The sequence below is a fragment of the Pseudomonas sp. NBRC 111119 genome, assembly GCF_001320125.1.
Taxonomy (GTDB): domain Bacteria; phylum Pseudomonadota; class Gammaproteobacteria; order Pseudomonadales; family Pseudomonadaceae; genus Aquipseudomonas; species Aquipseudomonas parafulva.
The window spans coordinates 1-55,907 of the sequence record NZ_BCAV01000054.1 but is presented as its reverse complement, the minus strand read 5'-3'; the positions used below and the strand labels follow the sequence as shown (position 1 = coordinate 55,907).

Here is a 55,907-nt window from a genome sequence, read left to right as displayed (position 1 = left end):
CCTGGCCGACCCACGCAGCGCCACCCAGGCCTGCTGGTGTTACAGCGCCCACATCGACCCCGCCGTCATCCAGGCGCTGCCCGCCGAGCTGCGCGGCAAAGCCTGCCTGTGCCCACGCTGCGCAGCCGTCGAGGCGCAGCTGCCACCCGCCCCGGTCAACTGACAGCCATGCGCCTTGACCGTTTTCTTGCCAACCTGCCCAACTACAACCGCCAGCAAGCACGCATGCTGCTGGCCCAGCAGCGCGTGCGCGTGGATGGGCAGGTGGTCAGCGACCCCTTGGCACAGGTGCGCGAATTCAGCCATGTGGCGCTGGATGACGCGGTGCTCCAGGCCGGCTACCCCGCGCGCTACCTGATGCTGCACAAGCCGGCCGGTTGCGTCAGTGCCACCCACGACCCGCAGCACCCCACTGTGCTCGACCTGCTGCCCGCCGAGGCGCGGCACGGCCTGCACATTGCCGGGCGGCTGGACTTCAACACCACCGGCCTGATGCTCCTCACCAACGATGGGCAATGGTCGCGCCGGCTTACCCAGCCGGCCACCAAGTTGCCCAAGCACTACCTGGTCGACACCGAAGACGAGATCGGCCAGCACTACGTCGCCAAGTTTCTCGAGGGTTTTCATTTCGCCTTCGAAGGCCTCGTCACCCAACCCGCCCAGCTGCACATTCTGGGGCCGCGCCAGGCGCGGCTGGCCATCGTCGAGGGGCGTTATCACCAGGTCAAGCGCATGTTCGGCTTCTACAACAACAAGGTGGTGAAGCTGCACCGTGAGCGCATGGGTGCCATTGCGCTGGACCCGGCGCTGGCACCTGGCGCTTTTCGCGCACTGACGGCCGAGGAAATCGCTGCGGTCTGATTTGGCTGATCAACGGCAAGCAACCGCCCGACGCAGGGCGCTCCTTTCCCCCGAACGGCACTTGCGCGAACCCGGCGGCGCTGCTTGAATCCACTGCGTCGGTCTGCATGTGACTGGATAGTCATAGCTGCACGGCCGACACCTGTCTGCTGGCCACCCAGGGTCTCGATGCCTTGGGGCACAACAGATTGCCCGCCATAACAACACCGTCGACACACGTGCCAATGGATCGACACGGGGCCCGGTTTCTCTTCAGGCAGATGCCTACCTGTCATAAAAAACGTGCACTTTAGGTGACGCGAATACCCTTTTTGCGCCAGGAGTCGATGACATGAGGCCAGAAATCGCTGTACTTGATATTCAAGGTCAGTATCGGGTTTACACGGAGTTCTATCGCGCGGACGCGGCCGAGAAGACAATCATCCTGATCAACGGCTCGCTTGCCACCACAGCCTCGTTTGCCCAGACCGTACGCAACCTGCACCCGCAGTTGAACGTGGTGCTATTCGACCAGCCCTACGCCGGCAAATCCAAGCAGCACAACCGCCAGGAAAGGCTGATCAGCAAGGAAACCGAAGCCCATATTCTTCTGGAACTGATCGACCACTTCCAGGCCGACCATGTGATGTCGTTTTCATGGGGTGGCGCCAGCACCCTGCTGGCGCTGGCGCATCAGCCGCGTCGGGTGAAAAAGGCCATCGTCAGTTCGTTCTCACCGGTGATCAACGAACCGATGCGCGACTACCTCAGCCGCGGCAGCCAGTACCTCGCCGCCTGCGACCGCTACCAGGTGGGCAACCTGGTCAACAACACCATTGGCAAGCACCTGCCGTCGCTGTTCAAACGCTTCAACTACCGGCACGTCAGCAGCCTGGACAGCCATGAATACGCGCAGATGCACTTCCATATCAACGAAGTGCTGCAGCACGACCTGGAGCGGGCCCTGAGCCGCGCGCGCAACATCGACATCCCGGTGCTGTTCGTCAACGGTGAGCGGGATGAGTACACCACCGTGGCGGATGCACGGCAGTTTGACAGGCATGTCGGCACGTGCCAGTTCAGCGCGATCCGCGACGCCGGCCACTTTCTGGACATGGAGCACAAGGCCGCCTGCGAGGATACCCGCGCCGTGCTGCTGGGCTTCCTGAAGCCAGACGTGCGAGAAAAGCGCCCGCGTTATCAGGCAGCAGCCCAAGGGCAGCATGCATTGGCCATGTGACGGGCAACACACCCTGTAGCCACAACCGCGGAGGCTGCAGGGTGGCGTTAGATTTTTTATAACGTGGGCTTCTAATTTACCCTGGGTTCTGGTAAAAAGTGCAGCTCAGATGCGGGTATAGTTTAGTGGCAAAACGAAAGCTTCCCAAGCTTTAGTTGAGGGTTCGATTCCCTCTACCCGCTCCACTTCGACTTTCCAGGGTCTTCCGCCGAACGCCAGGGAACGTCGTAAGTCATTGTCAGGATTGAGGATTTTCACCCAATATCGATCCACTGACATCCAGCGAAATCCACTCACAGCCGGTTCCAACTGGTACGTTGAGTGGTACATTGGCAATGCGGAGGTTCCCAAAACCGTATTGTTGCTGGAGGAGCCGGGGTTCCGTCGGGAACATGGCATCCAACTCGTTTCGCAGGAGTTGGGCTCATGCTTTCAGACCTCCAGGTTCGACAGGCCAAGGTGACCGGCAAGGCGTATTCGCTTGTCGATTTCGACGGTCTCTACTTCCATATCTCAGCCACCGGCTTCAAGGCCTGGCACTTCCGCTTCACTTGGGGCGGCAAGCGCGAGCGCATGTCCTTCGGCGGCTATCCCGCGCTTTCCCTGAAAGATGCCCGTCATCTGCGCGACGAGGCCCGGGCCATGCTGGCCAAGGACATCAACCCGCATTCGGAACGCAAGCGCAAACGCCACGTGATTGTCCTGGCGGGCGAGCACACCTTCCAGGCCATCTACGACAAATGGCTGGCCCACCGCAGCCTCTCTCTGGAAAATGAGGGCCGCCAGAGCACGCCCAAACAGATCGGGCGCGTCTTCGCCAAGGATGTGTTTCCCGTATTGCGCCACCTGACCGTCTACGACGTCACTCGCGCCCACCTGCTGGACATCATCGGCAGAGTGGAAAAACGTGGCTCGCTGTCGGTCGCCGAGAAGCTGCGCACCTGGTTCAGCCAGCTATTCACCTACGCCTCGGTGGTGGTGCCCAACATGGGCGACAACCCGGCCAAGGATTTGGATGTGGTGGCGATGCCGCTGCCGCCGGTGGAGAACAACCCCTTTTTGCGCATGCCCGAACTGCCGGCCATGCTGCAGACGTTGCGCAAGTACAGCGGCCGCCTGAATACGCAACTGGGTCTACGTCTGCTGCTGCTCACGGGCGTGCGCACCGGTGAATTGCGCTACGCCACGCCCGATCAGTTCGATCTGGAGCGCGGTCTGTGGATCATCCCGGTTGTCAGGCTCAAGCAACGCAAGCAGCTCACCAAGAAGAAGCGCCAGCGTTTCGCCGACATCCCGCCGTACATCGTGCCACTGTCGTTGCAGGCACAAGAAGTCGTTCGTCATCTGCTGGGAAATCTGAAGCCAGCGCAGGTCTATCTCATCCCCGGTGATTGGTGCCTGAAAAAACCTCTCAGCGAGAACACGCTCAATGGCGCGCTCAAGCGCATGGGCTATGAAGATCAGCTCACTGGGCACGGCGTTCGCGCCACCGTATCGACCGCGCTCAATGAATTGGGCTATCCGCCCAAGTGGGTAGACGCCCAACTCTCGCATGCCGATCCGGATCGGATCAGCGCGACCTACAACCACGCCGAGTACGTCGAGCAGCGCCGCGTCATGATGCAAGACTGGGCCGACCGCCTGGACTTGTTCGAGCAGAATCAGCTCGAAGTTGCCAGCACGCACCTGACCATCACGCTGCAGGGTCTGCCCACGATTGCCGGACAGGCGGCAGCGCAGCCGCCCGCCCTGAATCCAAACGCCCCTCAGTTGATCGTTGCGCCTGCACCGGATGCGCCAGCGGTTCCAGCTTCCGTCTATCGACTTTCGGCGGTGCATCTGCCCGAGTACGCGCGACCCACGCTGTCAGAGGTGCAGCGCGAGCGCTTGCAATTGCTGGAGATGTTCGAGGCATCCCACAACCTGTCGGTGGCCGACTACGCCAAGCTGGTTGGCAAGTCCCGCCGCTGGATCACTTACGAGATTCAGGCTGGCAATCTCCTGTCGATCCATCTGGGTCACCGTGGACAGCGCGTCCCGGACTGGCAACTCGACCCCATCAAACGCAAGCTGATTCAGGCTGTCCTGAAGCTGGTGCCGCGCGGCATCGACACCTGGCACATCTATCACGCACTGCTGCGGCCATACGATGCCCTGGGCAAGTGTCCAGTCATCGAGGCAGTCGATCCGACCAACCTGCATCTTGCAGCTCGACTGGTCGCCGCACATGCCATAGAAACCGATGAGCTTGCAGAGCAATCGGAAGTATCTCCGGTGCTGGCCAGGCAGACTGTAGAGCGCCTGGTAAAAACGGCAATGTTGGTTGATACGCCCGAAGATCTGGTCGCCCGTTGAGCTGAGGCCGGACGGCAGCCCGTCCGGTCAAGGTCCAAGCAGGGAACCAATAGGTCGATCGTTGCATGACCACCCGCCAACTCGCGATTTCCAAGTATTGGCAGGCAGTGTTTAGCGTCGAATCTGCGCTTGGCAGTCACCATAGGCGACTTCTCTGTGATGCTATCTCGCTATATCAGTATCCTGATCGGATATGACGCCAGCGGATTTCCGCAGCCAATCCCAAGCCCCGATCAATAGATTCCGACCGCTCGCAGCTTTTTCAAACCGCTGCCGTATCAGACCATACCGATACGGTTTTGCGTGAACCGCCACTTCTCACGATCCTGATAGCGCAAGCGTCACTGTCGAGCCGCGACGGACGCTCGCTTTTCTTGTGCTCAATGGATTTTTGTACATCGAGCACACAACGCCTACTCGTTGCGCGAACTGATCAGAAGTAATCAAAAGCGGGCGTCATCACTCGCGTCTTGCGCGGACAACAGGCCGACCATGGGGACGGCTGCAAAAGCAGTCGGCCCTGTAGTTCTTCTCCTGGAAGGAGACGGAGCATGCACGAGAACAAAAATGATGCACCAACATCAAAGGTGTTCTACCGCCCGCTCGAAGCGTCCATCCGCTGGGCCGGACTGCTGCGATACGAGCAGGTGATTCTGGCTTCGGTCTCGTCGCCGATGAATCTGCCGCAGTCGCTGGACTGCCCACGTTTGGGCGAACTGCGGCTGTACACCGACCGCATCTATGACGGCATCCTCAACGGGGAACTGCCCTTCGGGCAGCACGGCATCACGACGCGCGACACCACGTTGATCGAATCGCCTGATCTGACGGTGCGCCATGTCGATCTGAAGTGCTGGATGCGCCAGCACTACCCCGAGCAGCGGCCCGGCTTTCTCTTCTCCCGCAGCGAGCGCATCACCCATCCCTTCATCTCTCTGGAAACAGGGCAAGCCATGCTGGTCGAACGCCAGGCTTTGAAATCCGTCCTGGAACAGACCAAACGTCAGCTTCGCGAGTTGCAGGACAAGCATGACGCGCTGCTCAAGCAGCCCACGGTGATTCCGGCATGCGCGCAGTGTCCGATCAGTGATCGAGCCGAGGCCACCTACCTGAACATCGTTGGCGGCCTGTTGGAGCTGATGCTCGGCCAGTCGCCATCGGGCACGCCGTACTCCAGCTTCAAGACGCAGGAGGCCGTGGTCAGCGCGCTGGTCGCCCATCACAGCGGCGCCATGGGCATCGCGGAGCGGACATTGAACGGTAAGTTTGCCACCGCCAGGCGCCGGCTGCGTAGCGCCTCCCGCTGAGATTTGCCAGCTTGTATGTGCAGTCGCGGAGATTGCATTTGCAATGTCTTTTCGCAGCCGTGTCTATTGAATAGAGGTCACGCCAACAAACGCCGCTGAGCGTTCAGGAGTGACTGCCATGTCGCAAACATCTGTACTGCAGCCAAACGAGCGCCGCATCCTGCGCTTGGAAGAAGTCGAAGCGAAATCAGGTTTCAAGCGCGCCCACATCTACAACCTGATGAAGAAACGCCAGTTCCCGCAGGCCCTGCGTCTGGGCGTGCGCGCCGTGGGCTGGGACTCCATCGAAATCGATCAGTGGATCGACGAGCGCGTCAACAACCGGGCCTGACCCGTTCTCCCGCGGACTTTTCATCTTGACACGGAGAACGCCATGCAGGTCGTATCCATCATTTCAACCAAAGGTGGGGTCGGCAAGACTACCACCGCTGCGAACCTCGGCGGTCTCGCTGCGGACGCCGGACTGCGCGTGCTGCTGCTCGACCTCGATGTGCAGCCCACCTTGTCCTCATACTATGAGCTGGCTCACCGCGCGCCGGGCGGTATCTATGAATTGCTGGCCTTCAACGAGCGCGACCTCGACCAGCTTGTGTCCCGCACGATCATCGCGGGCCTGGACTTGGTGCTCTCCAACGACCACCGAGGCGAACTGAACACTTTGCTGCTGCACGCGCCGGACGGGCGCTTGCGGCTGCGGCATCTGCTTCCGGCGCTCAATCCCCTCTACGACCTGGTGCTGATCGACACCCAGGGCGCGCGCTCGGTGCTGCTGGAGATGGCGGTGCTGGCCTCCGACCTCGCACTGTCACCCGTGACCCCGGAAATTCTCGCCGCCCGCGAGCTGCGGCGCGGCACCATGCAGTTGCTGGAGGACATTGCACCGTACCGGCAGCTGGGCATCGCGCCGCCGCCGCTGCATCTGCTCATCAACCGCGTCCATCCGGTGTCCGCCAACGCCCGCCTGATCCAGCAGGCGCTGCGCGATCTGTTCCAGGACCATGCTGACATCCGTGTGTTGGCTACCGACGTGCCGGCCATTGAGGCTTATCCGCGTGCTGCTACGCGCGGCCTGCCGGTGCATCGGGTCGAGTACCGCCAGCCAGTGGGCAGAGTCGCTCCCGCCGCGCTCGCCACCATGCGCGATCTTGCCGGCGAATTGCTCCCGCAGTGGCAGGATCGATTTGCCGCAGTGTCCGGCCGTCCGCCACAGCCTCTTGATACCAGGAGGCCCCATGGCCAACGCACATGAACTGGCCCGAGGTCACAGCCGGCTGCGCGCCCTGATCGAGTTCGCCGTGGGCGAAGGCTGGCACGTCAAGCGCACGGCGGGCGGTCACCTCAAGTTCACCAAGTCAGGCTGCGCCGCGATCTACACCAGTTCGACGGCCAGCGATCACCGGGCAGCCCTCAACGCCCGTGCGCAGATCCGTCGCGCCGAGCGCGAGACCCGATCCCAAGCGCAGGGGGGCGGCCATGACTGAGATCACTTCCCAGCAGATGGCCGGCAAACTGCTTGCGTCCGGGTTCGAGCGCAGCGGCCCGTCAGCAACGACCTTGAGCGACCCGATCGCCGACACGCCCATGGTCGTGACGCTCGACCAATTGCGCCCCTACGACCACGACCCGCGCAAGAAGCGCAATCCGGTGTACGAGGAAATCAAGGCATCCATCCGCGAGCGTGGTCTGGACGCGGCTCCGGCCATCACCCGGCGGCCCGGCGACGATCACTACATCATCCGTAATGGCGGCAACACGCGACTGGCAATCCTGCGCGAACTCTGGTCGGAGACCAAGGACGAACGATTTTTTCGGGTCTCATGCCTGTTCCGCCCGTGGCCCGAGCGTGGCGAGATCGTCGCGCTCACCGGGCATCTTGCGGAAAACGAACTGCGCGGTGGCCTCACCTTCATCGAGCGGGCTTTGGGCGTCGAGAAAGCGCGCGAATTCTACGAACTGGAAAGCGGCTCCACCCTGAGCCAGTCCGAGCTGGCCCGCCGCCTGGCCGCCGACGGATACCCCGTGCAGCAGTCGCACATCAGCCGGATGGCCGACGCAGTACGCTACCTGCTGCCCGCAATCCCGACCGTGCTCTACGCCGGCCTGGGGCGTCACCAGGTCGAGCGGTTGTCGGTCATGCGCAAGGCCTGCGAGCGCACCTGGGCGCATTACGCCAAAGGCCGCTCACTGGTTCAGGACTTCGACGAGTTCTTTCAGGAAGTGCTGTCGCAATTCGATGTCCAGGCCGACGAGTTCTCTGCGCAGCGCATACAGGACGAGCTGATCGGCCAGATGACCGAATTGCTGGGTGTTGATTACGACGTGCTCGCTCTGGACATGACCGAATCCGAGAGCCGCCAGCGCGCCTTGGTCAGCGAGCCGACGCCGCCCTCGACGCCGCCTGCCCTGCCAGAGCCAGAGGCCATTGCGCGCCCACCTGCCGATACTGCGCCACCTGCTGCGAGGCCGACGGCAACTCCCTCGACGGGCGAGAGCGACGCGGAAGCCAGTCATTCGGACGCGGTCAGCCCGGCGACAGATGGCGACCGGCTTCAGGAGCACATCGTCTCGCCGGCGCCGACAACGGAACGGCTTGAGTCCATCCAGCGCATGGTCGCCGACCAGTTGGGCGATGCACTGCCGCACGACTTCTCGGCGAATGTCTTGCAGTCCATCCCGGTGCAGGCTGGTGGGCTCTATCCGATCTCGGATGTCTGGTACATCGCCCCCGGCCTGGACACACCCGAGCACCTGCGCATCCACGTCGCGCAGTTTGCCCGCGAGATTGCGGGCGAGGCACACCTGGGCGAGTGCATCGATGACCGTCCAGAAGGCATCGGCTTCGCCTGCCGTGCCCATACCTCAAGCCTGGCGCCAAAGGGCCGTGCCGTCCATGCGCTGTTGGCTTGCCTGGCCGGTCAGCAGCCCGCCGACGTCGGTCTGGACAACGGGCAACTCGTCATCGACCTGCCGGCGCTGCTGCACGGCCAGGGCGACGTAACCCGACGATTGAGCGACACCGCGCTGGTCAAGCTGTTCCGCCTGCTGCGACTGGCCCGCCGCCTGCTCGATCTCGAAGCCGGCGCTGCGGACTCTGGAACCTAAGCGAGGGAGGCCAGCATGTCCACAGCACACCCGCTCAACCAGGCTGTCATCGCCCAGGCCCTCTATGACCTGCGCAATGGGCAACTGCGCCGCTGCAAACTGATGGGGTTTGGCGAGGCAGAGCTGGACGCCCTCAAGCATCCTGCGCTGATCAGCGTGCTGGCCAACGCCAACGTCTCCTGGTGCTCAGTGACGGTCAACCGCGAAGTGCTGCGGCGGCTGCTCCAGCAGGCGCAGGACGTGGAGAAGGAAATCGCCACGGTCGATCGCATGCTCAGGCTGGGCGCGAGCACGGAGATGGTCAGCAAGTTCTATGGCTTGACGCATCAGGAAGTAGCGCTTCGCCGTGAAATCCTCGGTCTGCCCAAGCGCAAGGGCCGGCACCCCGTGCTGGACGAGGAGCAGGACACGGAGCTGTGGCGGCAATGGAAGGCCGTGACCAACAGCAGAACCGTCGATCTCGAAGATGACACTTCCATCCTCGATGCCGCCATGGACTTGGCCGAAGGAATGTCGCTGCCTCTGTCGGTGGTCTGGGCCTCGATCAAGAGCTGGGTCGATCAGGGATTGGCGTGAGTCATGGCCGTGGACGACACCGCACCACGAGCCCTACGCCAAGGCCCCATCGCACTGGCAGAACTGTTCGATGCTGCGCTGAAAGACCTTGCGCCCAAGCCCGCCCCCAGCGCACCTGCGTCTACACCTGCACAGTCGCCCACGCCCACCTCCGGCGATGCTTTCCTGTTCAGTGGCAACCGGCACGAGACGGTGCCACGCAAGTTGTTCCTCGACCGCCGCCTGACGCCGCTGGAACGAAACGCCTGGCAAGTGTTCCGACTGATGCTCAACGACGATGGCGTGACCGCATTTCCCACCTACGAGCAGTTGCGCCCCTGGCTAGCGTCCATGCCCTGCGCAGGCCAGGCCTCGCATGAAACCGTGGCACGGGCGCTGACACTGATGCGCCTGACCCGCTGGCTGAGCCTGGTTCGGCGACGGCGCGACCCCAAGACCGGCCGCATCCTCGGCAATCTGTACGTGCTGCACGACGAACCCCTGACACCGTTCGAGGCCATGCAGCTCGACCCGGACTACCTGCAACTCGTCAGCCAGGCGCTCGGCCATTCTGCCAAGGCCGTGCAGATCGTGGGCCTGCACACGCTCAAGGAAATCGGCGAAGACCCATTACTGGCCGGACGCACCCTCCCGTCACGGTTGCAGGTGATGGCCGAACGTCTCGCCAACCAGAACCCCACGGCCTGCGAAAGTTATCCACAGGAAGACGCCATTCACGATTCCGAAGAAGGGGCTCCGAGCCTTCTTCGGAATCGTGAACGACCCGCTACGGATTCCGAAGCAGGGCTGAAACCCGCGCCAGACGTCTCTCTTCGGAATCCGAAGCAGGCCCGTACAGTACGTAGTAGTTGTATTAATGAAATACGTACTACTGCGCAGGCGCGCGCGCTGGGCGATCTGCAATGGCCCAAGCGCTTTGCACAACTGAAGGCGGAACAGCAGGCGGGTGCCAAGGTGGCATTGCAGCAAGTTGATCCCTCGCTGAGGCAGGACGTGCTGGACGAATGGGCCGCGCGTTGTAGCAACCCCGGCATCCGCAATCCCGCAGGGTATCTGTTCGGCATCATCCAGCGGGCCATCCACGGTGAGTTCAATGCCTGGGCAAAGAAAGACCCGCCACCGGCACCCACTCAACCAAACGAACGGCCACCACCCGCACCGCCGACCCAAACGCAGGGTAAGCCGGTGCCACCAGAAGTCGCCAGGCAGCACATCGAGCGGCTGCGAAATCTGCTCGCCAGCAAGTGAGCAGGCCGGCAAGGCGGTGAAGTGGACGCCCATGGATGCCAGTAGAGCTATCCCCTGGGGATAGTTCCACCGTTGGGGCGGATGCCGTGCAGTCGCAGGCCTCGCCTCGAACATCTGCCGCAGCATCGGCCTTGTCCGTCCTGATCCTGACGTGCAGCGTTCGCTGGCGCTCCTTGGAGCTATCCCCTGGGGATAGCTCGCGCCGCAGGCGGCCACCACGCGCTGAACCGGGGTCTGGCAGGTTTCGGTTTGTTGACTGACGGCCTTCCGCTTCCTGCCGAAGCTGACCGCTCCTTTCCCCACAACGAGCGGACACCATGGCAACCAATGAATCTCTGCAACTGAATCTCGGCTCCCTGCGCAGCGCGATGTCGCTGACGCTTCACACCCACCACGCTTCGCGCATCTGGCATGGCCGTGCCGCCGCCGAGGGGCGACCGGGCATCGTCGGCCTGAACGGCTACATCGCCCAAATGAACAAGATGCGGCGCGGTTCGGAGCAGGACGACCCGTACTCGGATTGGTGGATGCTGCGCATCGAGGTCAAGCTCGACCAGACCAAGACCACGCTGCAAGCGCTGCGCGAGCAGGTGGATCAGGCGCTGGCAAGCGTACCGCCGGCACTCAGCCTGGGCGAGAACCTCAACGTGCAACCCGTCAAGTTGCCGCTGTTCGTCAATGCGCAGCTCGGCTTTGCCGCCGTCTATCTGCTGGCCGACTACGACGACATCGCCCGCAAACTGATCCTCGCCCATCACACGGCGCTCATCGACCGCAGCACCTTGGAGCGCTGGCTCAACGAGGGCGCCCATGCACTGCGCAGCCTGTTCTCGCTGGCCCAGCAATACCGCTATTCGGGCTGTACGCGCGACGACTTCGTGTCAAAGAACGCCGCAGCACGGGCGGCGCTGGAGAAATTCGGCGAACTGCCGCAGGACGTGCTGGAAGGCACGCACCGCTCGAAGTTCGCGCCGCCCATCGTGCGCCGTGGCCTGCAACAGCGTGTCGAGAGTCCTGCTGCAGCGCCTGCCCCCAACGACGAGGCCGCCACCGGCGCGGTGCCCGAGGTCGGCGTCGGCGAGATCAAGGGCGAGCAGGCATGAGCGATCCGAACCGCGAACCCCGCTACTTCCAGGGCCTGCAACAGGCTGCCTTCGTGAAGCTGGAACACGCGGCCTCTCTAAAAGGCCTTTTAAAGCCTTTTAAGGGTAAGGGGGATCTTGAGGCCTGGGCCAGCCAGTGCTTCGCCATGCGCGACGAGTTGATTGGCTTGGCTCAGCGGCAGGTGCTGCAACAGGCAGTCGGGCATCCCTTCCACCTGCTGCCCGTGGAGTTGGCCCAACAAACCACTGGCGCAGGAACGGCGTTTTTGCGCTGGCGCAAGCACGACCGCTCAGCCATGGGCGTAGCCCTGTGGCAGGAATTGATGGCGAGCACCGGCACGCCGGTCAACTTACTGGCCGAGCTGCACGCGATCGAGCTTCAGCGCATCACGCTGAACATGCAGATCAGCCTGTTGCACACCCTGGGCAGGCAGGCCCAGGAATGCGCCAGCAAGGCGGCTGTGGCGGAAGACGCCTACCTGCGCCGGCTCAAGTCCATCCCACCTGGAATGCGTGATCGGTGATGGCACCGGACACCCCAGCACACACCCGACGCCGACGCGGCACGGGTATTTCAACCACCATGGAGATTGCAACATGAGCACGCACTTTTGGGGCGAAGGCAACATTGGCTCCCCGCCCGAATACCGGGAGTTCCCCAACGGCAACGACGAGCCGCGGCGCTTGCTGCGGCTGAACGTGTATTTCGACAACCCCGTTCCCACCAAAGGCGGCGACTTCGAGGATCGCGGCGGCTTCTGGGCGCCCGTGGAAATCTGGCACCGCGACGCCGCGCACTGGAAAAGCCTCTACCAGAAAGGCATGCGCATCCTGGTCGTCGGCCGCATGGAGCGCGAGCCCTGGACGGACAACGAAGATCAGCCGCGCGAAACCTGGCAGATCAACGCGCGCAGCGTCGGCATCCTGCCGTTTCGCATCGAGTCCGTGACCCTCAGCCCGAAGCCGCAGGATGCGGAGGCAAAGCCCCAGGCCGCCCAGGAACCGGCTGCGCCAAAAGAGCCGCGGCGTAGGAAGTGACCCGGCATGGGTCGGCCACTGTTCGCCGCTCCATGCACCCGCGAGCTATCCCCAGGGGATAGCTCCATCTACGTCCACCGGATTCCACGTGCTCCCGAAAATCGCGGCTCCCGGCCCGCACACCCCGGCTGCATACCATCTCCGCCCCAGCCATTCCATCCCGTGAAAGTGGTCGCCACCGCTTGCGACTTGTTTGCTGTTGCCCCTGGTGGGGACCGGCATCCTCGATTCCAGCAACTCAATGAACCACGGAAATCGGATGGACGGATATGCGGCTGTTCTTGTGCGAGAAGCCCTCCCAGGGCAAGGATATTGGTCGGATTCTCGGCGCGACACAGCGCGGTGAAGGCTGCCTCAACGGCTCCGGCGTCACGATTACCTGGTGCATCGGCCATCTCGTAGAAGCGGCAGCACCCGAGGTCTATGACGCGGCGCTCAAGCGCTGGTCGCTGGAGCAGTTGCCCATCATTCCCCAGCAGTGGCGGGTCGAGGTCAAACCCAAGACCGCCACGCAATTCAAGGTCGTCAAGGCGCTTCTGGCGAAGGCGACCCATCTCGTCATCGCCACCGATGCCGACCGCGAGGGCGAGCTGATCGCCCGCGAGATCATCGACCTGTGCGGCTACCGTGGCCCCATCGAGCGCTTGTGGCTGTCGGCGCTCAACGATGCGTCGATCCGCACTGCGCTCGGCAAGCTGCGACCATCATCCGATACGCTGCCGATGTACTACTCGGCGCTGGCGCGTTCGCGGGCAGACTGGCTCGTCGGCATGAACCTCAGCCGTCTGTTCACGCTGCTCGGGCGGCAGGCGGGCTACGACGGCGTGCTGTCGGTCGGACGTGTCCAGACCCCGACCCTGAAGCTGGTCGTTGATCGCGACCGCGAAATCGCGGCTTTCAAGTCGGCGCCGTTCTGGGCCATCGACGTGTCTTTGTCCACAGAGGGTCAGGCTTTCTCCGCGCAGTGGGTTGCGCCCGACGGCTGCACCGACGACGCCGGTCGTTGCCTGCAACAGCCGGTCGCCCAGCAGGCGGCGCAGCAGATTCGCGCTGCGGGCAGCGCCCAGGTGGTGTCGGTCGAGACCGAGCGCGTGCGCGAAGGCCCGCCCCTGCTGTTCGACCTGGGGACGCTTCAGGAGGTCTGTTCCAGGCAGCTCGGGCTGGACGTACAGGAGACATTGCAGATAGCCCAGGCCCTGTACGAGACGCACAAGGCCACAACCTACCCGCGCTCGGACTCCGGCTACCTGCCCGAAAGCATGTTCGCCGAGGTGCCCACCGTCCTGGACAGCCTGCTCAAGACCGACCCGTCGCTGCGCCCGATCATGGGTCAGCTCGACCGCACCCAGCGTTCGCGTGCATGGAACGACGGCAAGGTCACAGCGCACCACGGCATCATCCCGACGCTCGAACCGGCGAATCTTTCCGTCATGAGCGAGAAGGAACGGGCCGTGTACCGGCTAATCCGGGCGCATTACCTGGCCCAGTTCCTCCCTCACCACGAGTTCGACCGCACCGTGGCCGAGCTTTCCTGCGGCCAGCAGAAGCTGGTGGCTACGGGCAAGCAGGTCGTCGTCAAGGGCTGGCGCCTGGTGCTGGACGAGCCCGAACGTGAAGGCAGCGCTGATGAGGACGCCGACGCCTCTGCACGCAGCCAGGTGCTACCCGCGTTGCGCGAAGCGATGGCATGTCAGATCGCTGGGGCCGACATCAAGGCACTCAAAACGATGCCACCCAAGCCCTATACGCAGGGCGAACTGGTCAAGGCGATGAAGGGTGTTGCGCGTTTCGTGACCGACCCGCGCCTGAAGCAGAAGCTGAAGGACACGACGGGCATCGGCACCGAGGCGACGCGGGCCAACATCATCAGCGGGTTGATCACTCGCGGCTACATCGTGAAAAAGGGACGCTCCATCCGTGCATCGGATGCGGCGTTCACGCTGATCGATGCCGTGCCTGCGGCGATTGCTGACCCCGGCACCACCGCCGTGTGGGAACAGGCACTCGACATGATCGAGGCTGGTCAGCTCACGCTGGACGTGTTCATTGGCAAGCAGGCCGCCTGGATTTCGCAGTTGATCGCGCAGTACGGCAGCATGTCCCTGTCCATCAAGCTTGCCCATGGACCAGCATGCCCGCAGTGCGGCGCATCGACGCGCCAACGCACCGGCAAGAGCGGTCCATTCTGGTCGTGCAGTCGCTACCCCGACTGCAAAGGCACGCTGCCGGTCGAATCTGGTCCGCCCAAGCGTGGCGCTTCGCGCTCGCGTAGCAGCGGCCGCAAAGGCGCCTAACCGACTCCGTTTCCCGTGGGCCGCACCCTGTTTCAAAGGCGTGGCCCGTGTCCCGCACGCCCCTGCGGGTCGCCCAGCGCGCAACGCCTTCTTGTCCGTGTGCGCGTCCCGTCGAGCCGTCCCCGGCTGCGGGACCTGAAGGTAGTTTTTCCGCGAACCGCCTCCCGCGTGTTCTGCTGGTCTGTGTTTCTCCCGCCCACTGCGAAGTGGTCCCCCGATGGCTTGCCTGGCAGCGCGAGCCACCCGGAGACCCTTTGTGGTCAGCGGTATTCAGTGCCGGTGCCCACCGGCGCAAAAACGGGCTCCCTTTGTGCGCGGATGTGCGCCAGACGATGCCGGCCCCAGCCACGACATGGGCCGGGTGTGATTGCTGATGAGCAGACGGTTCGAGCGACGACCGGGCCTGCAACAGCCCACGGGTGGTTATTTCCTCCCGAGCCGAAGGTCAGCGAGCCTTCGGCTCCTTTGTCTCGTCGATCAACGTTCCGACCCAAGGGCCGGCCACAGCAACAGGAAACCGACGCATGCAACAACCGGAGAAAGTACGAGCCGCGTTCGAGCGCGACCTTGGCAACAAGGTGCTGTTCATCAAGGACGGCAAGCTGCTGTTTATCGATGGCATCAACCTCAAGGCCATCGCCGACCGTAAGGCGTATTTCGCTTCGCTGCGTGCGCGGCAAACGCAACCCATTGTGGTCCTGGCCGAACTGGGACAGGACGAGGCATTCGCCCTGTGGAAGCAGTATGTCCTGGGCGACAAGACCGAGTGAGCCAACGCACCCACGCCCCCCCTGACAGCCCGCACTCGATGCGGGTTTTCTGTCTCCGCGCCATCAATCCGGGCTGGGCCGATTGCCGTTTTCCAACTGACGCAGCGAGGCTCCCGGACGAAGCTGCCCGCATGTTCGCTGATTCGTCAGCACATGCCAGCAGCCATGGGTTCCAGGCTGCCGTGGGTTCTTCCCGCGTAACCCGCCAGTCCGTATCGCATCAAGTCTGCGGACGCGCGTCCCCGTGACGCCGATGCTTTTTATCCACCACGTGCGGGAGCTGCCATCCCGTGAGGGACAAGGCCTCGCTTTTCCAAGGAGCCTACCCATGTCCCACAAAGCCTCTTTCGGCCAGTTGGCCTTGACCTATTGCGGCAAGTTCCTGCCGCTCGAAGTCCTGCAAAGCGCCGCCGGCCACTACATCGGCACGCGCGATACCGAAGGTCCCGTTTCGCGGGAATCGCACGAGTACTTCCGCAGCCATGCGGCGGCTCAACGTGCCCTCGAAAGAGGCGGCTGGTCCCAGCTCGCCATTCCCTGATCCAACTGGAGGAATCACGCCATGAATCAACTGCTGCCGCAGGAAGTCGTCGATCAGATCATGCGGGAAGAGCAGCATTTCGCTGCCGCGCCCCAAGCCTTCTTCGAGGCATGGAAGCGTGGTGCCGAGATCGCTGGCCCCGAATGGTTCGGCGACGGCACCCGTGAAGGTCTGAACCAGGCCAAGAGCAAGTGGGATCTGCGTCCCAACATGCTGCTGCTCAATGATGCCCTCGGCGTCCTGAGCAGCGGCGAACGCATGTTCCTGTCCGCCATGGTCAGCTTCTACAACGCGCGCGAGGGCGGTGCCATGCTCAAGCGCTGCCACTTCGACGGGCTGTCGGACTTCGACGGCCTCGATCTGCAACGCCGCAAGGTCATCGCCGACTTGATGGTGAACTACAGCGGCTGGTGAGCCCGTTTCGGGCACACCCCCGTCTTTTCGTTCCCCACGAGGGACATGCGTCCACACGGCCATGTCCCTCGATTTCCTTTCCGTAGCCCAGCGTAAAGCGGCTGAATCAAAGCCAACGATCAGCGCCGACTGACGCATTTTCCCTTTTCAACCCACTGGGTCCAATTCCCGGTGGCGGGAATTGGCTCCATTATTCAATCTGGAGCGTTCCCATGTCTCAGAATCCCAATCCCTTTGTTCGCGGCTACTGGAACTTGAAAATCGTCCGCACGCTGTCCATCAGCTACGAGGACGGAAGCCCGCATGTCTGGCGAAATATCCACCCGAGCCAGCAACATCTTTCCGACCAGGAACTGATTTCATCTTCCTGCATCGTCACCAGCGATTTCGCGGTGGTCACGAACGGCTCTGAACCTATAAGCGCCGAGGTGCTGGCCGAATGCGATGCCGATGAGGGCGTTAACGGCGAAGGCGTGATCGGTGCCGTGGTCTATGCCATTCATGGCGAGGACTTCGACGATCGCCTGATCCACGTCGGTGACAGCTATTCGGTCGAGGCCGCGCGGGAAATCGTGCAGCGCCTGAGTTTCGAGACCGGCTACTACAGCCGCTGCTGGGAAATCAGCAGCGCGCACATCAGCCAGGAAACCGGCCAGTACCTCGCCAATCTGGCGGACCTCGCCACGCCGGAGGCCTTTTTGTTCATCGCCTTTCGGGTTCCGTACAGCCCGGCGATCGGCGTCAAGCTGATCTCAACGCCCTGGACGGACCAGAACCTGGAGCACGCCGATGGCATCACCGCCGAGCAGCTTCGGCAGGAGCACCGCAGCAAGGGCATGCCAGACGACCTGGCGAACATCCTGGAACTGGCTGGCCAGGCCGATGTGCGCATCCTCATCCTCGACGCCGACGCGCCCGTGTTGCCGGGCTTGCCGCTGGCCGAGTCCTAGCAAACACACCACGAGCCCACCTTCCTCTTTGCCCTCCATGCCAGCCCGTCTCCTTTCTAGGAGCCGGGCTGGTCCAATTTCATAGGAGCACTTTATGTTCCCCGACCTCATCTCGCCCGCACGCGACTTCGAGCATCAGCTTGGAGCCTGCGTCAACGCCATGGGCCAGGACGACGCCATCGGCCAGATCCTGGTATTCGAGCGCTTGAGTGGCACGCTGCACATGCGCCATATCGCCAGCGCCGATCTGGCCGACACCGACATTGACGACTACGAAATGGTCGTTTTCGACGGTGGCAACACCGGCGGCGACACGTGGAAGCACGTGTTCTTTCCACGTCAGCGCGAACACTACTTCGTGTACCAAGCCTGACCACCCAGCCCCTTTCGAGGGGCCTTTTCTTGTCCCGGCGCAGGAAAGCGGGTGCGGCGCGGTGCGGTTTGCTGAGCGCAGGCCGCTCACTCAAGGGCCATCCTTACCCCATGTTCGTCGGCGTTGCCGACACATGCCCAGGCAGCCAAGACCTTCAAGGCTGCAAGCGCGGGAAACCGTGCTGGTTGTTTCTTCCTACGGACGCATCGCGCCCATTCACCCACAAGGGACCTCTCCCTTGCGGGCGGGAATCCCTTGTTCTTCCTCAAGGAGATTCACATGGATCGCTCTCTCATCAAGACCCTGATGCCTTCGCTGGTCGCAGGCCATGTGCCGCGCAACGTGCGATCGTTCAAGTACCGCGTGTTCGATGATCAACCACAGTCCTCGACACTGGGCTTCGTCATTGATCCCCAGCCCTTCGACGGCAAGGTGGTAGCAGCCAGCAAAGACGCCATCGTCGTCAAGCTCAAGCCCAGCGAGTTCGCGGTACTCGATCCCAACCTGGTGACCACCGTTCCCAGCGAGGGCACCAAGGTGCATGTCCAACCCTATGCCCGTCGCCGTTTCGACGGCCTGCGTGCGGACACGCCAGAAGAGCGCACCGAGATGATGTCCGACGGCACTCCCTACACCGTCAAGACACACATCCTCGGCTCCGCGCCGGCCAAGCTGCCCATTCCCGAGCCGCAGTGCATGGAACTGGGTCAGCTCATCGAGCAGTTGGAGGAAATGCCGGCGCCCGACAGGTTCCGGCGCATCACCCACATGCTGGTCGATGCGGGCGCCCACGACTTCACCTGGGTCGATCCGAAGCCGTCCAGGATCATCGAAACGCCCCCGGCGATCAGTTTCACGGTTTCGACCGCGAAGTTCGCCGGCCAGGTGACGATCCTCTACCAGCGCGGCAGCGATACCTATGCGGTGGAGCTGCGCCGCGACGGCGAGTTGGTCGATCGGCACGACGAGGTGTACTTCGACATGCTCGGCGAAGTGCTGGAGCGGCTCATCGACGACGGACGCTGGCGTCTGATCGATGTGAGCGTGATCGGCGCGGAGACGTCCCGACGGCGCCGCGCTGTACCTGCGTGACACCACGAAAAAAACCAGGCGACATGCCCCCACAGGCTCTCCCTCCATTCGGAAGGAGGGCCTTTTTTCTGCCTGGGAGATTCATCAAAGGGAATCGCCCGGATGCCGATTGATGGCTGCCTCGCGCGCGAGGCGAGGCCATGCTGAGCCCATGCCTGCTGACGTTGTCAGCGACATGCCAGGCAACCATCGGTCTTCGAGGTTGCGGCGCAGCTCCCACTGCGTGACCGAGCCAGCTCGCACCGCATCCATCCGCGAGCGGCCACCAGTCTCTGGTGGTGGATGCTTTCGCCTTATCAACCCATCGCGGGGTTACGCACCTTTCCCCGCAGCGTGGGACTGGCGTGTCTCCGCTTCATCCCTATGGAGATTCACCATGAGCACCACGTCCAACGAGAAATCGTATTTCGACCTCCACACCTCGGGCATCGGTTACATCCAGCGTGTCCGTGAAGTGCCTGTTCGGGGCGGCCGCCGTGCGCAGCCTTTTCTGGCATGCACCATCGCCGCGCTGGTCGGTTCCGCAAAGGACCCCAGCTATCGCTATTTCGATGTCAAGGTCTCGGGTGCCGAGGCCAAGAAGCTGGTCGAGCGCTGCATCGGCGTTGACGATCCCAAGCAGCGCCCGCTGGTGCGCTTTCGCCTCGGCGACCTGTGGGGCGATGCGTACATCCGCGACAAGGGCGAGCAGAAAGGCCAAGCCGCCGCGTCCCTCAAGGCGCGACTGCTCAAGGCCGAGCCACTTGACCGAGCCGAACTGGCTTCGATCAGGCATCACGAGCTGATCACCCGCGGCATCGGCTACCTCAGCCGTCCGAAGGACGTCACGCCCAAAGATGGCGACCCGTTCCTCTCTTGCACCGTCGCCGCGCTGGCCGGGCCTGTCGATGAACCGGAGTATCGGTACTTCGACACCATCGTTACCACCCCTGAAGCCGAGCATCTGGTTCGCCGGTGCGTGCAGGCCATCGAAGGGGACTGCAAGGTGCTGATCGCCTTCCGTCTCAACGACATGAAGATCGATCCGTACATCCGCACCAAGGGTGAACGCGCTGGGGAACCGGCCGCAAGCCTGGAATCGACGCTGATCCACATCGGCCTGATCAAGATCGACGGCACCAAGGTCTATCCGACGAGCCCCGCGCAAGCCGAGACGCCGCCAGCCCAGGACGCATCCGCGTCCGAAGCCGAGGACGCCGGCCCCGCTGCCGATCAGCCTGCCGAGCCCGCCGAGCGCGAGCCCGAAGGTGAAGTCGAGAAGCAGGAGCCGGCATTGGCTGATTCGTTCTGATCGGCAAGGCCCTCGCGGGCCTTGTCGTTTTCCCAATCGCTAAGGAGAACCATCATGGCAGCCACATCGGCATCCGATAAATCGGTTTCGCCCATTGTCGTCCCCGGCCAACTCACGCTGCGCACCATTCGCGGCAAGAACGGCCCCTTCACCGTCGGTCGCCTCGCCACGCACCTCGGTACGTTCGAGGTCAAGGACCCGGAGCTGGAGCAATACCCCGAAGGCAAGTACGACGGGGAGTTCATCATCAGGTACATCTTCCCGAAGTCCTACCCGGTCGGTGGTGGCATGCGTTTCGAAATCCGCGCCAGTCTGGACGGAATGACGCTCTACGACATCGACAAACTGAGCCGTGACGAGGCACGCAGCTTCGCCACTCAGGACCTCGATCCACTTGATGAAGAGCTGGGCGAACAGCCTGCGGTAACGCCGGCCAAACCAGCCAAACCAGCCAAAACGTCCAGGCCCGCCAAGCCCGCACCTGTGCAGGCATCCGCAGACCCGCTGGTCGATACCACCCCCTTTGGTGTGGATGCGCCGACGCCCGCTACGGCGACTGCCTCCGGCAGTACCGAAGAGGGCGATGCCGCGCTGTTCGGCCTGCTGTGGCCGCTGGATGAGTCCGTGAAACTGGATTCGACCATCGACCGCCGCACCCTGCGCGCGCAGATCGCTCGCTTGAGCGAACTGGGTTATGCGCTGGACTTCAAGACGCAAGAGTGGAGCCGCCAGGCCGAACTGCAACCCGCGTAGTACGGAACGCTGCATCTGCGGTGTTCCTCACCCACCCGCCGGGGGCCTTCCCCTCGGGGGAAGCCTCCGGCTTCATTTCTCCCGGAGGCCTCTCATGGGCTGGTATTTCTCCCCCCAATCGCGGTCTGAACTGATCGCGGAACTGATCACACCGCAAGAGACCGAGCGCACCAGCGTGAAGGTCATCGCCCACGCACTGCGTGGCAACGTCCTCTGGTCTGTTACGCAAGTGACGGCCAAAGCCGACGGCGTACATCGTGATCTCGCGCCAGGTCAGTCCCTGCGCTATATCCGCTGCGATCTGCTGCAACGCAGCGGCGGCCAGTGGGGCTACAAGCCGCTGGACGAATCCATGCACCCGTACTACTACTCGTGCCCGCTGTCCTATCTGGATCTCGCACCGGAGCAATCCGCCGACTGGCGTGCAGGCGTTCGCGCCTACCACGCGCAGAGGCGCATACCCAAAGCAGCCCCGGCTACGACGCTGACGGCCTGAGCCAGGGCGTTTGCCCTACCACCCCAAGGGGCAGCACTTGCCCCAGCGGCGCTGCTGTTCCCGCTTATCCGAGGACACCACTATGCCCGCAAACCCTTCTTCCACCACGCTGTATCGCATCGACGAATGCCCGGACGTGATGGCCGACGCTTGCGTCGGCGATGACCAGGGCAATCTGATCTTCCTGTCGATCTGGGCGCGGGACACCGCCGTCCAGCAGTTCCTTGCTCGCCTGACCCTCGGGCGTGACGAGCAAGGCCTGGAGCAGTTCCACGTCATCACCGACCAGGGCGGCAGCGTCCCGGTGTTCGTCGGCAACGTCGATCGCCTGGAAAAGCGCATGACCCGCGCCTACCGGCGAACGCTGTTCGGTTCGCTGTCCAACGTGTGGCTGTTCGATCGGCGCTGCGTCAAGCCCGACAAGGCCAACGCCAGCGCACTGGCATTGCTGCCCCGCGATAGCGACCACCGGCTTGACCGCCTGTGGACGTTGGTGCAGGACACCTGCCCACTGCCATTGCTCGACCACTGGCGCGAAACCGTGCTGGAACTGCTGCAAAGCCGCGAGATGCTGACCCGCCTGCCGTTCGCCCTCGGGCCTTTGGTGGGCCATCGGCTCGCCATCGACGTGCCGGCGCTGACCCAGGCGCTCGGCTCGCTGATCCGCAGTGACGTGCTCACCGCCTATCCCTATCCGGCCAAGATTTGGACGCCGGAAACGGTAGCGGCTTGACCCACCTGCGCAGGCACGCCAAGGCGTGCCTGCGCCAATCATCCCCGCCAACCAGGAGACTTCCATGGCTCTCATGTTCCCGCGGCTCGCCCGCAATTTCGTGAAAAACGGGTACTTCCCGACCGACGAACCCACGCTCGAAAGAGCGCTCAACGCATTGATGCCCAGTAACTCTGAATCCAATGGGCCGATGTGCATCCTCGATCCCTGCGCCGGCGAAGGCGTGGCAATCGCTGAAGCGGCTCATGCCCTGGGGCGCGAGCATGCCAAGGCGTTCGCCGTCGAGTTCGACGCAGAGCGGGCGCGCCATGCCCGTGGTCTGGTCGATCACTGTCTGCACGCGGACCTGATGGACACGATGATCTCCAAGCAGTCCTTCGGTCTGCTCTGGCTCAATCCGCCGTATGGCGACCTGTCCAAGGACGTCAACGGCAACATTGGCTATCAAGGTCAGGGCCGAGCCCGCCTCGAAAAGCTGTTCTACCAGCGCACGCTGCCCCTGTTGCAGTACGGCGGCGTGCTGGTCTTCATCGTCCCCGGCTACGTGCTCGATGCCGAGCTGGTCGGCTGGCTGACACGCCACTACACCGACCTGCGGATCTATCGAGCGGTGGAAACGCAGTTTAAGCAGGTGGTGATCTTCGGGCGACGGGTGCGTCAGCGTGAGCAGACACCCGATGCCGTCAAGGCCGTGCGCAGTCTGTTGCTGCAGATTGGGCTTGGCGAAATCGAAGCCGAGGAGCTGCCGAGCGAATGGCCGTTCCTGCCGTACATCGTCCCCGCCAGCCCGGCGGAGCCGGGGCATTTCTTCCGCGTGACGATGGAGCCGGAGCAGTTCGCCGATGAGGTTGGCAGACTGCAAGGCCTCTGGCCGTCGCGGGATACGCAGTTGGGGGCCGCGCAGCAGACGCTACGTCCACCGGCGCGGGCCTTGTCCCACTGGCATCTCGCCCTGGCTCTGGCCGCAGGCGCGATCTCGGGAGTCGTGCAATCCAAGACGGGGCGCGTGCTCGTCGTCAAAGGTGACACCCACAAGGACAAGACGCTCCAGCGGGAATTCACCGAGCGCGAAGACGGCTCGATCGCCGAGACGCGCATCCTCACCGACAAGTTTGTTCCCGTCATCCGCGCGTGGGACATGACGCCTGATTCCCCGACACGGGGCGAGGTGTTGACCATTCGCTGATTGTTTTTCACCGCCGACGGTTCGCCGTCGATTTTTCCACCTACCGGGGTCCAGTCGCCCCGATGGGGTGCCGTGGCCCCTCCATATCCAGGAGCCTTCCATGGCAGCCCAAGCACTTTCCATCAGCCAAACACCGAGCCTGCGCTTCTCGCCAGGCCAGGTGGTCATGACCTGCGGCGTCGATGACCTGGTCCGACAGGGCCGGCTCAACCCGACTCCCTACCTGCGTCGCCACCTCGGCGGCGATTGGGGCGACCTCGACGACAGCGACAGGCGGCAGAACGATGCCGCGCTGAAGTCCGGCGAGGATCGTCTGTTTTCTTCTTACGAGGTCACACCCGGCCTGAAGATTTGGATCATCACCGAATGGGATCGCAGCGTCACCACGCTGTTGCTGCCCAACGAGTACTGACCGCGAGTTGTCACCGCAGGCCAAGGAGTGCCTGTACTGTCCAACCACCGACGGTTCGCCGTCTCTCTTCCCACCACGGGGCATGTCATCGCCCCGCTGGGGTGGTGCATGCCCCATTCTTTTTATGGAGCATCACCATGCCCGTTGATCTCGACACCACCGCCAGCAATGCAGCGCCCGTACCGGGCGAACTGCTCGAAGCGGAATCATCCCCTCTGACCCTGAGCCTTCAGGATTTTGTCGGCGAGTTCGGCGACGAACTGCTTGATTCTCTCAACCGCGCCAACCCGCCGGTCTATACCGGCCAAGCGCAAGCACAGCGGCAACTCGTCGTTGCCAGCCTCAAGCGCAAGCTGTTCCAGGCCCAGGCCGACGTTGTCCATGCTGCCGCCGAGCTGCTGGTCGATCAAGGCGAACGCGCTGCGATCGTCAATGGCGAAATGGGCTGCGGCAAAACGACCGTCGGCATCGCCACGGCCGCGGTGCTCAACGCCGAAGGCTACCGCCGCACGCTGGTACTTTCGCCTCCCCACCTGGTCTACAAGTGGCGGCGCGAGATCCAGGAGACGGTGGCCGGCGCCAAGGTCTGGGTGCTCAATGGCCCGGATACGCTGGTCAAGCTCATCAAGCTGCGCGAGCAGTTGGGTGTGCAGCCCACGGGCCAGGAGTTTTTCGTCCTGGGGCGCGTGCGGATGCGGATGGGGTTCCACTGGAAGCCGGTCTTCACCCAGCGGCGCACCCGCCACGGCGACGTGGCAGCATGCCCGAACTGCGGCACGGTCATTACGGACCTCGACGGCGAACCGGTCAACCCGATCTCGCTCGAAGCCGAGGAGTCCCGCAGGAAGTGCAGCCACTGCGCCGCGCCCCTGTGGACGCTGATCCGCCCGCGTAGTCTGTCCGGCAGTGACCAGTCCTCTGTCGTCCTCAAAGCCTTGAAGCGCATCCCGACCATCGGGGAAGTCACCGCGCAGAAGTTGATGCAGAAGTTTGGTGACGGCTTCCTGGCCTCGATGCTGGGTGACAACATCCACGAGTTCATCAACCTGATGGACGGCAATGGCGAGCTGGTGTTTTCCGACCGTCAGGCCACGCGCATGGAACGTGCGATGGCCAACATGGAGTTTGGCTTTGGCGAGGGCGGCTACCAACCGTCCGAGTTCATCAAACGCTACCTGCCGCAAGGCACGTTCGACCTGCTCATCGCCGACGAGGCGCACGAGTACAAGAACGGTGGCAGTGCCCAGGGCCAGGCCATGGGCGTGCTGGCGGCGAAGGCTCGCAAGACCTTGCTGCTGACCGGCACGCTGATGGGCGGCTACGGCGATGATCTGTTCTACCTGCTGTTCCGGGCACTGCCAGGGCGGATGATCGAAGACGGCTACCGCCCGACCACGAGCGGCAGCATGACCTCGGCTGCGATGGCGTTCATGCGCGATCACGGCGTCCTCAAGGACATCTACTCCGAGAGCGCCGGCACGGCGCACAAGACGGCCAAGGGCACCAAGGTATCGGTGCGCACGGTCAAGGCTCCCGGCTTCGGCCCGAAAGGGGTCTTGCGTTGCATCCTGCCGTTCACCATATTTCTCAAGCTCAAGGACATCGGTGGCAACGTCCTGCCACCGTATGACGAGGAGTTTCGTGAAGTCCAGATGGACGTGGCGCAAGCTGCGGCCTACCGCGATTTGGCGGGTCGGCTGACCGCAGAGCTGAAACAGGCTCTGGCGCGACGCGATACGACCTTGCTGGGGGTGGTGCTCAACGTGCTGCTGGCCTGGCCGGATTGCTGCTTCCGGTCGGAGACCGTGGTGCATCCACGCACGCGCAACACCTTGGCGTTTGTCCCGGCTCAGTTCAATGAGTTCGAGATCAGCCCCAAGGAGCGTGAGCTGATCGAGATCTGCAGGCAGGAGAAGACACAGGGCCGCAAGGTTCTGGCCTACACGGTCTATACCGGCACGCGCGATACCACGTCGCGCCTGAAGGGGCTGCTGGAGCAGGAAGGCTTCAAGGTGGCGGTGCTGCGCGCAAGCGTGGATGCCAGCCGCAGAGAAGACTGGATCGCCGAGCAACTGGACCGTGGCATCGACGTGCTCGTCACCAATCCCGAGCTGGTCAAGACGGGGCTGGACCTGCTGGAGTTCCCGACGATTGTGTTCATGCAAAGTGGCTACAACGTGTACTCGCTCCAACAGGCAGCACGCCGCTCCTGGCGCATCGGGCAGAAGCAACCCGTGCGCGTGATCTACCTCGGCTATGCCGGTTCCTCGCAGATGACCTGCCTGGAACTGATGGCCAAGAAGATCATGGTCTCGCAGTCCACCTCGGGCGATGTGCCCGAATCGGGGCTGGATGTCCTGAACCAGGACGGTGATTCCGTCGAAGTGGCGCTGGCCCGGCAATTGGTCACCGCCTGATTTCCACGCCACAAGCCGGCCTAGCGCCGCCGGCTTTCTGTTCTTCCCACCTTGCAGCCCCGTCCGCGTTCTTCGTGGGCGGGGCTGCGTTTTTCTCTCATTCCAAAGTGTTCCCGTGAAGGCCGAGCGCTTGCCCAAGGCAGCAAACCGGGCACCACCCAGTTCGCATTCCTGGCTGACCGCACGGCATCGCGCCGCCAATGTATCGGCATCGCAACAGAAGAGCCGATGCCATGCCCGCCATCCATGTATCCCGGCGTCTGGTCGGCGCTGGTCTCCTGGCCGCTGCCCTGGCCAGCGGCTGCGCCACCACGACCGCGCCACTGGCACCAGACGCCATAGAGGAAATCGCCTCCGTTCCCCAACCCGAGGCACCCGAGTTCATTCCCGTCGTGCGCTATGGCCGCTACACGCTGGTTGAGCTGGCACCCTCGGCAGCGCAGCGTGACTTGCTGTTGCAGACCATCGATGTGTCCATGCCGGAGGATGCCCGTGCCACGGTGGGCGATGGCCTGCGGCATGTGCTCAAACGCAGTGGTTACCAGCTTTGCGAGATGGCCCACGCCGTGACCGAGTTGTATGCGCTGCCGCTGCCGGCGGCGCACCTGCATCTTGGCCCCATGACCTTGCGCGATGCGCTGCTTACCCTGGCTGGCCCGGCCTGGGAACTGCACGCGAATGACCGGGCACGGCAGATTTGCTTTGAGCAGGCTGGAGGCAGTGCGACCGCCGAGCACGAACACGAACCGCCTGCTGCCGAGGCGGTGCAGACGTTTCCGCTGATGCCTTCGGTTTCGGGAGGCCAGCCATGAATGCCGCGCAGTCTCCCCGTCGCCCGATCACCGCCATGATGTTGCAGAGCCTGATGTGGCTCTGGCTGATCGGCCTCAGCGTTTTCGTCGCTCTCGGCTACCAGGCGGTGAACGAGCAGGTCGACCAGGAGCTGCTTAATTCCCGCCTGCAACGTCTCGAAGCGCAGGCGGTAGGTCTGGCCGAGGCCATTGAGGCCATCCAGCAGCGTCCAACCGTCGCAACGGCGGCAGACCTTAAAGACACCCGCGAACTCCTGGAAGCACGCGCTGCCCAGGTCGAGACAACGCTGAGCGGCTATGCCGCTGCTGACGACCTTCAGGCGCTGCGCACGGAGGTCGAGCAAATCAAGACGCGCCAGACCGTTGCGCGCACCGCAGCACCCGCTCAGCCGCGCACACCGCGCAGGCCTAACGCCAAGCCGGAACCGCTGCCACTGCCGTTCCGCATCGTCGGCGCCGAACTTCGCGCCGGCCAGCGCAGCCTGTCCGTCGCGCCGAGCAGCGGGGACTTCACGCCCGACCAGCTTGAGGTACTGCTGCCCGGCGATTCGCTCGGCCCATGGCGCTTTCAGGCGGTCGAGGGCAACTCCGCCGTGTTTCAGGCCGGCGACCAGACCCGTCGCGTGGCGATCCCTTGAGCTGAGGACATGACATGAAGCCTGCCATTATCCTTTCCGCGCTTCTGCTGGTGTCTGCCCAGTTGTCCGCTTGGGCGCAGCAACCGACCACGGCCCCCGCCGGCAATGCCCAGAGCCAGGAGCGTCCGCTGGTCACTCGCGCCTTGGACGACCGGGTGGCAAGCGACTGGGGCTTGCAACCGCAGGAGTGGGCGCGCTATCGCGAACTGATGGATGGGCCGCTGGGTATCTACTCACCCAACCTGGACCCGCTGTCCGCCCTGGGCATCGAGGCGCGCACCGACGAGGAACGGCTCCGCTACGCAGAGCTGCAGGTACAGATCGAGGCACGCCGTGTCGAGAAGCTGCTCGCCTACCAGCGTGCCTACGACGAGGCCTGGCAGCGCCTGAATCCCGGCATGCAGCGGGTGAACCTGCCTGACGACAAGCCCGACACCGGCACAAGCGCCAATCCCTTGCGCGGTTCAGGCCGCACGGCAGTGTTCATCAAGGACGGCTGCGCGGCCTGCGGGCAGCTCGTGCAGCGCCTGCAATCCTCTGGTACCGAGTTCGACCTGTACATGGTCGGCAGCCGCCAGGACGACACACGTATCCGCGACTGGGCCAAGCGGGCGAACGTCGATCCGGCGCGCGTGCGCAGCGGTGGCATCACGCTCAACCATGATGGCGGGCGGTGGCTGTCGCTGAGCTTGCCCGGAGACCTTCCTGCGGTCGTGCGCGAGGTGAACGGTCAATGGCAGCGCCAGCCATAGTGGCCACCTCCGTTTCGCAGTGCTTGCGCGCACTGGTGATCGCGGCGGGCCTGTGCGCCTGCGCCGCCCATGCCCAGGAGCTTCCGCCACCGGCTTACCAGCTTGCCGCACAGCGCGCAGGCATCCCCTCGACGGTGCTCTACGCCGTAGCCTTGCAAGAGAGCGGCATCCGACGCAATGGACGCATCGTCCCGTGGCCGTGGTCGCTCAACGTCGCTGGCCAGTCGCGTCGTTACGCAACACGCGCCGACGCCTGCGCCGGTTTGCAGCAGGCGATGCGCGCCACGCCGCACACGCGCATCGACGCGGGCCTTGGCCAGATCAACCTCGGCTACCACCAACAGCGCTACGCCAGCGCGTGCGACCTGCTCGACCCGTACCGCAATCTTTCCATCGCCGCTGAAATCCTGAAAGAGCAGCACACCACTGGCGAGGACTGGTTGCTGGCAATCGGTCGCTACCACCGTCCTGCGGGCGGAGAACCTGCCGCCCGTTACAGGCGGAGCGTGTCGCGCCACCTTGCCCGTGTGCAGGGCACGCACCCAACCACCGCGGCCCTCGCTGCGCGCCAGGAGACATCCCCATGACGAACCTCCCTCTGAGCAACTTCACGCTGAAGGGTCTGCTCGTGCTGCTGGCGGCTCTGCCGCTGGCCTCGCGTGCCGGCGAGCCGCTGATCGTGGTCGAAGACCGTGGCGGCGCGTCGGCGCTGCCGTACTACGAGGCTCTGAACCTTCAGCCGCGCGCCGATGCGCCGGCCCGACCGCCCATCCCAATGCTCCCGGTGCCCGCCACGCCCATGGACGAGGCCGCGATGTTGCCGGTGCGCAGTGCCAAGCTCACACCTGGCACCGTCGCGCGGCGGGTGATAGAGGCGCCGGGCCTGCGGCCCTTTGTGGTCATCGGCGACGACGAGGCGTCCCGCGCCTGGCTTCGTCGTCAGGCGGCCTCGCTGCGCCAGCGCGGCGCGGTGGGCCTGGTGGTTAACGTCGAGACCGTGCAGGGCCTGGCACGGCTGCGCGCCCTGGTGCCGGGCGTAGCCCTCGCGCCTGTGGCCGGTGACGACCTGGCCGAGCGCCTGGCTCTGCGACATTACCCGGTGCTGATCACAGCCACCGGCATCGAGCAATGAAGCCATGTCGGGGAAACAGCCGGTCGAGGTTTTGCTGCGCCCAGCGGTGGAGTTCTATACCGTCGCGGCGTGTGCAGGCGCCGCGTTTCTGTCCCTGGTGGCCCCGTGGTCGCTCGCGCTGAGTCCGGCCATGGGCGTCGGCAGTGCGCTGGCGTTCTGCGCCTACGGTGCCATCCGCTACCGCGATGCCCGCGTCATCCTGCGCTACCGGCGCAACATTCGCCGCTTGCCGCGCTACGTGATGACCAGCAAGGACGTACCGGTCAGCCAGCAGCGTCTGTTCGTGGGGCGCGGGTTTCTGTGGGAGCAGAAACACACCCATCGGCTCATGCAGACGTACCGACCGGAATTTCGCCGCTACGTCGAGTTGACGCCGGCCTACCGGCTGGCGCGCAGGCTGGAGGAACGGCTGGAGTTCGCGCCGTTCCCGCTGTCTCGGCTGCCCGCGCTCACGGGCTGGGATGTGTCTTTCAACCCGGTGCGCCCGCTGCCGCCTGTGGGCGGCCTGCCGCGCCTGCACGGCATCGAACCCGATGAGGTGGACGTCAGCCTGCCGCTGGGTGAGCGCGTCGGGCATTCGCTGGTGCTGGGCACCACGCGCGTGGGCAAGACGCGGTTGGCCGAGTTGTTTGTGACCCAGGACATTCGGCGCAAGAACGCCGACGGCGAGCACGAGGTCGTCATCGTCATAGACCCCAAGGGCGATGCCGATCTTTTGAAGCGGGTGTACGTCGAGGCCAAACGCGCGGGTCGTGAGGGTGAGTTCTATGTCTTCCATTTGGGCTGGCCCGACATTTCCGCGCGCTACAACGCTGTGGGCCGCTTTGGGCGCATCAGCGAGGTGGCCACCCGTGTTGCAGGGCAGCTCTCCGGGGAAGGCAACAGCGCGGCATTTCGCGAGTTTGCGTGGCGCTTCGTCAATATCATCGCCCGCGCCCTGGTGGAACTGGGCCAGCGCCCGGACTACATGCTGATCCAGCGCCACGTCATCAACATCGACGCGCTGTTCATCGAGTACGCCCAGCACTACTTCGCCAAGACCGAGCCCAAGGCCTGGGAGGTGATCGTCCAGATCGAGGCCAAGCTCAACGAGAAGAACATCCCGCGCAACATGATTGGGCGCGAGAAGCGCGTGGTGGCGCTGGAGCAGTACCTCTCCCAGGCCCGTAACTATGACCCGGTGCTCGACGGCCTGCGCTCGGCGGTTCGCTACGACAAGACGTATTTCGACAAGATCGTCGCATCGCTGCTGCCGCTGCTGGAGAAACTCACCAGCGGGAAGATTTCCCAGCTTCTGGCGCCGAACTATTCCGACCTGGCCGACCCCCGCCCGATCTTCGATTGGATGCAGGTCATCCGAAAGCGCGCCGTCGTCTATGTGGGCCTGGACGCGCTATCCGATGCCGAGGTCGCCGCAGCGGTCGGCAACTCGATGTTCAGCGATCTCGTTTCGGTGGCAGGCCATATCTACAAGCACGGGATCGATGACGGCCTGCCGGGCGCATCGGCTGGCACGCGCGTGCCGATCAACGTCCACGCGGATGAATTCAATGAACTCATGGGTGACGAGTTCGTGCCGCTGATCAACAAAGGCGGCGGCGCCGGTCTGCAAGTCACCGCGTACACCCAGACCCTTTCGGACATCGAGGCTCGCATCGGCAACCGCGCGAAGGCCGGTCAGGTGATCGGCAACTTCAACAACCTGTTCATGCTGCGCGTGCGCGAGACGGCCACCGCTGAACTGCTGACCCGGCAATTGCCGAAGGTCGAGGTCTATACGACCACCATCGTCTCCGGCGCGACCGACAGCTCCGACATCCGCGGGGCGACGGATTTCACCAGCAACACGCAGGACCGCATCAGCATGTCCAGCGTGCCGATGATCGAGCCGTCGCACGTCGTCGCCTTACCCAAGGGTCAGTGTTTCGCGTTGTTGCAGGGCGGCCAGCTTTGGAAGGTTCGCATGCCGCTGCCGGCACCGGACCCCGATGAGGTCATGCCGCAGGATCTGCAACAACTCGCGGGCTACATGCGCCAGAGCTACAGTGAGGCCACGCAGTGGTGGGAGTTCACCAGTTCCCCGGTCTTGCAGGACACGGCCTTGCCCGATGACCTGCTCGATGAGGTGGCCACCGCCGACGCTCCTGCCTCCGGCACGGGCGATATGGCCAGAGACGAGGCCGCACCATGAGCGATGCCGCCGGCACCACACGAAGGGAGCAAGGCCGCCGCCAGGGTCTGGTCATCGGCACGATCACGCTGCCTTTTCGGCTGCTTGGGGTACTGATCGGCTCGCTGCTGTTCTCCATCGTCATGGAGTGCGTGGGCATGCACTTGTTCTGGAAGGATCAAAGCTGGCGGCACTCCCAGCAGATGCTGCAGTACGAGCTGGGGCACCTGTCTAGCCATTTCACGCGCAGCGTGATCGTGCAGGAGCCGGGGCGCACAGCGCACGAGTTGGTAGATACCGGCTACGAATGGGTGTTCGTGCGTTCGGGGCTGCTGGAGCGCATGAGCCAGACCGCCGAGCGCGCCCGTGCGTCGAGCCAGGGCCAGACGCGCAACTTCCGCTATTTCATCAGCCAAGTCTATGTTTGGACCGAGAGCTACCTGATTGCGGCAGCGTTCACGACGCTGACCTTTCTCGTGCGTCTGTTGGTCCTGGTGCTCACCCTGCCACTGATCTTCACGGCGGCATTCGTAGGTCTGATCGATGGCCTGGTGCGCCGTGACGTGCGGCGCTTCGGCGCGGGCCGGGAATCCGGCTTCATCTACCACCGCGCAAAGGCGAGCCTGATGCCGCTGGCCGTGCTGCCTTGGGTGACGTACCTGGCGCTGCCGGTATCGGTGCATCCGCTGCTGATCCTGCTGCCGAGCACCGCCTTGCTTGGACTGGGTATATCCCTGACTGCGGGGAGCTTCAAAAAGTACCTCTAGCTATATTGTGCTGAACGCCCCGTCATCATCTGGACCACCATAACGCTGTAGTCGCACTGCGCACTCAATCAATACGATCCGTGCGAGGTAGGCTGCATACTGCCGCTCTGCCGCGAATGATTCCAGTCTGTCGTAGTGCGTGCCATGCAGTATCTGCGATCGACCATGGTCATAGATGTCCTTGACCAATTGCTTCAGCGTGCGAGGACGGTTGCCTCGTATTACCTGCGTGTCGTCACTCGTTCCGGTCAGATGCACGACCATTTTACAGATACCGCCGTTCCTGCCGCCGCAGCTCAGTACATCCAGGCAGGTTCCGAGCTTCGCCAACGCTATAGCATCGCTTAACTCACGGTTTCCTTCGCCGAACCAATCCAGCGCAGTAGCCCATCGATTGGCAAGCTTGGGATGCGGGTGACTCGATGGATCAAGCAGCCCATCAAGGATCGCCGCGAATGCCGGAAGAATAGATGTCATGTCATCCAACGCTTGCCTTACTCGTTCAGGAGGTTGCGAAGGAATCCGCTTCCCGAGCGAGCTTCCAGGCAACCACAGAAACCCTTTGGTTTCGACCAGGCGATCGCTACCCGCAGGCGGTAGGCGCTCGTCTTGAAGCGCCTGTTGCAGGAAGCACTCGGGGGCTCCAAAGCCCAGAGAGATAGCGTCAAGCGCTGTCTTGCCAACCAATCTCGCCAGCTTGCGTGAGAATTCACGCTCATAGCCACGGACTGTTACCTTGACCAAGGCTGGACATCCGACTATCGCACTGTAGACGGCGTTGGCCAGCCCTTCGATGGAGGAGCCATCATTGGCCTTCTGCAAGGCATCCTTGAGAATTTCCTTCCAGCGGTGGTTCGCCTCTGGTTGGTTCAGATAGTGATCCTTTCCCTGCTGAGGGAAATCTACAGAATCTATCCAGTCCGACCTATTCAAGAATGTCACCGGGCCGAGGGAGAACGGAGACTTCCTCTCCATGCCCAGGGTCCAGGCAGGGAAATAGTGCGTGTGTTCGTTGGTGATGCTTGCGAGTCGTTCCTCGATAAGCAATTTCAGTTTGGGAAGCAGCCCGCCCTGATCGCATTCATCAAACCCCGAAAGCTCACCCGAGGCGTGCATATCGGCAACGGCTTGGCGGGCAATTTTCTGAAAGGCCTCGGGTTCGATCTTCACTGAGTTCAGAGTCCGATTCTGATGGAGGGTGCTGGAGAACTGCCCAAGCGCCTCTCTTGCCTTCTTGGTGAAGTACCGCTGCATACCGTTCTCAGCGGTGATGAAATCAGGAATGCCGGCCTCTTCGGACCATGGAGTGGCCCCCTTGTGCACGCGATCTAACTCATCCACCAGAGCTTTCAGCTCGGTCTTTAGCCCCATAAATTCCTCCTCGATCTACTTCTGACCGCAGGATAGCCCAGGCTGACACCAACAGCCTCGGCATCCATCAATCCGGTCATCCGCGGGTTCCTATTGTTTGCGGCCTAAAGCAGCCCTGATCTCCACGATCGAGCCATTGCTGATCACACAGGAATGGCGCGATGGTGGCTTCAACCTGGCTGCGTGCCGCGCATCGCGGCGTGCCCACTTTTCTCGTGACGGCCCTCCTGCTGGGCCAGTCCCCGATGGCGTTGGCCGAGCCCCCCGCGCAGCGTCAGGAATTGGTCGCGGCGCTGCGCCAGCTCGACGCGCTGGAGCGCACCGTCGCCGACAGCGCCGCGCATGCTCCCGTCCAGCCGGGCGAGCGCTACCACTTCGATTACCCGCGGCTGCTGGCTGACCTAGCGCGCGTGCGCGCCGGCATCCAGGCGCACCTCTCTCCTTCGCGTGCTCAGCCGCGCGACCCCGCCGAGCTGGCCGGCGACTACCGCACCGAGCGGGCCGTCGAGCCATCGCCGACGACCGCGGAGGCCAAGCCATGAACGGCGCCCAAGTCTCGGCATTTCAAGCCAACAGCGGCATCGCGCCTTCCGCGATGGCGACCGTCCTGGTCGGCGTCGTGTTCGCGGTCCTGCTCGTCTGGGGCGTCTGGGCCATCCGAACGGCTTACGTAGGGTGGTCCGAGAGCCGCCTCAACCAGCGCCAGTTCCTCGGCGTCTGCATCCGCTTCGTCGCGATGTACCTCGTCCTGAGTTTCTTCCTCCTCTCCTGACCTGAAAGGCCTGACCATGCAAAACCGCATCCTCACTTCCCGTTTTGTCCAGCGCACCACCGTGGCTCTGGGCGCCGCCGCGCTGCCGGCGCTGTCGTTCGCGCAAGGCCTGCCGCAGTTGGAGAACCCGACCCGGGGCGCCGGCAGCGGCATCATGGAGACGATCAGGAACTACGGCTACGACATCATCATGCTCGTGGCCCTGCTGGTTGTGGCGTCGATGTTCATTGGCGTGTGCTACCACGCCTACGGCACCTACGCGGAAATCCACACTGGTCGCAAAACCTGGGGCCAATTCGGCCTCACGGTCGCCATCGGCGCGGTGCTGCTCGTGATCGGCATTTGGCTGCTCACCGAAGCCACCGGCATCCTGTAAGGCGAGGCCGGTATGTCCGAGCAGCAGCACGTCCGTGCTGACGGGACGGTCACGTTCCTTCCGCACCGGCTCAACCGCCATCCCGTTGTCGTGCGCGGCCTCACCGCCGACGAGCTGTGGATCTGCTGCGGCCTGTCCGGTGCCGCCGGCCTGCTGGTCGGTGCGCCGCTGTCCTGGGTGTTCCGCACGATCGCGCTCGCGCCCACGTTCGTCGTGCTGGGCGTGGCCTTCGGCGTGTTCATCGGGGGCGGCATCCTGCGTCGCCTCAAGCGTGGGCGTCCCGACACCTGGCTGTATCGGCAACTCCAGTGGCGCATCGCCACGCGCTATCCGCTGGTGGCGGGCTGGGTGGGCGGCCATGTGCTGATCTCACGCTCCGGCTTCTGGACCACCCGAAGGTCTGCTGCAAGGGGGGCACGATGAGCCGCTTCAAGAACGAGATCACCCATCTGCAGGCGCACATCAAGACGCTTCGCCTGGGTGCTGGCGCGCTGGTCATCGTCGCCCTGGTGATGGGCGGCGGCTGGTGGAGCGCTCCGCGCGACCTGACCATCCACGTCCCGCCTGATCTGCGCTCCGGCAGTACCCGCAAGTGGTGGGAAGTGCCGCCCGAATCGGTCTATGCGTTCACGTTCTACGTGTTTCAGACCCTCCACCGTTGGCCCACGAATGGCGAAGAGGACTACGCACGCAACCTTCACACACTCTCGCCGTATCTCACGCCGTCCTGCCAGGCTTTCCTGCGAGCCGACTACGACTACCGCCGCAGCACGGGTGAGTTGCGCCAGCGCGTGCGCGGCATCTACGAAATCCCGGGCCGTGGCTACGGCGACGACCCTACGACGCGCGTGCGCGTGGTCTCCGACCGCGACTGGGTGGTGACACTGGACATCAGCGCCGACGAGTACTACGGCGCGGAACAGGTCAAGCGCGCCCTGGTGCGCTACCCCATCAAGGTCACGCGCGTGGACATCGATCCCGCCCGCAACCCGTTCGGCCTGGTACTCGACTGCTACGAAGGGGCGCCGCAGCGCATCGGCGCCCCGGAGCCGACGCGCCCGGCGCCCGGTGGTTTGGCTCCGCAAGCGCCCCAAGGAGAAACCCCATGAAGCATCCTGTACTCGCACTGCTGGGGCTGCTGGTCGTAGTCGCAGCACCTGTCGCCCATGCGGTGGAGATCCTGCGCTGGGAACGTCTGCCGCTGGCCGTGCCGTTGCGTGTCGGCCAGGAGCGCATCGTGTTCATCGACAGGAACGTCCGCGTGGGCGTGCCTGCCGGCGTGGGCGAACGTCTGCGCGTGCAGAGCGCGGGCGGTGCGGTGTACCTGCGCGCCAGTGCGCCGATCGAACCAACACGGCTGCAACTGCAGGACGCCGACACGGGCGCATTGATCCTGCTGGACATCGCCGCCGAGCCGGCCAAGGACGGCGAAGCCGAGCTGGAGCCGGTGCGCATCGTCGAGGGCAACAGCACCCCGGCGCGCTATGGCGATCAGCCGGAGGGTGCCGACGCGCCCCCGGCGCACACCCAGAATCAGGCAGGCGCGCGGACGGCGCGGCGCGAAACCCCGGTCTCGGTCGCGCTGACGCGCTTCGCCGCGCAGAACCTCTATGCGCCGCTGCGTACGGTCGAGGCGCTGCCGGGTGTCATGCGGGTCAATCTGCGCCGCGACATGGACCTGACCACGCTGATGCCGACGCTGCCGGTGCGCGCGGTCGCGCTCGCGTCGTGGCGGCTGGAAGACCAGTGGGTCACCGCCGTGCGTCTCACCAACGGCAGCAGCGGCTGGATCACCCTCGACCCGCGTGTGCTGCAAGGCGATTTCCTCACGGCCAGCTTCCAGCACGAGGCGCTGGGTCCACGCGGAACGCCCGAGGACACCACCGTTCTGTACCTGGTGACGCGCGGGCGTGGCCTCGCGCAGTCGCTGCTGCCCGCTATCCACCGCTTCGACCCGGCTGCGCATCTGCCGCAGCCGCAAATCGAGACACGGGACAACGAGGCCGCGGATGGCAAGGAGACTCGCCATGCGCAGTAACGGACTCCTGAAGTGGCTGATGATCCCCGTGGCCCTGTTGGTGCTGTTCGTCGCCATCCGGCTGTTCTCCGGTGGGAGCACGTCGACACAGCCCGCAGCCGATGCCGGCGCCCAGCTCACGCCCGAGGAGATGAAGGCGCTGGGCATCGAGGGCGATACCCCCCGCGATACCGTGGCGACCCTGGTGGCGCAGGTGAAGCAATTGCGCACCGAGCTTCAGACCACGCTCTTGGACAACAAGTCTCAGCGCGAAGAGAACCAGCGCCTGCGCCAGCGCGAGAACGCCATCGACCAGCGCATCAATTCGGCGCTGGAGACCGAGCGCTCCAACCTGCGCCGCGACCAGCAGCAGGCAGCCAGCGAGCGCCAGCAGACCGAGGGACTGCTCGCCGACCTGCAGCGGCGCCTGGAAGGCATCGGCGGGCGCGGCGGCGGCCACGCCGATCTACCCGTGGGCCTGGGGCTGCGTAACGGCGACGAGGCAGGCATGGAAGGCGGCGTGCGCTGGGTCGAGCCGGACGACGCGAAGCCCACTGATGGGCGTAACGGCAGTCGTGGCACGGGTGGCGGCATGAGCTTTCCGACGAGCTTCGGCCCCGCGCAGAGCACGCTGGAAACCACGGCACAAACCGTGGCGAACGCGGGCGCCCGCGCCGCAGGCGTCAAGAGCGCCAAGCCGGTCTATACGGTGCCGACCAACTCGACGCTGATGGGATCGGTGGCAATGACGGCGCTGATCGGCCGCGTGCCGATCGACGGTACGGTCAACGATCCGTATCCGTTCAAAGTCCTGGTCGGTCCCGACAACCTCACGGCAAACGGAATTGACATTCCCGACGTGGCGGGCGCCGTGTTTTCCGGCACGGCCTCGGGTGACTGGACGCTCTCTTGCGTGCGCGGCCAGGTGCGCAGCATCACCTTTGTGTTCCATGACGGGACCATTCGGACGATTCCCGAAGACCGCGAGGGCAACCAGCAGAACAACCAGCAGCGCGACGGCCTGGGCTGGATCAGCGACCCCTATGGCATTCCCTGCGTCAGCGGAGAGCGGCGCAGCAACGCCCAGCAGTACCTCGGCTCACAGGCGCTGATCACCGCGGCGGGTGCCGGCGTCGCCTCGCTCATCGACAGCGACAGCGGTCAGATGTCCTACGTGGGCGCCGATGGCTCCATCGGAAGCGTCGGCATCTCGGGCAACGAAGCCGTGGGCCGCATCCTGGCCGGCGGCGTTCGGGACATGGCCGATTGGGTGAACAAGTTGTACGGCCAGGCCTTCGCCGCCGTCTATGTCCAACCCGGCGCAAAGGTCGCCGTCCACCTCGAAAAGCCGCTCGCCATCGATTTCGATCCCGAAGGTCGCAAGGTCGATCACCGTGCAGGAGAAAGCCATGCTCTCGAACTTGAATAAGGGCCTGGCGCTGGCCCTTGCCGTCGCGGTGCTCGGCGGCTGCGCCACCAGCAAGGAAAAGCTGCTGCCCCACGGCGACAGCACGATGATGGACATCTGGCAGCAGAACGCCGGTGACGGCGGCGGTGGCGCCGGCCAGGTGGCACGCAGGCAATTGCTCGACGCGCGCCAGAGCCTGCGCCGGCCGCTGACCGAGATGGATGTACAGGCCGCGCCCGCCGAGCAGATGCGCTACACGCGCACAGCGCGCAACGAGGTCTATCGCCAGTTCCAGCGCCTGCCGAATCCCGACCTGGTGATGTACGTGTACCCGCACCTGGCAGGCACGGACCCGGTGCCCGTGCCGGGCTATACGACGGTTTTTCCCTTGTACCAGCGCGTGCAGTACGCCATGCCCGGCGAGCGCGTGGAGGACTACTGATGCGCTGGAAACTCCCCTGGCCGAAGCTGACTGCATCCGACGCAGACGATGACGAGCAGCCGGACGGCTGGCAGCGCCACGTCGAGGCCCTGCGTCAGGCCGGCATCCCCGAACCCGGCACGGCGGTCCATGGCCACAGGCCGGCGACCGTGGCCGACGAGCAGGCGCTGTACGACGTTGCGCCGTCGTTCGCGGAATTCCTGCCCTGGGTGGAGTTCCTGCCCCAGTCGAAGTCGATGCTGCTGGAAGACGGGCAATCGGTCGCGGCGTTCTACGAGCTGGTGCCGCTGGGCACCGAGGGCCGGGAACCCGGCTGGCTCGCGCATGCCCGCGACGCCTTGGAGAACGCGCTCCAGGACTCGTTCGATGAACTGGACGAGAACCCCTGGGTACTCCAGCTCTACGCCCAGGACGAACCCAGCTTCGACCAGTACATGCAGACCCTGCGCGACTACGTGCAGCCGCGCGCCCGCAATACGGCTTTCACCGAGTTCTACCTTCGCTTCTTCGGACACCACCTGCGCGCGGTAGCGAAGCCCGGCGGGCTGTTCGAGGACACGGTGGTCACACGGCTGCGCTGGCGCGGCCAGACGCGGCGCGTGCGCATGGTCGTCTATCGCCGGGCCACCGGGCAGGCGAACCGCCGCGGCCAGACGCCCGAGCAGATGCTGAACATCGTCTGCGATCGCTTGTGTGGCGGGCTGGCGAACGCCGGCATCCAGGCCCGGCGCATGGCCGCGGCCGACGTCCATGACTGGCTGCTGCGGTGGTTCAACCCGCGTCCCACGCTGCTCGGCCCTGGGATCGAGGACCGCGAACGCTTCTATGCGCTGGCACGCTACCCCGACGAGACAGAAGACGGCGAGATCGAGCTGGCGAGCGGGCGGGATTTCAGCCAGCGGCTTTTCTTCAGCCAGCCACGCTCGGACGCGGATCACGGCACCTGGCACTTCGACGGCATGCCGCATCGTGTGCTGGTCACTGACCGGCTGCGCATGCCGCCCGGCACGGGGCATTTGACTGGCGAAACCCGCAAAGGCGATGCGATCAATACGCTGTTCGATCAGATGCCCGAGGACACGACGATGTGTCTGACCATGGTGGCGACACCCCAGGACATCCTCGAATCGCACCTGAACCACCTGGCGAAGAAGGCAGTCGGCGAAACACTGGCATCGGAGCAGACGCTCAAGGATGTGCAGGAGGCCCGCTCGCTGATCGGCAGCGCGCACAAGCTGTACCGGGGAACACTGGCGTTCTATTTGCGCGGCCGGGATGAAGCCGAACTGGACCGGCGCGGCCTTGATCTGGCGAACGTGATGCTTAACGCCGGTTTGCAGCCCGTGCGCGAGGACGATGAAGTCGCGCCTTTGAACAGTTATCTGCGCTGGCTGCCGTGCTGCTACAACCCGAGCCAGGATCGACGGAACTGGTTCACCCAACTGATGTTCGCCCAGCACGTGGCGAACCTCTCACCGGCCTGGGGCCGCAGCCAGGGCACGGGCCATCCGGGCAATACGTTCTTCAATCGAGGCGGCGGGCCGATCACCTTTGACCCGCTCAACCGCCTGGATCGGCAGATGAACGCGCACCTGTTCCTGTTCGGCCCCACCGGCTCCGGCAAAAGCGCAACGCTCAACAACCTCTTGAACCAGGTCACGGCCATCTACCGGCCGCGCCTCTTCATCGTGGAAGCCGGCAACAGCTTCGGCTTGTTCAGCGATTTCGCCAAGCGCCTGGGCCTGACTGTGAACCGGGTCAAGCTGGCCCCCGGCTCGGGCATCAGCCTGGCGCCGTTCGCCGACGCGCGTCGGCTGATCGAAACGCCGAGCGACGTGCAGACGCTGGATGCCGATGTGCTGGACGAGGACATGCCACCCGATGCATCGGCCATGGAAGCGGACGAGCAGCGCGACGTACTCGGCGAGTTGGAAATCACCGCACGGCTGATGATCACCGGCGGCGAGGATAAAGAAGAGGCCCGGATGACGCGGGCCGATCGCTCGCTCATCCGCCAGTGCATCCTCGACGCCGCCGAGCATTGCGTGGCCGAGAAGCGCACGGTGCTCACGCGCGACGTGCGCAACGCGCTGCGCGAGCGCGGCCAGGACCCAACGCTGCCAGAGATGCGGCGCGTGCGGCTGCTGGAGATGGCAGATGCCATGGACATGTTCTGTCAAGGCACGGACGGCGAAATGTTCGACCGCGACGGTTCGCCGTGGCCCGAAGCCGACATCACCCTGGTCGATCTGGCGACCTATGCCCGCGAGGGCTACAACGCGCAGCTCTCCATTGCCTACATCAGCCTGATCAGCACGGTGAACAACATTGCCGAGCGCGATCAGTACCTGGGCCGCCCGATCATCAACGTCACCGACGAAGGACACATCATCACCAAGAACCCGCTGCTCGCCCCCTACGTGGTGAAGATCACCAAGATGTGGCGCAAGCTGGGGGCCTGGTTCTGGCTCGCCACACAAAACATCGACGACTTGCCGCGCGCTGCAGAGCCCATGCTCAACATGATCGAGTGGTGGATCTGCCTGTCGATGCCGCCCGATGAGGTGGAGAAGATCGCGCGGTTCCGCGAACTCTCGCCTGCGCAGAAGGCGCTGATGCTTTCCGCGCGCAAGGAAGCAGGGAAGTTCACCGAGGGCGTCATCCTCTCCAAGAGCCTTGAAGTGCTGTTTCGGGCCGTGCCACCGAGCCTCTATCTCGCGCTCGCGCAGACCGAACCCGAGGAAAAAGCCGAGCGTTACCAGCTCATGCAGCAACACGGCATCAGTGAACTCGACGCGGCCTTCAAGGTGGCCGAGAAGATCGACCAGGCGCGTGGCATCGAGTCGCCAGCCTTGGGCCTGCCGCAATAGCAGCCGGAGAATGCCGTGAAACCGAAACGTCCTTCCATTCCTATGCCGGTACAGGCGCTCCGCCATCGGCGCTGGCCCTGGTTCGTGGCGATTGGACTGATCACACTGCTGTTGATCTGGCTCGTGTCCCGCGCACCCAGTGAACCCGCGTTGCAGGCTCCCGCGCAGGTCAGCACCGCGCAGGTGGCCGGGCCTCCCTGGCAGATGGGCAACGCGCAGGGCCGTTTCACGCTGACGCTCTATGCCGACCTCGAATGTCCGTTCTGCCGAGCGTACTTCCCGCAGCTCAAGCGCTGGGTGGGTGCCAACGCGGACGTAGCTCTGCAATGGCACCACCAGCCGCTGGCCGCGCACGAACCGGCCGCCTCCGCCGAGGCACGCCTGGCCGAGTGCGCCGCCGAAAGTGGCGGGCATGCTGCGTTCTGGCAGGCCATTGAATGGATCTATGCGCACACACGTAGCGACGGCTTGGGCTTGCCCGAGGGTCTGCGCTATCCCGGCCTCAACCCAGCCGTCGAGCAGTGTTTGGCCAGCGAGCGACCGGATAGGGTGATTCGCGCTCAGGCCGAGGAAGCCACCAAGGGCGGCGTGACCGCGACGCCTTCGATTCGTCTGCAGGATCGCCAAACCGATCAGGCAGTCGTGTTGCAGGGGCCGATCGAAGGCGATGCACTGCTGTCGGCCATGGACATGCTGGTGGCTGAGGATGCCGCCGCTCCACCGACCACCGAAATGCCTGCCGACGTTGTCGGCGACATGCCCAGGTAGCCTGCGGTCTTTGAGGCTACGGCGCAGCACGCTGCGCTGACCGTCACCCGTTCGCCTCGCATCCTGGGCGCGAACGATCACCGCAGCAGCGGTGATGGATGCACCTTGTTCCGTTGTTCCATTCCCTGGAGGGCCTGCCCTCCAGGGGCATGTGCGCTCTCCGATTTCCCTGCCTGGAGGTTCGCCATGTCTGTCGTCATCAATGACTCCTGCCTGGAGTCGCTTTCCGATATTTCTATTCAGAACGAGGACTGGATCGTTCAGCAAGCCATCGTGTTGCTGGAGCGGCGGGTTTTCAAAGCAGGGCCACGTCTTGAGCGGCCCGCAGCGGTCAGGGACTACCTTCGTTTGAAGCTGGTCGCCGAGCCCAACGAAATATTCGTCGTCGTGTTCATGAACAGCATGCACGCCGTGCTGGCCGTGGAGCCGATGTTCCATGGAACGATCAATGCGACCTCGGTTTATCCACGTGTCGTGCTGCAGCGAGCGTTGCAACTGAACGCCGCTGCGGTCATCTTCGCGCATCAGCACCCCTCGGGCACCACCGAGCCATCCAATGCGGATCGGTTGCTGACCGAGCAGTTGAAGACGGCCTTGGCGCTTATCGACGTGCGGGTACTCGACCATTTCGTGATTGGTCAAGGCGCACCGTACTCGTTCGCCGAGTCTGGTCTTTTGTAATCACAGCGGAGGCTTCGGCCTCCGCTTTTTCCATGCGACAGCACCGAAAAGGTATGCGGGGTGCCCGCGATGCGCATTGTTTGTTGGGGCGGCAGCGGGTTCGCGTTCGACTATGGCTCTGATCAACTTCCAGGGCACGCGACATGCCAGCATCTTTATTCCGCTTCGCATCCGGCTGGCGAACCCTTGGCCTGGCCGTTGCACTGCCGGCATCCTTGGCCGTTTTCAGCCCAGCCACCTTCGCCGCCGATGTGGTGGTCGTCACCGACAGCCGCCACCCGGTCAAGACTATGGGTGGAGAGCGGCTGATCGAGCTGGATGAAGGCCAGCGCATCGAAGCCGAGCTTTCCGCACAGCTGCCCGCCGATCCCGAGCAGGCCACGGCCATCGTCAAGCGCCGCCTGAACAACGGCGGTGCCGGCCTCCAGCGCCGCATCGCTTCCGCATACCAGGGCGTCGCCGACGCCTGGAGCCTGGGCGTCACCAGCATTCCGGCAGTCGTGGTGGATCAGCGTTACGTGGTCTATGGCGAGCCGGACGTGGCCCGTGCCGTCGCGCGCGTTGCGCAACACCGGAGGCCGCAGCCATGACCCGCCCCTTCGAGCGGATGCGCCTCCTGCGTGCTGGCGTGGCCTCAGTGCTGCTGCTCAGCGCCACGGGCAGCTACGCCCTCAACACCGCAACCATCGTTGGCTCAGTGGCATCGCCAGACTGCCTCGAATACCGCGTCGTCGGCATCTGCTACTGGCTCTACTGCACCTGGACGGGCTGCACGGTGCGCACGTCCATCAAAGTTCGCCACTACATCCCGGATGCGGTCGTCTCCAGCTACAGCAACACCGGCGAGAACCCCTGGGTCGAAGTTCGTCCGATGAGCACGCCCAACCCTTCGGCCCAGGCCGGCGGAGACGGCACCACCAACGAAGACCACGAGAACAATCTCGCCAAGTTCAAGAACGCGGACGTCATCGGCCACCCCGGCGTCGAGGTGTTCAACCAGTTCGTCTCATCGTCGGGCTACTTCTGCGAGGGTGCGGGTACGGCGTTCATGCCATACCTGCTCAGCACCCTGGACACGCTGGCCTGGCGCTACAACGTGCCCGAGATGGCCTACCCGGAGGCGCTGATTCCGGGCAGGCGCGAGGTCGGCGCGCGCACCACGCTGAACCTGTGGGGCAACGTGTATCCGCGCGGCGGCTTCCTGCACCAGGCCGACGACCACAAGGCTGGCGCCGTGGTGGCCCAGCGCGCCGGCGATGTCGTCACGCGCCGCGGGCAGATCCACGTCTACCAGCCGCTGCTCGCGAACTCGCGGCCCGGCTACTGGCCTGCCGGCGCGCTGATGGAAGGCGATGCCTCGACCGGCAAGTGGCAGGAACTCACGCCCGTCCTGTCCTCGTCCTGCACGGTCTTCCCGCGCAGCGGCTTCCTGACCCAGGCCCAGCAAGGCGACTACGCCTGGGCGCTGTGGCGGCCTTATTCGTGCTGCGAACGCCGGGGCCAGGTGTTCCTCGGCAGCGTCGATTTCCAATGAGGGTACGGCGATGAAGCGTCCTGAACTGATGAACCTCTCCACCAAGGCATGCCGCCTGCTGCGCCCCACAGTGCTGGCCGGCGCGCTCGCCCTGGGCTGCGGCCTCGCGTGGGCGCAGGCTGGCTTCCAGACCAGCGGCCCCGTCATCGGCGATGAAGTCATGTACTCGATCGGCGGCGGCAGCGCGGTATCCATGGGCCGCGCCGCCGGCATGCGCTCGATCGGGGTCGGCGTGGGCTGGAACAGCAATCTCATCTGCGGCGACATGAGCATCCAGACCACGCTGCGCAACCAGCTCAACGGCATCACGAACGGCTTCCAGCAGATCATGAGCAACGTGATCCAGAGCGCCACGAGCGCCGTGGCATCCCTGCCTGCGCTGATCATCCAGCGCGCCGATCCCGGTCTGTACAACCTGCTGACCAACGGCGTGCTGCAGGCGCGGCTGGATTTCGACCGCTCGAAGCTGACGTGCCGCGCCATGGCCGAGAGGATGGCCGACACGGCGGGCGGCCAGTTGGGCTGGAGTCAGATGGCCGAAGGCATGGCGTTGCGCGATGCGGTGTCGAGCACGGATGCCGTGTCGGCGATCGAGCAGGCCGAAACGCGCCGTGGCAACGATGGCGTGCCCTGGGTCGGCGGCAGCAATGCCGGTGGCGCGGGCCAGCCCGCCGTCCGGGTGGTCGGCGACGTGACCCGCGCGGGTTACAACCTCGTCAACGGCCGCGGCGTGACTGACACGTCCTCCATCGCGCCCACCAGTTGCGCAAGCCTGTCCTGCCAGACCTGGACGTCGCCGCAGCAGGCCACCGAATGGGCGACACGGGTGCTTGGGGAACAGGTGCAGCGCACCTGCGATGCCTGCACCAAGACCGAGACGGTGCCCGGCGTCGGACTGACGCCGCTGATCCAGGAGGAGTACGAGGAGAAACTGGAAGCCCTGCAGGAACTGGTCTCGGGGACGCGCAACACGACGTTCGAGCACTTGCGTGCGGCCGGCAGCACCTCGCTGCCCATTACGCGGGGCGTGATCGAGGCGCTGCGTGACGAGCCGGACAAGGAGCTGCTGGCGCGGCGCCTGGCATCGGAGGTCGCGCTGTCGTCGGTGTTGGAGAAAGCGTTGCTGCTCCAGCGCACGCTGCTGACCGGCAAGAAGGAACCCAACGTGGCGGCGAACCAGCTGGCGGTCGCGGCGGTGAACCACGAAAGCGACACGCTCGACCAGGAGATCCGCAACCTTAAGACCGAACTGGAACTGCGCCGCGAGCTGGCCAACAACTCGCCGATGGCCATCATCCAGCGCCACGGCACGCGCGCGGCCGGCTCGCGCGGCATCTACGAAGGCGACCCGGTGCCCGACCGCCTCGACCAGTTGCAGAAGGGCAACCCAGGGAGCCGGCCATGAGCACGACCTCGTGGCGCCCGCGCTGGCTGTTCAGCCGGCGCGTGGGGCAGGCACTGCTGTGGGCGGTGATGCTCGTCGCCGCGGCCGTGGGCGCCAACATCGTCGGTATCTACCTCGTCGGCAGCGTTGCTGGATGGGAGCAGTGGCTGGTGGCTGCCGCGGGCTACTTCCTGGTGTGGCGGTTGTGCCTGTATGGGGCGACGGCCTATGGCTGGGTCTGGATGCGCCGCCGGCTGCTGGCACGCGAGGAACAAAACGGGACAGATGGGCAGGCACGGCGCCGCCTGGTGCGCAGCGAGATCGCCGGCGTCTTCGCCATCGTGGTGCTGGAAGCCAGCCTGCTGATGCAGGGCTGAAGGGAGATTCGGGCCATGACGCTTTTCACGACCGACTACCTGGAGTACTACCTGACCCTCGTGTCCTGGATCGTCCATAACGGCATCTGGGCGGTGCTGGTCTCCAGCGGTGTCTTCGCGCTGCCGTTCGTTGCGATCATCGTGCAGGAATGGTTGAAGGCCCGCTCGGAGGGAGCCGACGAAGGCAACAAGGGTGTGCTCTCGGCTGCGCGCATCGAGAACCGGGTGTTCGTCGCCATCGTGGTGGTGATGTTTGCGGGCATCCCGTTCATCGACGTGGATCTCAACACCATCCAGTACGACAGCTCGCGCTCGGCCCAGTGCCAGGTCAGCGTGCCGCAGCCCACGGATACCGGCTGGTCGCAGTCCTTCAGCACCATCAACAACCAGAGTGCCAAGGTGCCGGTCTGGTGGGGTTTCATGCACGCGCTCTCGCGCGCCGTCACGGGGGCCTCGGTGGCCGCAATCCCGTGCGGCACCGATCTGCGGCAGATGCGCATGGAGATCGACGCCACGCGCATCGACGATCCGGTGCTGGCTCAGGAGGTGGCGGATTTCTCGCGCGACTGCTACGGGCCGGCGCGCGCCAAGCTGTTCATGCAGCGCCCGAACCTCGATGAGACGCAGATGCACGACGTGACCTGGATCGGTTCGCACTTCTTCACGGACACGAGCGGCTACTACGACACCTACCGCTCCAGCACGCCGCGCGACGACTGGCCCTACGACAGCACCCGCGATGCGGGGCTTGCGCAAGTGGCCAGCGGTGGCGGCTACCCGAACTGCAGGCAGTGGTGGGCCGACGGCAGCAACGGCCTGCGTGCGCGGCTGCTGGGGCAGGTGGACCCGAGCCTGTTGAATCGCCTGGCGGGCTGGGCCGGATTCCTGAGCCGTGCCGAGGTGGACGATTCCGTGATCCGCGCGATTGCCTCGCCACGGCAGCAGAAGCTCAACCAGGGTTCGGTCTATACCGACTACGGCGGCCAGATCGACAAGACCTTGCCGAACATCGTGACGCGCGCGGCTGGCGACGTCGGGATGGCCGTGGGGGCGGTCGCCGCGTTCCCGGCGATGGACGTGGTGCGCCAGGCGCTGCCCATGGTGCTCGCGCTGCTCAAGATGGCGCTCGTGATCTGCATCCCGCTGGTGCTGGTCGTGGGCACCTATGACCTGAAGACGGTCGTCACCGTGAGCGTCGTGCAGTTCGCGCTGTTCTTCGTGGATTTCTGGTTCCAGCTCGCACGCTGGGTCGATTCAACGATCTTGGATGCGCTCTATGGCTGGGGGTTCGGCTGGAACCGGCCGCACACCAACTTCGACCCGTTGGTGGGGCTGAACAATGCCTTCGGCGACATGCTTCTGATGTTCGTCATGGGCACGATGTTCATCGTGCTGCCCACGTTCTGGATCATGGCCTTGGCTTGGGCGGGTGTTCGCGCCGGGAATGTCCTGCAAGGCCTCGCCGGGGCAACGGGGGACGCCAAGGCTGCCGGAGGCAAGGGCGGAGGCATTGCGATCAATGCCATCTCAAAAAAGTGAGCAGCGCTACTCGTCGTCCTCGATGTGCGGATCGATTCGGAAACCATCGTAGGTGTACAGACCGAATCCAGCAGGCCCGTTGCGCCATTCCGGCTCGGTCGGGTCGTCGTCCAGGCCCGCATTGCGCGCCACCCATGCAGCCACCACCGCGGCCACCAGCAGCAGCGCCAGCCAAGACGCGGTGTACAGCAGCACACCAAGTGCGACCAGCTTGACCACCCACAATCCCATAGCGGCACCAACGACCGGCACCCCCTTGGAGGCGAGCCAGTTCGACAACCGTCGCTCGCCACGCACATAAGTGCGCCATCCACGACCGACGGTGCGGCCGAGGCGCTCCGAGGTGCTGATTCGGGTCGTCGTGTTCATGGTCGTCTCCTGCTACGTGAGGAATGCCTACTCCAGTTTGCTCCAATCCTGCCTGCTTACCTGTACCAATGCGTTCCAGTCGTCTGGCGGATTTCCCCGCCCGAGCATCTTCTCGAACACTGCGTATGGATCTGACTTGCTGCCCGATGACCGCAAGGTCTGCTCGTCGTTGACCCAGGCATATACGATGACCTTCGCCTTCGAGTCGTACCGGAAGAACAGCCGGTACCGTCTTCCAAGTTTGGCCCGCCGCCAATGGCGATAAGCCGGCCCCATGGTGTTGCCCTGACGATATTCGTCGCGGGCTGGATCGCCCGGCACCACATCTTGCATCAACTGGACCAAGGCCCGGAAGAACTTGACGTTGGCGTTGGACCCGAAGCGCTCCGGGTCGCTCTCTTGCGCACGCAGCACAGCTGCGCGCAGTTTCATCATCTGCTCGATCAAGTTGTCGTGGAACAGCAGCGTCCAGCCATGCTGTTGCATCAAATTTCCACGTCCTCATCGAAATCGTCGGCCAGGCTCACCTTGTGGCCCGCATGCTCTAGCATCGTGCGAGCCAGATCCTTCGGCAACCCGCGAATGTTCCGGCCAGCCTCAATATCGCGGGCCAGAAGGGTCAGGAACGCGGCAATGGCGGGGTCTTCGTGCTCGGCATCAGCACGGGTCACGACGACTTCACTGCCACGCAGCTCGAACGCGAGCTTGCTGCCGGTATCGGCGCCAAGCGCCTGCCGGATTGACTTGGGTAGCGTGATCTGGCCTTTGGAGGTCAGCGTGGCAACTTCATGAATGGCAGGCATGGCGGTTCTCCTGGAGGCAATGCCTGCATTGTAAGGAAACTTCCTTACATCGTCAATGCGGTGGGGCCTCATGGCGTCCTCCCGAGTCCAAGAATCGGCCCATCGTAGGCTGGGAACAGCCCGCCTTCCCGCATCAATCCGGCCCCGCTGCAACCCGCATTGGTGGTGGACGATCAACGCCTGGCGCCCTATACCCAAAGGCTGTTAAGGGCCAAAAGGCCGAAAGGGGAAGGGAATGGAGTGCAAGGGGAAAGGCCCTACCTCGAAAAAGCAAAAAGGCCTCCCGGTCGGCCCGCCATCAGGACACCCTCATGCTCTCCCTGTTCCAGCGAAAACGGGCCTCGGTCGCTGCCGCTCCGTCGCCAACGCCAGCCACTGATCTTCCGAAAGGGCTGCTGCGGCCCGAGTCGGCCGCATCCCTACTGGCGATACCGCGCCGGCAAAAGCTGCTGGAACACATCTGGCAGCGCACATCGCTGTCGCGCAAGCAGTTCGCCATCCTCTATCGCGCTCCGCTGGAGTGCTACGCCGAGTTGGTCCAGCAGTTCCCTGCATCGGAGGCCCATCACCATGCGTACCCCGGCGGCATGCTCGACCATGGCCTGGAGATCGTCGCCTACAGCCTGAAGCTACGGCAGTCCCATCTGCTACCTATCGGCGCCAACCCCGAAGACCAAGCGGCGCAGTCCGAGGCCTGGACCGCCGCCGTCGCCTACGCTGCGCTGCTGCATGACATCGGCAAGATCGCCGTCGATCTGCATGTCGAACTGGCCGACGGCAGCACTTGGCACCCTTGGCACGGCCCGTTGCAGCAGCCGTACCGCTTCCGCTACCGCGATGATCGCGAGTACCGCCTGCACAGCGCCGCGACGGGATTGCTCCACCACCAACTGCTCGATCGCCAAATCCTGGACTGGCTCAGCGGCTACCCCGCGCTCTGGGGACCGCTGCTTTATGTTCTTGCCGGCCAATACGAACACGCTGGGGTGCTTGGCGAACTCGTCGTGCAGGCCGATCGCGCTTCGGTCGCCCTGGAACTGGGCGGCGATCCTGCCCGCGCCATGGTCGCGCCCAAGCACGCACTGCAACGCAAGCTGCTGGACGGGTTGCGTTACCTGCTCAAGGAGGAGCTGAAGCTGAACCAACCCGAGGCCTCCGATGGCTGGCTCACCGAAGACGGCTTGTGGCTGGTGAGCAAGACGGTCTCGGACAAGCTGCGCGCACACCTGCTGTCCCAGGGCATCGACGGCATCCCTGCGAACAACACCGCCGTGTTCAACGTGCTGCAGGATCACGGCATGTTGAAGCCCACGCCGGACGGGAAGGCAGTCTGGCGCGCGACCGTGATCAGCACGACGGGCTGGTCCCATTCATTCACCTTGTTGCGACTGGCGCCGGCGCTGATCTGGGAATCCGGCGAGCGGCCAGCACCTTTTGCCGGTACGGTGGCGATCGACGCGACGCTCGCAGAAAACGACGCCAGTGCGCCAGCTACCCCGCCTGCGGTCGTGATGAAGCCCGCCCAGGAAGACCAGGGGCCCCGACCTTGGGAAGGCGGCAGCGCCGCTGCCTTGGCTCCGCCGCCCACGGCCCACCAGGCCTTGCCCGACGCGCTGGAGGACATGCTCACGATGGTTGGCATGGGTGATTCGAGCGGCACCCAGCAAGATGCGGAAGTCGTTTCGAGCATGACGCCTGCCACGCGCCCCGAGGCGTCCATGCCAGCGATGGTCACGGTTTCACCGACGTCTATGCCCACGGCTGCGACATCGCCCTCAACGGCGCGGCCCTCCGGCGAGCACTTCATGACATGGCTGCAACAGGGCATCGCATCACGCCGGCTTATCATCAACGATGCGAAGGCGCTCGTGCATACGGTGAGCGATACCGCTTACCTGGTCAGCCCAGGCGTCTTCCAGCGCTATGCGCAGGAGCACCCACAGGTAGGCGCATTCGCCAAGCAGGAGAACCAGCAAGATTGGCGGTGGGTGCAAAAACGCTTCGAGCGGCTGCAACTGCATCGCAAACAAGCTAGCGGACTGAATATTTGGACTTGCGAAGTCACCGGGCCGCGAAAATCGCGCAAGCTACACGGCTACCTGCTTCTTCAGCCGCAATCGGTATTCGGTGACGTGCCACCAAACAATCCCTACTTGGCCGTGCTTCCGACGTGAATGACCAGACTCATTCAGCATCAGAAGATCCGCCGTCCTTGAGTTCGGCGAACTTCGCAGCCATTGTTGGGTTACCCCGAGTCAACTTCTTGATCGTCACGTCCTGCGCCTTGTCGTTCGCAAGTCGAAGATTCCTGTCGGTGCCAAGCAGGGCCTCCTTCGTCTTCTGTAGGTGGTCGATCGACTTGTCAATTTCATCGATTGCTGTCTGAAATCGCCTGGAGGCGAGGTCGTAGTTTTTCGCGAATGCGGTCTTGAACGTATCCAGCTGGGTCTCGAAGTTCGTGATATCGATGTTTTGCGCCTTCACGAGCGCCAGTTCCAATTTGTACTTGAGCGAATTCATCGCCGCATTTCGCAGCAGCGTGATGATGGGAATGAAAAATTGCGGCCGAACAATGTACATCTTCGGGTGGCGGTGGGACATATCAATGATCCCAGTGTTATATAACTCACTGTCCGGTTCGAGTAGAGAAACTAGCACCGCATACTCACAGCCCTTCTCGGTGCGATCCTTGTCGAGCTCCTTCAGGAAGTCTTCGTTCTTCTTCTTGGTGGCAGTTTCGTCATTCTCGTTCTTCATCTCGAACATGATCGAGACGATCTCGGTGCCAGCTTCATCGGAGTCGCGAAAGATGTAGTCTCCCTTGCTGCCGCTGCGCGCATCGTTGTCCTTCTCGAAATACGCCCTCGGAAATGCGGTGGCGCGAATTCGATTGAACTCGGTCTCGCAATGTTGCTCAAGGGGTCGCCTCAGAAAACGGAAAATAAAGCACGCTAAGCCGGTTGCAGCGGTCGTAGCGGCCTGAACTTGCCCGCGCCGATCTTGGCGCTGCTGCGCCAGAGGTAATCGCCGGTGAGGTTGATGTGCTCCCAACCGAGCGGCGACAGGTACTGCAACAGCGCGTCATCAACGGCATGGCCGTTGCCACGCAGCGCGTGCGCAGCCCGTTCCAGATAGACCGTGTTCCACAACACGACGGCAGCCGTTACCAGATTGAGGCCGCTAGCCCGGTAGGGGTCTCCTCGTTTTCAGTGCAATAAGTGACGGTACGAAAAGCTAGCACTGGCGCGGAGGTGGTGTTGGTAGATCGTTGATTTCATTGACTTTCCTGTTCACTTTCAAATCTGCGATTCGTGGCGTCAAACCGTGGTCGGTTTCATCCATTGGTGCCAGTTATCGATGCATTTGGCCGCGAAGGCAGGATTTGGTCAGCATAGCGGTCAACCGGGAAGCGAAACACACCCCGCAAGTTGATGCTCTCCAGCCTGGTGGGCGCAATCTTCCCGATCAGTTCCGGTGGAATGACCTGGCGGCGGTTCGACCAGCGATCCAGGACCGCCTGCATCTGTGAGGTATTCCACGCCATCACGATGTTGGCCATCAGGCTCAACGCATCGGCCACAGCCTGCATTTCATCGACACGTTTGGCCTGCGCCGGGCTGATCCGGCCGGTATAAATGGCGCGCTTGAGGGCGTTAACAGCCTCGCCCCGATTGAGCACCCGGCGCAACTCGTTCCTGAAAGCGTCCTTGACAAAGTAGTCAGCCAAAAACGCCGTACGCAGCAACCGCCCCAATTGCACGCCAGCCTCATAGATTGGATCGCCCTGGGCGGCAGAACCGAACCGCGCAAGAGCTGCCACCGCACTGGCATGTCCGCTCATGACCGAGGCTGCCAGGTGCACCAGACTATCCCAATGCTTTTCGATCAAAGCGACGTCGACATTGGCTTCGCACACCGCAGCGATTTCTGCGGGCACTTTGGTGCCGCGTGGCACAAAGAGGTGGCGCTGTTTGAGTTCCTTCAACCGCGGGCAAAGATCAAAACCAAGCAAACGGGCATGTGACATGGCAAAGTCGGTGTAGCCATGGGTATCCACAGCAAGCTGGCTGGTCTCCAGCTTTTCTTGGCGGATGACACCTTCAATGGCCACGCCCGCCTGGCGCTCATTGAGCACAAAGGGCTGCGCATGGAAGATGCCCCACCGGTCTTTTACATGGGAGTAGATTCCAATGGAAGGTGTGTTGCGCCGAGGATCAAGCCGGGCTTGCCACACCCGTTTGGTGGTCTCCATGGTCATCATGTCAGAAGATGCCAAATCGGACCGCCCCCAGGTGGCGGCAATCGGGTGTCGCTGCATGAATTCCAGCACAGCCTGGCAGGCCTGGCTCAGACGCCGTTCGTCCCGCGCCCAGCGCATGGCCTGGCGAATGCTGGTGGCAGACAATTGCGGAATCATGCGCGCGCATTCGACCGCAGTCAGACTGGTGCCGTGGGCCATGATGCCGGCATAGACCATCAGCAGCTCGTCGGTAGAGCGCGGCTCACGTCCGAGCATGATCCAGCTAAAGCGCACCTGGGCGTCAACGGCCAGAATCACTTCCGGCAATTGAACCTCACCGATGCGGTGATCCAAAGCCGCGCGCAGCTTGGTCACTTCTGGGTCTTCGTCCTCTGCGGGCAATGGCGACAAATGGAGTTCATCATCCACGCGCAGTACGCCACTGCGGGCTGCAGCGGCCACCGCATCGACACCGGCAGTTACTCTGGCCAGCAAAGGCTTCAAGAAAGTGGCAGCCTTGCTGGGTAACGATAGACGGGCATAGTGTTTCTTGGACTCTGCCTGCCAACGCTCGTCCGTGAAGAACAAGCGCGCACGACCCCGAAAGCTCAGGCTGTGCTCAATCCAGACCGAGCCATTGCGCACCGCGCGGCGCAGGGCAAACAGGGTGGCCACCTCCAACGCCTGAAACGCCCGTTCCCGGTCTGGGCTGGAGATCGAAACCTGCCAGATCATTCCCAGACTTGGTGCCACCACTTCAACTGGCAGCTTTCTGGATCCTTTGAGATATAAAGCTTGCAGCTTGGCAAGGTACTCGATGGCAGGATGCTCGCCGGTGGCCTGCCAGGGCAGCTTTGCAATGGCGACGAGCAACGACCGCACGGGGCGAATTCCATCAATCAATCCCTCGCGGACCAGGGAGGCCCTGCTCGGTGGTTTGCGTTTCTGGGTTTCGGTGATCAAGGCTTCAAGACGGGCACGCAACTCAGCATCTGGCACCGCACCTTGCGCGCTCAAGGCAACAAGTTCGCCGAGCAGCGTTTTGTACATTGCGGCCCAATTGACGGTAGCGGGGACATCGGCGGCAGCCTGACGCCACAGATCGGCGATCCGGCGCTGCACCATAAGGATCAACTGGTCTGTGGTGGTGAACAGGCAATACCGAAGAAAGCATGCGACCTCCACGGTGCGCGCTGGCTCTTTGATCTTGGCTCCGGCTGAGGGCGGCCTGGAGACAAGTCGGCGCGCGTAGCGGCGCAAGATGAGATCGGGGATGTCTGCCAGGTGCTTATGAACGTCCAGCGTGTAAAGCAGGTCGATGCGCTCCAGTACCTCGCTGATTTGGCGGGTTGAGTGTTTCGCCGGTGCAGCCCATAGCCAACTCTGCTGGGTTTGTCCATCTGGGCGCAGCTCTGAAACTGAGGCTCGCCAGCGATCAAGTGTTGCTGGATCAACGCTGGCGGCGATGGCGGTGCCTGTTTCAACTTCAAGCTGGGCAAGTGCCGCCGCAATCAGTGTCCGAATTGCCCGCTCGTGCACGATCACCAGCTTGTTCTTGTACAGCCATTGACGCGCCCGCACGAGTAGCTGATCGCGGTCGGCGCAGCGCGCCACTTCGTCGCGCAGTTCACGTACCAGTGAGCGGCGCTGGTGCTCGCTCATCCACTGGAATCCAAGGACCGTGCAGGCTACTTGTTGGTGATCGAATAGCGTGCGCCCGCGTTCATACATGGCTCTCAGCGAGGCGACTTCTGGTGCTGCAATGCCAAGCTCGTTGCCAAGGTGGCGCCACAAGGCTACTGGAATTACCCGAAAGGCACCGAGCAAACGCCCACTCATGCGCAGGAAACCAATATGGAGCGCCAGACCAAGCTTGTGGGAATCACCTCGGCGTGCATTGATTGCGTCGCGCTCGGCACCATCGAAGGTGAAAAATGCCTTCATCTCGAAGTCGCTGATATCGCGGGGGAGCCCACGCATCCCCAAAAACGTTGTGTGCCAACCCTGCATCGTGAACCTCAAAAGTGGGAGGCCACCATACCCGTTTACAAAGCGAACAGGAAAGTCAATGAAATCAACGGTCTACCCAGACCACCCCCGCGCCAGTGCTAGCTTTGCGTACCGTCACTTATTGCACTGAAAACGAGGAGACCC

Annotated in this window: 58 protein-coding genes, 1 tRNA gene and 1 pseudogene (1 of these 60 running past the window's edge); 53 read left to right on the top strand and 7 right to left on the bottom strand. The window is 63.7% G+C overall.

Going from position 1 to position 55,907, the window contains the following annotated elements:
• The 36 genes from APH25_RS19740 to APH25_RS19565 form a co-directional block, all read left to right on the top strand.
• On the top strand, positions 1-163 hold the 3' portion of the coding sequence (locus tag APH25_RS19740) for a cysteine-rich CWC family protein (protein WP_028635081.1). It extends 50 nt beyond the left edge of the window; only the last 163 of its 213 coding nucleotides appear in the window; the start codon falls outside the window, past its left edge; its stop codon occupies positions 161-163.
• Between the two features lie 5 nt (positions 164-168).
• Positions 169-861, top strand: a complete 693-nt coding sequence (locus APH25_RS19735) for a pseudouridine synthase (protein WP_060483067.1) — start codon at positions 169-171, stop codon at positions 859-861.
• Between the two features lie 331 nt (positions 862-1,192).
• Positions 1,193-2,080 carry an alpha/beta fold hydrolase gene (locus tag APH25_RS19730; protein WP_060483066.1) on the top strand — a complete coding sequence of 296 codons (888 nt, stop codon included), beginning with the start codon at positions 1,193-1,195 and terminating at the stop codon, positions 2,078-2,080.
• Between the two features lie 111 nt (positions 2,081-2,191).
• Positions 2,192-2,265 (top strand) — tRNA-Gly (locus APH25_RS19725).
• A 241-nt stretch (positions 2,266-2,506) separates the two neighbouring features.
• The gene (locus APH25_RS19720; RefSeq protein ID WP_003158602.1) at positions 2,507-4,435 is read left to right on the top strand and encodes an integrase arm-type DNA-binding domain-containing protein; all 1,929 of its coding nucleotides are present in this window, start codon (positions 2,507-2,509) and stop codon (positions 4,433-4,435) included.
• A 551-nt stretch (positions 4,436-4,986) separates the two neighbouring features.
• A complete protein-coding gene (locus tag APH25_RS19715) occupies positions 4,987-5,742 on the top strand; it encodes a hypothetical protein (protein ID WP_003158603.1) in 756 nt (251 codons plus the stop codon).
• 118 nt (positions 5,743-5,860) lie between these two features.
• The gene (locus APH25_RS19710; RefSeq protein WP_003158604.1) at positions 5,861-6,073 is read left to right on the top strand and encodes an AlpA family transcriptional regulator; all 213 of its coding nucleotides are present in this window, start codon (positions 5,861-5,863) and stop codon (positions 6,071-6,073) included.
• Between the two features lie 42 nt (positions 6,074-6,115).
• Complete coding sequence (locus APH25_RS19705) at positions 6,116-6,991, top strand: ParA family protein (RefSeq protein WP_003158605.1); 876 nt, start codon at positions 6,116-6,118, stop codon at positions 6,989-6,991.
• Positions 6,975-7,223, top strand: coding sequence for a hypothetical protein (locus APH25_RS19700; RefSeq protein WP_003158606.1), 249 nt, complete (start codon positions 6,975-6,977; stop codon positions 7,221-7,223). The genes APH25_RS19705 and APH25_RS19700 overlap by 17 nt, the downstream gene beginning before the upstream one ends.
• The gene (locus tag APH25_RS19695; protein ID WP_003158607.1) at positions 7,216-8,844 is read left to right on the top strand and encodes a ParB family protein; all 1,629 of its coding nucleotides are present in this window, start codon (positions 7,216-7,218) and stop codon (positions 8,842-8,844) included. The genes APH25_RS19700 and APH25_RS19695 overlap by 8 nt, the downstream gene beginning before the upstream one ends.
• A 15-nt stretch (positions 8,845-8,859) precedes the next feature.
• A complete protein-coding gene (locus APH25_RS19690) occupies positions 8,860-9,420 on the top strand; it encodes a DUF2857 domain-containing protein (RefSeq protein ID WP_003158608.1) in 561 nt (186 codons plus the stop codon).
• Positions 9,421-9,423: 3 nt separating this feature from the next.
• Positions 9,424-10,668 (top strand): STY4528 family pathogenicity island replication protein, encoded by a 1,245-nt coding sequence (locus APH25_RS19685; RefSeq protein ID WP_003158609.1) that lies wholly within the window; start codon positions 9,424-9,426, stop codon positions 10,666-10,668.
• A 317-nt stretch (positions 10,669-10,985) separates the two neighbouring features.
• Entirely contained in the window at positions 10,986-11,771 is a 786-nt protein-coding gene (locus APH25_RS19680; protein ID WP_003158610.1) for a PFL_4669 family integrating conjugative element protein, read from the top strand.
• Positions 11,768-12,295, top strand: a complete 528-nt coding sequence (locus APH25_RS19675; RefSeq protein WP_003158611.1) for a DUF3158 family protein — start codon at positions 11,768-11,770, stop codon at positions 12,293-12,295. The genes APH25_RS19680 and APH25_RS19675 overlap by 4 nt, the downstream gene beginning before the upstream one ends.
• A 73-nt stretch (positions 12,296-12,368) precedes the next feature.
• Positions 12,369-12,809, top strand: coding sequence for a single-stranded DNA-binding protein (locus tag APH25_RS19670; RefSeq protein ID WP_003158612.1), 441 nt, complete (start codon positions 12,369-12,371; stop codon positions 12,807-12,809).
• Positions 12,810-13,078: 269 nt separating this feature from the next.
• Positions 13,079-15,103: a DNA topoisomerase III gene (locus APH25_RS19665; RefSeq protein WP_003158613.1), complete on the top strand. Its 2,025-nt coding sequence runs from the start codon at positions 13,079-13,081 to the stop codon at positions 15,101-15,103.
• Positions 15,104-15,627: 524 nt separating this feature from the next.
• The gene (locus APH25_RS19660; protein ID WP_003158614.1) at positions 15,628-15,873 is read left to right on the top strand and encodes a hypothetical protein; all 246 of its coding nucleotides are present in this window, start codon (positions 15,628-15,630) and stop codon (positions 15,871-15,873) included.
• 328 nt (positions 15,874-16,201) lie between these two features.
• Complete coding sequence (locus APH25_RS19655; protein ID WP_003158617.1) at positions 16,202-16,414, top strand: hypothetical protein; 213 nt, start codon at positions 16,202-16,204, stop codon at positions 16,412-16,414.
• 21 nt (positions 16,415-16,435) lie between these two features.
• Positions 16,436-16,828, top strand: a complete 393-nt coding sequence (locus APH25_RS19650) for a hypothetical protein (protein WP_003158618.1) — start codon at positions 16,436-16,438, stop codon at positions 16,826-16,828.
• A gap of 212 nt (positions 16,829-17,040) precedes the next feature.
• Positions 17,041-17,778, top strand: a complete 738-nt coding sequence (locus APH25_RS19645) for a hypothetical protein (protein WP_003158619.1) — start codon at positions 17,041-17,043, stop codon at positions 17,776-17,778.
• Between the two features lie 94 nt (positions 17,779-17,872).
• Positions 17,873-18,151: a hypothetical protein gene (locus tag APH25_RS19640; protein ID WP_003158620.1), complete on the top strand. Its 279-nt coding sequence runs from the start codon at positions 17,873-17,875 to the stop codon at positions 18,149-18,151.
• 279 nt (positions 18,152-18,430) lie between these two features.
• Complete coding sequence (locus tag APH25_RS19635; RefSeq protein ID WP_003158621.1) at positions 18,431-19,243, top strand: hypothetical protein; 813 nt, start codon at positions 18,431-18,433, stop codon at positions 19,241-19,243.
• 376 nt (positions 19,244-19,619) lie between these two features.
• On the top strand, positions 19,620-20,534 hold the full coding sequence (locus APH25_RS19630) for a DUF3577 domain-containing protein (RefSeq protein WP_003158622.1): 915 nt from the start codon (positions 19,620-19,622) through the stop codon (positions 20,532-20,534).
• 54 nt (positions 20,535-20,588) lie between these two features.
• Positions 20,589-21,287, top strand: coding sequence for a DUF3275 family protein (locus APH25_RS19625; RefSeq protein WP_003158623.1), 699 nt, complete (start codon positions 20,589-20,591; stop codon positions 21,285-21,287).
• A 94-nt stretch (positions 21,288-21,381) separates the two neighbouring features.
• Positions 21,382-21,783, top strand: coding sequence for a hypothetical protein (locus tag APH25_RS19620; protein ID WP_003158624.1), 402 nt, complete (start codon positions 21,382-21,384; stop codon positions 21,781-21,783).
• 82 nt (positions 21,784-21,865) lie between these two features.
• Entirely contained in the window at positions 21,866-22,516 is a 651-nt protein-coding gene (locus APH25_RS19615; RefSeq protein WP_003158625.1) for a hypothetical protein, read from the top strand.
• Positions 22,517-22,580: 64 nt separating this feature from the next.
• On the top strand, positions 22,581-23,702 hold the full coding sequence (locus APH25_RS19610) for a DUF6094 domain-containing protein (RefSeq protein ID WP_003158626.1): 1,122 nt from the start codon (positions 22,581-22,583) through the stop codon (positions 23,700-23,702).
• 100 nt (positions 23,703-23,802) lie between these two features.
• Positions 23,803-24,114, top strand: a complete 312-nt coding sequence (locus APH25_RS19605; protein ID WP_003158627.1) for a hypothetical protein — start codon at positions 23,803-23,805, stop codon at positions 24,112-24,114.
• Between the two features lie 137 nt (positions 24,115-24,251).
• The gene (locus tag APH25_RS19600; protein ID WP_003158628.1) at positions 24,252-26,531 is read left to right on the top strand and encodes a helicase-related protein; all 2,280 of its coding nucleotides are present in this window, start codon (positions 24,252-24,254) and stop codon (positions 26,529-26,531) included.
• A gap of 233 nt (positions 26,532-26,764) precedes the next feature.
• Positions 26,765-27,343, top strand: a complete 579-nt coding sequence (locus APH25_RS19595; RefSeq protein WP_003158629.1) for a PilL N-terminal domain-containing protein — start codon at positions 26,765-26,767, stop codon at positions 27,341-27,343.
• Positions 27,340-27,981, top strand: coding sequence for a hypothetical protein (locus APH25_RS19590; protein ID WP_003158630.1), 642 nt, complete (start codon positions 27,340-27,342; stop codon positions 27,979-27,981). Before APH25_RS19595 ends, APH25_RS19590 begins: the two co-directional genes overlap by 4 nt.
• A gap of 14 nt (positions 27,982-27,995) precedes the next feature.
• On the top strand, positions 27,996-28,733 hold the full coding sequence (locus tag APH25_RS19585; protein ID WP_003158631.1) for a TIGR03759 family integrating conjugative element protein: 738 nt from the start codon (positions 27,996-27,998) through the stop codon (positions 28,731-28,733).
• Positions 28,715-29,320, top strand: coding sequence for a transglycosylase SLT domain-containing protein (locus APH25_RS19580; RefSeq protein WP_003158632.1), 606 nt, complete (start codon positions 28,715-28,717; stop codon positions 29,318-29,320). The genes APH25_RS19585 and APH25_RS19580 overlap by 19 nt, the downstream gene beginning before the upstream one ends.
• Positions 29,317-29,865 (top strand): integrating conjugative element protein, encoded by a 549-nt coding sequence (locus tag APH25_RS19575; RefSeq protein ID WP_003158633.1) that lies wholly within the window; start codon positions 29,317-29,319, stop codon positions 29,863-29,865. Before APH25_RS19580 ends, APH25_RS19575 begins: the two co-directional genes overlap by 4 nt.
• Positions 29,866-29,869: 4 nt before the next feature.
• The gene (traD, locus tag APH25_RS19570; protein WP_003158634.1) at positions 29,870-32,056 is read left to right on the top strand and encodes a type IV conjugative transfer system coupling protein TraD; all 2,187 of its coding nucleotides are present in this window, start codon (positions 29,870-29,872) and stop codon (positions 32,054-32,056) included.
• Positions 32,053-32,802: a TIGR03747 family integrating conjugative element membrane protein gene (locus tag APH25_RS19565; RefSeq protein WP_003158635.1), complete on the top strand. Its 750-nt coding sequence runs from the start codon at positions 32,053-32,055 to the stop codon at positions 32,800-32,802. Before traD ends, APH25_RS19565 begins: the two co-directional genes overlap by 4 nt.
• On the opposite strand, the gene APH25_RS19560 is transcribed toward APH25_RS19565, so the two are convergent.
• Positions 32,803-34,173: a hypothetical protein gene (locus APH25_RS19560; protein WP_003158636.1), complete on the bottom strand. Its 1,371-nt coding sequence runs from the start codon at positions 34,171-34,173 to the stop codon at positions 32,803-32,805.
• Between the two features lie 161 nt (positions 34,174-34,334).
• Between APH25_RS19560 and APH25_RS19555 the strand changes: the two genes are divergently transcribed.
• The 16 genes from APH25_RS19555 (at position 34,335) to APH25_RS19480 (ending at position 48,341) form a co-directional block, all read left to right on the top strand.
• Positions 34,335-34,715, top strand: a complete 381-nt coding sequence (locus tag APH25_RS19555) for an RAQPRD family integrative conjugative element protein (protein WP_003158637.1) — start codon at positions 34,335-34,337, stop codon at positions 34,713-34,715.
• A complete protein-coding gene (locus tag APH25_RS19550; RefSeq protein ID WP_003050225.1) occupies positions 34,712-34,945 on the top strand; it encodes a TIGR03758 family integrating conjugative element protein in 234 nt (77 codons plus the stop codon). Before APH25_RS19555 ends, APH25_RS19550 begins: the two co-directional genes overlap by 4 nt.
• 16 nt (positions 34,946-34,961) lie before the next feature.
• Positions 34,962-35,321, top strand: a complete 360-nt coding sequence (locus tag APH25_RS19545; RefSeq protein ID WP_003158638.1) for a TIGR03745 family integrating conjugative element membrane protein — start codon at positions 34,962-34,964, stop codon at positions 35,319-35,321.
• A 12-nt stretch (positions 35,322-35,333) separates the two neighbouring features.
• Entirely contained in the window at positions 35,334-35,744 is a 411-nt protein-coding gene (locus APH25_RS19540) for a TIGR03750 family conjugal transfer protein (protein ID WP_003158639.1), read from the top strand.
• Positions 35,741-36,430, top strand: a complete 690-nt coding sequence (locus tag APH25_RS19535; protein WP_003158640.1) for a PFL_4703 family integrating conjugative element protein — start codon at positions 35,741-35,743, stop codon at positions 36,428-36,430. Before APH25_RS19540 ends, APH25_RS19535 begins: the two co-directional genes overlap by 4 nt.
• A complete protein-coding gene (locus APH25_RS19530; RefSeq protein ID WP_003158641.1) occupies positions 36,427-37,359 on the top strand; it encodes a TIGR03749 family integrating conjugative element protein in 933 nt (310 codons plus the stop codon). Before APH25_RS19535 ends, APH25_RS19530 begins: the two co-directional genes overlap by 4 nt.
• The gene (locus APH25_RS19525; protein WP_003158643.1) at positions 37,349-38,767 is read left to right on the top strand and encodes a TIGR03752 family integrating conjugative element protein; all 1,419 of its coding nucleotides are present in this window, start codon (positions 37,349-37,351) and stop codon (positions 38,765-38,767) included. Before APH25_RS19530 ends, APH25_RS19525 begins: the two co-directional genes overlap by 11 nt.
• On the top strand, positions 38,748-39,188 hold the full coding sequence (locus APH25_RS19520) for a TIGR03751 family conjugal transfer lipoprotein (RefSeq protein WP_003158644.1): 441 nt from the start codon (positions 38,748-38,750) through the stop codon (positions 39,186-39,188). The genes APH25_RS19525 and APH25_RS19520 overlap by 20 nt, the downstream gene beginning before the upstream one ends.
• On the top strand, positions 39,188-42,058 hold the full coding sequence (locus APH25_RS19515; RefSeq protein WP_003158645.1) for a conjugative transfer ATPase: 2,871 nt from the start codon (positions 39,188-39,190) through the stop codon (positions 42,056-42,058). Before APH25_RS19520 ends, APH25_RS19515 begins: the two co-directional genes overlap by 1 nt.
• A 15-nt stretch (positions 42,059-42,073) precedes the next feature.
• A complete protein-coding gene (locus APH25_RS19510) occupies positions 42,074-42,826 on the top strand; it encodes a thioredoxin domain-containing protein (RefSeq protein WP_031299380.1) in 753 nt (250 codons plus the stop codon).
• Positions 42,827-43,012: 186 nt separating this feature from the next.
• Positions 43,013-43,507, top strand: a complete 495-nt coding sequence (gene radC, locus APH25_RS19505; protein ID WP_003158647.1) for a DNA repair protein RadC — start codon at positions 43,013-43,015, stop codon at positions 43,505-43,507.
• A gap of 143 nt (positions 43,508-43,650) precedes the next feature.
• Positions 43,651-44,097, top strand: a complete 447-nt coding sequence (locus tag APH25_RS19500; RefSeq protein WP_003158648.1) for a TIGR03757 family integrating conjugative element protein — start codon at positions 43,651-43,653, stop codon at positions 44,095-44,097.
• The gene (locus APH25_RS19495) at positions 44,094-45,041 is read left to right on the top strand and encodes a TIGR03756 family integrating conjugative element protein (protein WP_003158649.1); all 948 of its coding nucleotides are present in this window, start codon (positions 44,094-44,096) and stop codon (positions 45,039-45,041) included. Before APH25_RS19500 ends, APH25_RS19495 begins: the two co-directional genes overlap by 4 nt.
• A 10-nt stretch (positions 45,042-45,051) precedes the next feature.
• Positions 45,052-46,446 (top strand): integrating conjugative element protein, encoded by a 1,395-nt coding sequence (locus APH25_RS19490; protein ID WP_003158650.1) that lies wholly within the window; start codon positions 45,052-45,054, stop codon positions 46,444-46,446.
• Entirely contained in the window at positions 46,443-46,802 is a 360-nt protein-coding gene (locus APH25_RS19485; RefSeq protein ID WP_003158651.1) for a hypothetical protein, read from the top strand. The genes APH25_RS19490 and APH25_RS19485 overlap by 4 nt, the downstream gene beginning before the upstream one ends.
• Before the next feature lie 15 nt (positions 46,803-46,817).
• On the top strand, positions 46,818-48,341 hold the full coding sequence (locus APH25_RS19480; RefSeq protein WP_003158652.1) for a conjugal transfer protein TraG N-terminal domain-containing protein: 1,524 nt from the start codon (positions 46,818-46,820) through the stop codon (positions 48,339-48,341).
• 6 nt (positions 48,342-48,347) lie between these two features.
• On the opposite strand, the gene APH25_RS19475 is transcribed toward APH25_RS19480, so the two are convergent.
• Genes APH25_RS19475 through APH25_RS19465 form a run of 3 tightly spaced genes read right to left on the bottom strand, consistent with a single transcriptional unit; the run spans position 48,348 to position 49,513 of the window.
• Entirely contained in the window at positions 48,348-48,710 is a 363-nt protein-coding gene (locus APH25_RS19475) for a DUF3742 family protein (RefSeq protein ID WP_003158653.1), read from the bottom strand.
• Positions 48,711-48,737: 27 nt separating this feature from the next.
• The gene (locus APH25_RS19470) at positions 48,738-49,196 is read right to left on the bottom strand and encodes a type II toxin-antitoxin system YhaV family toxin (RefSeq protein ID WP_003158654.1); all 459 of its coding nucleotides are present in this window, start codon (positions 49,194-49,196) and stop codon (positions 48,738-48,740) included.
• Positions 49,196-49,513 carry a type II toxin-antitoxin system PrlF family antitoxin gene (locus APH25_RS19465; RefSeq protein ID WP_003158655.1) on the bottom strand — a complete coding sequence of 106 codons (318 nt, stop codon included), beginning with the start codon at positions 49,511-49,513 and terminating at the stop codon, positions 49,196-49,198. The genes APH25_RS19470 and APH25_RS19465 overlap by 1 nt, the downstream gene beginning before the upstream one ends.
• Before the next feature lie 311 nt (positions 49,514-49,824).
• Here APH25_RS19465 and mobH point away from each other — a divergent pair, with 311 nt between their 5' ends.
• Positions 49,825-51,687: a MobH family relaxase gene (mobH, locus tag APH25_RS19460; protein WP_003158656.1), complete on the top strand. Its 1,863-nt coding sequence runs from the start codon at positions 49,825-49,827 to the stop codon at positions 51,685-51,687.
• A gap of 10 nt (positions 51,688-51,697) precedes the next feature.
• Here mobH and APH25_RS19455 read toward each other — a convergent pair whose 3' ends face one another.
• From APH25_RS19455 to APH25_RS19450, 3 genes and pseudogenes are all read right to left on the bottom strand, one after another.
• Entirely contained in the window at positions 51,698-52,564 is an 867-nt protein-coding gene (locus APH25_RS19455; protein WP_023465076.1) for a DUF2130 domain-containing protein, read from the bottom strand.
• Positions 52,465-52,704 (bottom strand): annotated as a pseudogene (locus APH25_RS25135) (Tn3 family transposase); the annotation flags it as partial. The pseudogene APH25_RS25135 and the gene APH25_RS19455, both read right to left, overlap by 100 nt.
• 143 nt (positions 52,705-52,847) lie before the next feature.
• Positions 52,848-55,763 carry a Tn3-like element IS1071 family transposase gene (locus APH25_RS19450; protein ID WP_003158660.1) on the bottom strand — a complete coding sequence of 972 codons (2,916 nt, stop codon included), beginning with the start codon at positions 55,761-55,763 and terminating at the stop codon, positions 52,848-52,850.
• Positions 55,764-55,907: the final 144 nt, after the last annotated feature.

Coding starts and splice junctions, on each gene's coding strand:
- APH25_RS19715 (WP_003158603.1), top strand. CDS start 4,987: ATGCACGAGAACAAAAATGATGCACCAACATCAAAGGTGTTCTACCGC.
- APH25_RS19560 (WP_003158636.1), bottom strand. CDS start 34,173: ATGGGGCTAAAGACCGAGCTGAAAGCTCTGGTGGATGAGTTAGATCGC.
- APH25_RS19535 (WP_003158640.1), top strand. CDS start 35,741: ATGAGCCGCTTCAAGAACGAGATCACCCATCTGCAGGCGCACATCAAG.
- APH25_RS19575 (WP_003158633.1), top strand. CDS start 29,317: ATGACGAACCTCCCTCTGAGCAACTTCACGCTGAAGGGTCTGCTCGTG.
- APH25_RS19495 (WP_003158649.1), top strand. CDS start 44,094: ATGACCCGCCCCTTCGAGCGGATGCGCCTCCTGCGTGCTGGCGTGGCC.
- APH25_RS19490 (WP_003158650.1), top strand. CDS start 45,052: ATGAAGCGTCCTGAACTGATGAACCTCTCCACCAAGGCATGCCGCCTG.
- APH25_RS19680 (WP_003158610.1), top strand. CDS start 10,986: ATGGCAACCAATGAATCTCTGCAACTGAATCTCGGCTCCCTGCGCAGC.
- APH25_RS19705 (WP_003158605.1), top strand. CDS start 6,116: ATGCAGGTCGTATCCATCATTTCAACCAAAGGTGGGGTCGGCAAGACT.
- APH25_RS19670 (WP_003158612.1), top strand. CDS start 12,369: ATGAGCACGCACTTTTGGGGCGAAGGCAACATTGGCTCCCCGCCCGAA.
- APH25_RS19620 (WP_003158624.1), top strand. CDS start 21,382: ATGGGCTGGTATTTCTCCCCCCAATCGCGGTCTGAACTGATCGCGGAA.
- APH25_RS19645 (WP_003158619.1), top strand. CDS start 17,041: ATGTCTCAGAATCCCAATCCCTTTGTTCGCGGCTACTGGAACTTGAAA.
- APH25_RS19600 (WP_003158628.1), top strand. CDS start 24,252: ATGCCCGTTGATCTCGACACCACCGCCAGCAATGCAGCGCCCGTACCG.
- APH25_RS19640 (WP_003158620.1), top strand. CDS start 17,873: ATGTTCCCCGACCTCATCTCGCCCGCACGCGACTTCGAGCATCAGCTT.
- APH25_RS19615 (WP_003158625.1), top strand. CDS start 21,866: ATGCCCGCAAACCCTTCTTCCACCACGCTGTATCGCATCGACGAATGC.
- APH25_RS19540 (WP_003158639.1), top strand. CDS start 35,334: ATGTCCGAGCAGCAGCACGTCCGTGCTGACGGGACGGTCACGTTCCTT.
- APH25_RS19590 (WP_003158630.1), top strand. CDS start 27,340: ATGAATGCCGCGCAGTCTCCCCGTCGCCCGATCACCGCCATGATGTTG.
- APH25_RS19585 (WP_003158631.1), top strand. CDS start 27,996: ATGAAGCCTGCCATTATCCTTTCCGCGCTTCTGCTGGTGTCTGCCCAG.
- APH25_RS19550 (WP_003050225.1), top strand. CDS start 34,712: ATGAACGGCGCCCAAGTCTCGGCATTTCAAGCCAACAGCGGCATCGCG.
- APH25_RS19660 (WP_003158614.1), top strand. CDS start 15,628: ATGCAACAACCGGAGAAAGTACGAGCCGCGTTCGAGCGCGACCTTGGC.
- APH25_RS19470 (WP_003158654.1), bottom strand. CDS start 49,196: ATGCAACAGCATGGCTGGACGCTGCTGTTCCACGACAACTTGATCGAG.
- radC (WP_003158647.1), top strand. CDS start 43,013: ATGTCTGTCGTCATCAATGACTCCTGCCTGGAGTCGCTTTCCGATATT.
- APH25_RS19580 (WP_003158632.1), top strand. CDS start 28,715: ATGGCAGCGCCAGCCATAGTGGCCACCTCCGTTTCGCAGTGCTTGCGC.
- APH25_RS19655 (WP_003158617.1), top strand. CDS start 16,202: ATGTCCCACAAAGCCTCTTTCGGCCAGTTGGCCTTGACCTATTGCGGC.
- APH25_RS19695 (WP_003158607.1), top strand. CDS start 7,216: ATGACTGAGATCACTTCCCAGCAGATGGCCGGCAAACTGCTTGCGTCC.
- APH25_RS19650 (WP_003158618.1), top strand. CDS start 16,436: ATGAATCAACTGCTGCCGCAGGAAGTCGTCGATCAGATCATGCGGGAA.
- APH25_RS19450 (WP_003158660.1), bottom strand. CDS start 55,763: ATGCAGGGTTGGCACACAACGTTTTTGGGGATGCGTGGGCTCCCCCGC.
- APH25_RS19480 (WP_003158652.1), top strand. CDS start 46,818: ATGACGCTTTTCACGACCGACTACCTGGAGTACTACCTGACCCTCGTG.
- APH25_RS19610 (WP_003158626.1), top strand. CDS start 22,581: ATGGCTCTCATGTTCCCGCGGCTCGCCCGCAATTTCGTGAAAAACGGG.
- APH25_RS19465 (WP_003158655.1), bottom strand. CDS start 49,513: ATGCCTGCCATTCATGAAGTTGCCACGCTGACCTCCAAAGGCCAGATC.
- APH25_RS19690 (WP_003158608.1), top strand. CDS start 8,860: ATGTCCACAGCACACCCGCTCAACCAGGCTGTCATCGCCCAGGCCCTC.
- APH25_RS19605 (WP_003158627.1), top strand. CDS start 23,803: ATGGCAGCCCAAGCACTTTCCATCAGCCAAACACCGAGCCTGCGCTTC.
- APH25_RS19595 (WP_003158629.1), top strand. CDS start 26,765: ATGCCCGCCATCCATGTATCCCGGCGTCTGGTCGGCGCTGGTCTCCTG.
- APH25_RS19720 (WP_003158602.1), top strand. CDS start 2,507: ATGCTTTCAGACCTCCAGGTTCGACAGGCCAAGGTGACCGGCAAGGCG.
- APH25_RS19515 (WP_003158645.1), top strand. CDS start 39,188: ATGCGCTGGAAACTCCCCTGGCCGAAGCTGACTGCATCCGACGCAGAC.
- APH25_RS19700 (WP_003158606.1), top strand. CDS start 6,975: ATGGCCAACGCACATGAACTGGCCCGAGGTCACAGCCGGCTGCGCGCC.
- APH25_RS19735 (WP_060483067.1), top strand. CDS start 169: ATGCGCCTTGACCGTTTTCTTGCCAACCTGCCCAACTACAACCGCCAG.
- APH25_RS19500 (WP_003158648.1), top strand. CDS start 43,651: ATGCCAGCATCTTTATTCCGCTTCGCATCCGGCTGGCGAACCCTTGGC.
- APH25_RS19625 (WP_003158623.1), top strand. CDS start 20,589: ATGGCAGCCACATCGGCATCCGATAAATCGGTTTCGCCCATTGTCGTC.
- APH25_RS19710 (WP_003158604.1), top strand. CDS start 5,861: ATGTCGCAAACATCTGTACTGCAGCCAAACGAGCGCCGCATCCTGCGC.
- APH25_RS19475 (WP_003158653.1), bottom strand. CDS start 48,710: ATGAACACGACGACCCGAATCAGCACCTCGGAGCGCCTCGGCCGCACC.
- APH25_RS19675 (WP_003158611.1), top strand. CDS start 11,768: ATGAGCGATCCGAACCGCGAACCCCGCTACTTCCAGGGCCTGCAACAG.
- mobH (WP_003158656.1), top strand. CDS start 49,825: ATGCTCTCCCTGTTCCAGCGAAAACGGGCCTCGGTCGCTGCCGCTCCG.
- APH25_RS19565 (WP_003158635.1), top strand. CDS start 32,053: ATGAGCGATGCCGCCGGCACCACACGAAGGGAGCAAGGCCGCCGCCAG.
- APH25_RS19635 (WP_003158621.1), top strand. CDS start 18,431: ATGGATCGCTCTCTCATCAAGACCCTGATGCCTTCGCTGGTCGCAGGC.
- APH25_RS19630 (WP_003158622.1), top strand. CDS start 19,620: ATGAGCACCACGTCCAACGAGAAATCGTATTTCGACCTCCACACCTCG.
- APH25_RS19730 (WP_060483066.1), top strand. CDS start 1,193: ATGAGGCCAGAAATCGCTGTACTTGATATTCAAGGTCAGTATCGGGTT.
- APH25_RS19530 (WP_003158641.1), top strand. CDS start 36,427: ATGAAGCATCCTGTACTCGCACTGCTGGGGCTGCTGGTCGTAGTCGCA.
- APH25_RS19665 (WP_003158613.1), top strand. CDS start 13,079: ATGCGGCTGTTCTTGTGCGAGAAGCCCTCCCAGGGCAAGGATATTGGT.
- APH25_RS19485 (WP_003158651.1), top strand. CDS start 46,443: ATGAGCACGACCTCGTGGCGCCCGCGCTGGCTGTTCAGCCGGCGCGTG.
- APH25_RS19545 (WP_003158638.1), top strand. CDS start 34,962: ATGCAAAACCGCATCCTCACTTCCCGTTTTGTCCAGCGCACCACCGTG.
- APH25_RS19525 (WP_003158643.1), top strand. CDS start 37,349: ATGCGCAGTAACGGACTCCTGAAGTGGCTGATGATCCCCGTGGCCCTG.
- APH25_RS19685 (WP_003158609.1), top strand. CDS start 9,424: ATGGCCGTGGACGACACCGCACCACGAGCCCTACGCCAAGGCCCCATC.
- APH25_RS19555 (WP_003158637.1), top strand. CDS start 34,335: ATGGTGGCTTCAACCTGGCTGCGTGCCGCGCATCGCGGCGTGCCCACT.
- APH25_RS19520 (WP_003158644.1), top strand. CDS start 38,748: ATGCTCTCGAACTTGAATAAGGGCCTGGCGCTGGCCCTTGCCGTCGCG.
- traD (WP_003158634.1), top strand. CDS start 29,870: ATGTCGGGGAAACAGCCGGTCGAGGTTTTGCTGCGCCCAGCGGTGGAG.